The organism is Halogeometricum pallidum JCM 14848 (assembly GCF_000337095.1).
Lineage (GTDB): Archaea > Halobacteriota > Halobacteria > Halobacteriales > Haloferacaceae > Halogeometricum > Halogeometricum pallidum.
Genome location: NZ_AOIV01000027.1, coordinates 165,250 through 213,867, shown reverse-complemented (window position 1 = coordinate 213,867; position 48,618 = coordinate 165,250). Strand labels below are relative to the sequence as shown.

Sequence of the window (48,618 nt, the reverse complement as noted above, 5' to 3'; positions counted from 1 at the left end):
GTCGGGAACATGTGCGCCAGTCCGTCGGCCGTGTTGAACTGCTCTTTGTAGAGGTGCGGCGTCCCCGGGTGGTCCTCGTCCCAGACGGGCCACTGCAGTTCCTCGCCGTCTTCGAGGCGTTCGTGCGTGACGCCGCCGTAGATGGGCGTGAGGTCGTTTATCTCGTCCATGATGTCGCTGGGCGAGTCGTAGCCCCACTCGAAGCCGAAGCGCTCGGCGAGTTCCTGGGTGATGACCCAGTCGGGTTTCGCCTCGCCCGGCGGGTCGACGGCGCGCTTGACNCCCCACTCGAAGCCGAAGCGCTCGGCGAGTTCCTGGGTGATGACCCAGTCGGGTTTCGCCTCGCCCGGCGGGTCGACGGCGCGCTTGACGAGTTGGACGTGTCGGGTCGTCCCCGTGTACGTCCCGTTCGTCTCGACGTGACCCGTGGCCGGCAGGACCACGTCGGCGTACTCCGCCGTCTTCGTCAGGAAGATGTCCTGGACGGCGAGGAAGTCCAGTTCTTCGAGAATCTCCTCGGCGTGGTCGACGTTCGGTTCGGAGTAGACGGGGTTCTCCCCCTCGACGAACATCGACTTGACGTTCCCGCGGTCCGCGGCGAGGAACTGCTCGGTGATGGTGAGACCCACCTCGTCCGGCAGGTCCTCGACGCCGTAGTAGTCCTCGAACTTCTCGCGGGNCCGGGGACCGGACCCATGTCGCCGCCGCCGCCCTGCACGTTGTTCTGCCCGCGGAACGGCGCCAGCCCCGACTTCTCGGTGCCGACGTGGCCCGTCACTAAGGCGAGGTTCGCCATCGAGACGACGTTCTCCGTGCCGTGGCTGTGCTCGGTCAGCCCGAGCGTCCAACAGAACATGCAGCTATCGGCCGTGGCGACGGCCTCGGCCGCGTTCTTCAACTGCTCCGGCGGGACGCCCGCGTGCTCTTCGACGAACTCGGGCGTGAACTTCTCGACGCCCTCCTTCACTTCGTCGAAGCCGACGGTCCGGTTCTCGACGAACTCGTCGTCCTGCAGGTCCTCCTCGAGGATGTGACGGATCATGCCGTTGATCCAGACCGTGTCGTAACCGGGCGTGACGCGGGCGTACTGCGTCGCGTGCTCGGCTATCTGCACCTTCCGGGGGTCGAAGACGTACGCCTCGGCCCCCTCCTTGAGGTTCTGCTTGATGTCGGTGGCGAGAACGGGGTGGGATTCGGTCGTGTTCGAACCGGTGATGAGATAGCAGTCCGTGTCGTTGAAGGCTTCCGTGCCGACGGAGCCGGCGCCGTAACCGACCGTCTGCGAGAGGCCCGCGACGGTCGGCGAGTGACAGAGCCGGTTGCAGTTGTCGATGTTGTTGGTCTTGAGAATCTGGCGGGACAGCTTCTGCATCAGGTAGTTCGCCTCGTTCGACGTCCGCGAGGAGGAGACGAGTCCCAGGGCGTCGGGGCCGTGCTCGTCTTTCGTCTCCTGCAGTTCCTCGGCGACGCGGTCCAGCGCCTCCTCCCACGACGCCTCGCGGAACTCGCCGTCCTCTTTGATGAGCGGCGTCGTGAGGCGGTCCTCGTCGTCGGCGTAGCCGTAGCTGAACTTGCCCTTCACGCAGGTCGAGATGCCGTTGACGGGGGCCTTCTCGGCGTTCGGCCGGATGCCCAATACCTCGTCGTCCTTCGAGAGCACGTCGAACCGACAGCCGACGGCGCAGTAACCGCAGGTGGTGTCGGTCACGTCCACGTCGTTCAGCCGGTAGTCGCTGACGGCGTCCGCCACGTCGAAGAGCCGACCCTCCGACATGGAGTTGGCTGCGAACGACTCCGCGAGGTGTTCGGCCGGCGCGAACGGACCGCTGTGCCCCTCGTCGGACCCGTGGTCCGGGGTCGTCTCGCTGCGCTGCTGTGCGGACTCGGCCATCTCCTTCGCCTGAGCCATGTAGCCCGCGACGCCGGATTTCTCCTCGGAGTTCGTCTCGTTCGGGTGCTGGTCGCTCATTCGTGCCCTCTCGTACTCGTTCGGTCGCGGTTGTGTTGCTGTATCATTGGAAATCGGGCGCGGCCGTCTCCGCCGCGATGGGAAGCCCTTGGTCTCGACGACGTTCTCGAAGTGGGTCGCCGCGAACGGCGTCGAGACGAACCGATCAGTTCCGTTACGGGCGGTGTCGAGCGCGGTCGGCGTCGGTCGCCCGGGAGCGAACCGGTCGCTCCTCGTCGCGTCTCGTCGTGCGCTGTCGGAAGGGTGAAATCGCGGGGATGTGACGGGAAGCCGCGTATCGGCGGTGTCGGGCGCGTGCGCTTCGAGGTCGAACCGCCGTCCACCGGCGGGGAAGCCTGCGCCGATCGGTCCGTCGCGGACCGTAGCGGCTCCCCCGATGGGCGTATGAGTAACGGGACGCACGCATACCAATCCACGGGCCGTGTTCGAACGGTGTTTATACGACGGCAGCCGGCCCCGTCCGGATTCGAGTTAGATTCGAGTCAGACCCAGTCGTCCGGGAGGTCAGCCCGGTTGTCGTGGAGGAGTCGGAGCACCGGTCGAATCTCCTCGAACGCGTCGCCGACGCCGACCCGGCCCGCGTCCCGGTCCCACCGGATGTACCCGGCCTGCTCCAACAGCGGAAGGTGGTTGTGGTACAGCGCCGTCTCCAGCGCCGTCTCGTCTCGGTCCCCTGCGTCGACGTCCTCGGGAACGCTGAGCGTGTCGTCGGGGTTCGGGAGTTCCAAGAGCGCGACCAGCACGCGCCGACGGGTCTTATCTCCGAGCGCCTTGGAGACGGACTGCCAGATATCTGCGTCCTGCATGTCAATCAACTGCCTTTCCGAAAGGAAGAGAGGGGTATGAGTATTGTCTCGTATAGCGGAGTTTAACCACTGCATACGTGAACGGTGCAGTCCGTACCGAACGTCCGCTTCGGCGACCGGCGGCGTGCCGTCGGGCCGTATCAAGGCGTCGAGCGGTCGAATCACGCCTAAACCACCCGTTATTCGCCGGTGCGCGTCGATAGGTTGGGTACGAGCGACTCCGGTACAGACTCTGACGCGGCGTCCGGTATCGAAGCCACCAGAACCTTAGCGGTCGACCGCATTCGTACACCGACCGACCGCCGACCGACACCGCTCTGAACCATGACGACCCACGAGACGACCGACGGCGACCGAGAAGCGACCGCCCGAACCGACGACGGCGAGTGGCGAATCATCCTCAACCCGGTCAGCGGGTCCGGCGACCACGCCGAACGGGTCGAGTCGCTGGCCGCGGAACGCGGCTACACCGTCGAACGGACCGAAGGATCCGGCGACGCCATCGAGTTCGCCAGGCGGGCGGGCGAGGAGGGCGCGAGGAGGGTGGCCGCCTGCGGCGGCGACGGGACGGTGCACAACGTCGCGGAGGGACTCGCGCGGGCGGACGCCCTCGACGACGTGACGTTCGGCGTCGTTCCGGGCGGGACCGGCAACGACTTCGCCGCGAACGTCGGCGTGCGGAGCGTCGAACACGCCTTCGAACTCCTGGAGACGGGCGAACGCCGGCGCATCGACCTCGGCGTCGCCGACGACGAACTGTTCACGAACTCCTGTATCGCCGGGTTGACCGCGCAGACGAGTTCCCAGACGAGTTCCGATATGAAAGAGCAGTTCGGCACACTCGCCTACGTCGCCGCCGGACTCAAGACGGTTCGGGAGTTCGAACCGCTTCACGTCGAACTGGAGGCGAAGAACGACGCCGAGTCCCAGTCGACGACGTGGTCGGGCGAGGCGCTCTGCATCCTCGTCGGCAACGCGCGCCGGTTCACCGACGGAGGCGGGCAGGCCAACGTCGAGGACGGCCTGTTCGAGGTGACCGTCGTACAGGACATGCCGACGTCGAAGATGCTGACCGAGGCCGCCGTCCAGCAGTTCATCGGCCGCGACACCGAGAACGTGACGCAGATGACCGGCAGCGAGTTCCACGTCTCCGGCCGCGAGGGCAAGGACATCGAGTTCAGCCTCGACGGCGAGATTCGAGAGCACCGAGAGCTGACGATGCACGTCCGAGAGCGAGCGCTCGAACTCGTCGTCGGTCCGGACTACGAGCCAGCGCCGTAATCGCGAGTCGGGTCCGCCTTACCGTCTTACTGCCGGGGGTCGAACCGCCGGCGCTCCCGGCTGAGTATGCGCTCCCAGAGCGTGAACAGGGTGCTGTCGAGGTCGTAGCGGCGGTTCACGTCGCGCACCCACACGTCGTCGGAGAAGAGGAGATGCTGGAACCGGCGGACCGTCGGCGTCAGGTCCTCCATCGGCCGCGCGCCGACGTAGTAGGCCACCGTCTCCTCGCGCGTGCGAGAGATGAGTTCGGGCGGCACCGGCAGGCCGCACTCGCTGGCGACGTAGTCGAACCACTCCAGATGGATGATGGCGTCGGCGAAGGCGAAGCGGTCGGCGAATCCCGAGACGCGGTCGACCGCCGGCTTCCCCTCGTAGAGCACGTCCTGCGGCCGGCTGAACCGCGGTACCGAGACGTGTTCGAGCGTGTCGGCGTACTTGCGGGCGATATACTTGAGCCGCCACCCCGCGAAGTACGTCGGCCCGGTCAGGGCGAGTTCGTACCACAGCGGCGTCCACTCCAAAAAGGGTGCTCCGAACGCGGCGTCGGCCAGCAGGTCGGCCACGATGGTCTGTGCGACCTCCACCGCCACGTCGTAACCGGTGCGGTTCTCCCGCATCGCCGTCTCCGCCTCGTCGACGAGGGCGGGGAGGTCACCGGTCGGAAAGCCCATCCCCTCGGCGACTCGGACGACGTAGTCTGCGCCGGGTCGGTACCAGTCGGCGAAGTCCGCGGGAGTCCGCAACGGAACGAGTGGGAGCACCGTCACACGATTTCTTGCGGCCGAGGCGGTATATACGGTCCGACCGACCCATCACTCCTCTAACTGGTCGGACAGCCCCCACTCCGCGGCTCGAGACTTCGCCTCCCGCCGCGCTTCTGCTCGAATCTCGTCGATGCGCTCGGCGTCGGCGAGGAACGACTCCACGGCGGTGCGCTCGTCCTCCCGGCGGTCCGCCGGCGCCGCCGCGCGCGTCCGTTCGACCAGTTCCGGGTCGGCCGCGAGTCGGTCCGCCGGCCGCGCCGGCGGGACGCGACACGTCTCGTCGCGGTGGAGGCGTTCGACGGCCGCGGCGGCGAGTCCGTACAGTTCGACGCGGTACGGTCCCGCCGCGTCGAGGGCGGCGAGGGCGTCGGGGCCGCCGCGGTCGGTTCCGGCGTCGTACGCGAGGACGGGGACTCCCTCCTCGAAGGTGAGCACGGCGGCGTCTCCGCCGCCGCCGAGCAGCGAGTCCTGCGGCTCGAAGACGGCGTAGCCGGTGAGTTCGCGGTCCAAGACGGCCGCGAGCGTCGTCCCCACGTCGCTGACGACGCGCGACCGGAGCAGTTCGCCCGCCGGAATCCGCAGCGACGCCTCGGAGAACGCGGTCACGGTACGGTCACACCCGGTCGGGGAGGACGGCGCTCCGGAAGCGGTCGGCCACGTCGCCGGCGTCGCCCTCGCGAACGTCCAACGCCGTCGCCGCCTCGCGGAAGGCGTCGGCCGCGGGGTCCGCCGGNCCCTCGCGAACGTCCAACGCCGTCGCCGCCTCGCGGAAGGCGTCGGCCGCGGGGTCCGCCGGCGCGTGCGCGAGGAGCGGTTCGCCCGCCCGCCGGGCCGCGCGGACGGCGTCGCTCTCGGGCACCGAGGCGAGCGTCGTCCCGCCGAAGTAGCGCGCGGCCTGTTCGGCGATTCGCTCGGCGTCCTCGTCGGGGCGGACGCGGTTGAACAGGACGCCCGCCGTCTCCGTGCCGTACGAACGCGCGTACTCCTGCACCTTCAGCCCGTCCGACAGCGAGGGGACGGTCGGTTGCAGGACCACCACGACGCGGTCGGCGAGGACGACGGGGAGGACGGCGCTCTTCGACCCGAGCGCCGCCGGCGAGTCCAGGAGGAGCACGTCCGTCTCGGACGCCAGTTCGGCGACCACCTCGCGGAGGCGGCCGGGGTCGGCCGCCTCGAACGCGGCGAGACTCGTTCCGCAGGGGACGACGGACATCCCGAAGCGCTCGTAGACGGCGTCGCCGACGCGAGCGTCGCGCCCCTCGACCAAGAGGTCGTGGAGCGTCACGTCGGCGTCGTCGAGGCCGGTGTGAAAGAGGAGGTTCGCCATCCCCGTGTCGGCGTCGACGACGGTCACGTCGTACCGCTCGGCCAGCGCCATCCCGAGTGCGAGCGTGCTCGTCGTCTTCCCCGTCCCGCCCTTCCCGCTGGCGACGGCGAACGCTTCGACCATGCCCGCACCTCGCGGCCGCCCGAATTAAATATTCTGTTTAGAGAATGTATCTCAGGTAGACACGTGTCGTCGTCCGCATCGCGGATCGCGTCCGGGTGGCACGGCGGTCGTCGACGCCCCCCTCCCGACCGCCCGAACGCCTTTGTCCCCGAGCGTTCTAGTCCGCCCATGGCAACCGAAACCGAGGGCGAGAACGACGGACCCGTTCAGATTCCCATCGAAGACGAACCGGCCGCCGACGAGGATATCGGCGATACCACGGAGGGCGGCCGGAGCGTCGCGCTCACCATGCTCATCCTCGCTATCGTGGCCGCGGCGGTCATCTACTTCGTCGTCAGCAGCGGTGGCGACGACGACGAAGAGATGGAACCGCCGTTCTGAGCGGCGCGCGAGGGAGCTTTTTTCGCCGGATAACCGTCACCGAGGCGGGGTCGGGAACGGCCGCCCACCTCGATCGGTGACCGCGACGGGGCGGCGAGCCCACAGTTCTTTCGATACCGACACATCAGTAGCGGGCAACAAACCTTTCCTACCAGCCAGCAGTACTTTTGTTCGATGAGCGACTCGAAGGAAGGAGACGGGAGCCTGCCGGCGGTCCGCGTCGCCGCCGGGTCGGCGCATCGGACCGACGCGAACGCCGTTGCCGACGCCGCGCGGGAGGGCGCGGAGACGTCGACGGTTCGACGAACGGGTTCGACGGGCGTAGAGGCGCTGGAACCGCTGCTCGTGGTGACGACCGACGACGGGACGGCGTTCTACGCCGCGCCGTCGCACGACCGCGCCGGCGAAATCGTGAGCGCGGCGGAGTCGGGCGAGTTCGCCGAGGATGCCGACGCCATCGTCGAGGGCGAGGAAGGGACGCCGGACGAGGACGGCGCGCTTCCGACGCCCGAGGAGGGACCGCTGAGCGTCGGCCGCCGACGCGCCCTCGGACGTTGCGGCTGGGTCGACCCGAGCGAACCGCCGACCGACTCGCTGCTCGAAGCGGTGCGCGAGGACCCCGACGACGTGCGCGAGGGGATGCACAAACTCGGTCTGCTCGGCCGCGGCCGCGGCGACGCCCGCTCCGATAGATCGATAGCCGAGGGCTGGGAGGAGGCCCGCGACGTCGAGGGCGACCCCGTGCTCGTGGTGAACGCCAACGACGCCGACGAACGCAACCGGACGGACCGGACGCTGCTCGAAGGCGACGCCGGGGGCGTCGTCGACGCCGCGATGGCCGTCGGACACCTCCTCGACGCCGAGGACGTGGTCGTCTACGCCGAGGAGGAATCGCTGGGGACCGAACGCCTCTCGCGGGCCATCTCGCGCTACCGCGAGGCGCACGGCGAGGCCCCGCAGTTGGCCGTCGGCCCCGAGCGGTTCATCGCCGGGGAACCGACGATGGCGCTCGAGTCCCTAGAGGGGAACGACCGACTCGAAGCGCGGCTTACGCCCCCGGGACCGGAGACGCACGGCCTCTACGGGCGGCCGACGGTCATCCACACGCCGCGGACGCTGCTGCAGGTCCGCGAAGTGATTCGCAACCCCGACGGGTTCGACGCCGACGACGCCGACCCGGGAACGCGCCTCGTCACCGTCGCCGGCGACGTGGACGCGCCCGCGACGGTCGAACTCTCCACGGGGTCGTCGATGCGGACGGCGACCGACGCCGTCGACCACGACTCCGTGAAGATGGCCGTCGTCGGCGGGCAGTTCGGCGGCTTCACCCGCCGACTGGACCACACCTACTCCGCGCCCGCCCTGGACGGCGCCGGCCTCGGTTCCGAGGGCGTCATCGAACTGTTCGGCGAGGACCGCTGCGCCCTGGCGGCCGTCGGTGACCGCGCGAACTTCGCCTCCCAGGAGAACTGCGGTCGGTCGGGGCCGTGCCGGGAGGGGACCAAGCAGATGACGGACCTGCTCCGACAGATCTACTCCGGGAAGTACAAAGACGACATGCTCCGCGAACTGACGCGGACGATGCAGAACTCCTCGATGTGTCACTTCGAGGAGAGCGCCGCGCGGACGGTCGAGACGGCGATGTCGGCGTTCGACCGGGAGTTCGCCGCGCACGCCGATGGACGCTGTCCCAGCGGCGAGTGCGACGGACAGTCGCTGCAGTAAACTGAGCGGTCGCCGCGGTGGAACGCCCCGGCGCCTACGGTCCGAGGCCCCACGCCGACTCTCCGCTCCGCCGCCGACGGTACTCGAGTCCGAAGCACACGCTCGCACAGAGCGCAGCGACCGTTCCGACCGCCGCGATGAGCGGCGTCGAATCGCCGGCGACGTAATCGAAGGCGAAGACGGCCGCGAGGGCGGCCTGCGAGAGGGCGGCCACCGCCGTCCATTTCGGGTGTATATGCGAAGTGGTCGACGAGAAGACAAATCGTTTGTGTAGAGCGGTCTGGATTCGGCCGGTCAACCGCCGCCCTCAGTCACCCGATTCCTCGAACCCGAGCGGTCCGAGGTCCAGTCGGGAGACGAGGGCGGCCGCCCGGTCGTACGGCGAGTCGGCCGTCTCTCCCTCCCCCGCCGCCGGCCGCGAGCGACCCGCGGCGGCGAACAGACCGTCGACGAAGGCGTCTCTGAGGCCCTCGTTCTCGAAGAGGCCGTGCAGGTACGTTCCCATCACCGCGCCCCGAGCGACCCCGAGCGTCGCGTCCGCCCGGCCGTCGGGGGCGGCGAACGGCCGCGCGAGTTCCTCGCCGTCTCCGACGACCGCCCGCGTCTCGCCGGTGTGAATCTCGTACCCCGAGACCGACCCGGCGAATCCCTCGAACGGGCCGGTCCCGTCGAACTGCCACGTGACGGGTGCGACGCGCTTCTCGGTCGAGAAGGTCGTCTCGACGGGGAGCAGTCCGAACCCGGAGAGTGCAGAATCCCCGCGGACGCTCTCGGCGCCGACGTTCAGCAGTCGCTCGCCGAGCAGTTGGTAGCCGCCGCAGAGGCCGACCACCGGCCCCGAGAACCCCCGGAGGCGGTCGTGTAGGCCCGCTTCTCGGCAGGCGCGTAGGTCGTCGGCGGTGTTCTTCGACCCCGGGATGACGACGGCGTCGGCGTCCGAGAAATCCGAATCGAGCGGGCGGTAGGCGACGCGGACGCCCGGTTCGGCCGCCAGCGGTTCGAGGTCCGTCGCGTTCGAGACGCGGGGCAGGCGAGGGACGGCGACGGTGACGGCGTCTGCGTCTTTCGTATCCGCACCGAAGACGGCTCGTTCGCCCTCCGCCGGCAGGGAGACGCTGTCCTCCTCGGGGAGGCCCGGATCGTCGTACGGGAGGACGCCGAGGACGGGCACGCCCGTCCGCGACTCGAAGGCGTCGAGGCCATCGTCGAGGAGCGACTCGTCGCCGCGGAACTTCGTGATGACCGCGCCGACCACCCGTTCTCTCACGTCGTCGGGGACGAGTTCGAGCGTCCCGACGAGGGAGGCGAACACGCCGCCGCGTTCGATGTCGGCGACGAGGAGGATATCCGCGTCCGAGAGGCGGGCCGTCTCCACGTTCGCCAGGTCGCGGTCGTGGAGATTTATCTCGGCGATGGAGCCGGCGCCCTCGGCGAGTATCACGTCGTGCGCGGCGGCGAGGCGGGCGTGCGCCGCGACGGCAGCGTCGCGGGCGCGGTGCCACCCCTCCTCGTAGTAGTCGCCGGCGGCGAAGTTGCCGGCGGGACGGCCGTCTATCACCAGTTGCGACTCGCCGCCGCCGCGGGGTTTCAGGAGGACGGGGTTGTGGTCCGTCGTCGCCGTCGTGCGGGCCGCGCGGGCCTGCACGTACTGGGAGACGCCTATCTCGCCGAAGGCGTCGGCGCTCGTTCCCGCTTTCGCCTCCGAGGTCGCCTCGGCGCCGGGCGCGACGGGCACCGCCCGGGCGTTGTTGCTCATGTTCTGCGCCTTGAACGGCGCGACGCTGACGCCGCGGTCGGCGAGCAGTCCGCAGAGACCGGCGACGACGGTGCTCTTGCCGACGTGGCTGGCCGTGCCCGCGACGAGGACGGTTCGACTCATTGCGTTCGCCCGCTACGACGTCGCGAACGGTAGTCAGTATTCGTATCCGTCCGCCGTACCGGTCGCCGGGTTGGACGTCCGCTCGGGCGTCCCTCCGCCCCCGAGGGCGTCGGGACCGGAGAGTCCGTCTAGTATCGCGTCGGCCGCCGCGACGACCGGACCGGTGAGGAGAATCGAAGCCGAAGCGGCCAGCCGCACCCCCGACTGGAGCGCCGCCGGGTCGAGCACCTAACGGAGAACGTCGAGGCGCTCTCGGTCGAGTTGGCCGACGACGAACGCGCCCGCCCCGAGGAACCCATCTTCCCGCAGTGGCCGGTCGAGGGCAAGGACTAGTTCGAGCGCGCACCCGAGCGTTATACCGCTGCCGGTCGTACCGTCGGAGGATGTTCCCCGGGCCGGTTCCCCGTTCGGAAGCGACGCACGGACCAGACGACGAGACGCGGGGCGGACGACCCCGCGGACACGGGAGGGACGCCGAACGGTGAGCGCCCGCGAGGCGAGACTTGACCCCCCGATTCAACCCGGCGAGACCGACCCGGTCTCGGACCTCGACGCGACCGGCCGCGACGACGGGACCGTGTTCCCACAGTCGGTCGCCAGCGGCGGACCGACGCCGAGCGGCGTGCTGCTGTGGACGCGCGTCGCGTCGGACGCCCGCGACCCGGACGAACCGCTGGGCGTCGAGGTGGCCCCGACCCCGTCGTTCGACGACCCCCCACTCCGCCGCGAGATACCGCCGGAGCGACTCCACACCGGGAGCGACTACACCGTCCGCGTCGACCTCGACGGACGCCTCGACCCGGATTCGACCTACTACTACCGCTTCGCCTACCGCGGTCAGAAGAGTCCGATGGGTCGATGTCAGACGCTCCCGCGACCCGACGCCTCCCCCGACTCGCTCCGCCTCGCCCTCATCTGCTGTCAGGACTATCAGAACGGGTACTACGGCGCGCTCGCCCGGGTCGCCGAAGACGACGTCGACTTCGTCGTCCACCTCGGCGACTACATCTACGAGTCGGCGGCCCACCAGTACAGCGGGCTGGGCAGCGAGCGCTACCGGAGTATCAGACTCCCCAGCGGGAACGACCTCGCCTCCTCGCTCGCGGACTTCCGCAAACTCTACCGGACGTACATGTCGGACCCCCACCTGCAGCGACTTCACAGGCGTCACACCGTCATCCGGACGTGGGACGACCACGCGGTCGGCAACAACCGATACTGGGACTACGAGGCAGACGCGCCGGTGCTCCCCACGCACCCGCGCGGCGACGACCCCGAGTTCGCCGCGCGCCTCACCGCGGCCGGCATCCAAGCGTGGTGGGAGTTCACCCCGGCCCGCGTCGGCTACGACCCCGACGCGGACCACCTGCACGACGCCTTCGAGCTCTATCGTGCGTTCTCGTTCGGCGATCTCGCGACCCTCGTGCTGACCGACGAGCGACTGTTCCGGACGCCGCCGCCGGGCGCCGGCACGTGGCGGCCGGGCTGGTTCGGCGGGCGGTCGGACCCCGACCAGACGATGCTCGGCGGCGACCAGCGCGCGTGGTTTCTCAACGCAATGCGGGAGTCGGAGACCACGTGGACGGCGTGGGCGAACGAGGTGCTGTTCTCGCCGTTTCAGGTCGGCGTCGGCGCGGCGACCCTCCGTCCGAAGACCGACTCGTGGGACGGCTACCCGCTCGCGCGCGAGCGTCTCGCCCGCGGCATCGAATCGGACGCGACATCCAATCTCGTCGCGCTCACCGGCGACCTGCACTCCTATCTGGCGTCGACGATGCCGACGGCCGACGGGGCGGCGGACGAGCGTCGAGGACTCGGACCCGAGTTCATGACACCCGCGGTCACGAGCGTCAACCTCACCGAGGCCGTCGGACTGGACGAGGGAGTCGTCGGCCGCGTCGCCGGCGGAATCGTCTCTCGCGTCGCCCGCGCGATGAACCCGCACTTCGCGCTGTTCGACAGTTCCCGCTGGGGCTACTCGGTCGTCGAGTTCACGCCCGAGGAGAGCAGCTACACCGCCTACGCGGTGGACAAGACGGTGGACAGCGCCGACGCCTCGCGGAGCGTCGTCGCCCGGTTGCGCGTGCCGACGGGTGGCGTCGAACCGCGGCCGATGGAGCGACGCTCCGGGTGAGTACCCCTCAGTACTCCGTCCCCTTCCGCGCCCGCGTCCCCTCGTCGAACGGGTGTTTCACCTTCCGGACTTCGGTCACGAGGTCCGCGGCGTCCAGCAGGAACGTCGGCTCCTCGTGCCCGCCCGTGAGGACGAGTTCGAGGTCCGCGGGCGCTTCGTCTATCAGTTCGAGCACCTCGTCCTCCTCGACTAACCCCATGTCGACGGCGTACAGAATCTCGTCCAGCACGAGCATGTTCACCCCTTCGCTCGGGTCGCCCTCGGACGCGAGCGGTTCCGAGAGGTCCGACTCGCCCGCCGCCGCGACGAGCGCCTTCGTTCGCTCGAACGCCGCCGTCGCCTTCGCCGCGTGTTCGTCGTCGTCGGAGCCGTCCATGAGCCCTTTCCAGCCGTAATGACCGGTGTTCTCGTAGGAGATGCCCGGCAGGGCCTCGATGGCGTTGTACTCGCCGCGGACGCCCTCCACCGAGTCCGCCCCGCCCTTCAGGAACTGGAGGAGGTGGACCCGGTAGCCGTGGCCGGCCGCCCGGAACGCCATCCCCAACGCGGCGGTGGTCTTCCCCTTGCCGTCGCCCCACCACGCCTGCACGAGGCCGAACTCCTCCGGAACCGACGGTTCGATGGCGTTCGCGCCGGGCGCGACGCCCCCACCGGGCGTGTTCCGTCGAGTCTCCGCGGGCGAATCGGGGCGGTCCGTCGCGGGCGCGTCGGCGGCGTCGTCGGAGCGGTCGCCCGACTCGGGTCGGTCGTCGCTCATCGCGCCACCTCCGTCGGGGCGTCGTCGCCCGCCCACGTCAGCGACAGCGCCGCCGACCACGAGAAGCGGTCGCTCCCCCGCCCGGAACCGGTCTCGGGGTTGAAGTACTCGCGGAACCCCTCGCGGTCGAGCAGTCGCCGGGAGTCCGCCCGAATCCGGTCGGCCTCTCGCTCGGCGCCCATCCGCCGCAGGCCGCGTTCGAGCAGCCAGTTCGTGTTCAGCCACACCGGCCCGCGCCAGTAGCGGTCGTAGTCCATCTCCGGGCCGACGTAGGAGGGCGCGGCGTACTCGTACGCGAAGAAGTCCGCGAGCGTCTCGCGCATCCGCTCGAACTGGTCGTCCGTCGGCGCGCCGGCGAGCGTCGGGAGGAGTCCGGCGACCGAGCGGACCGGGAGCGGTTCGTCGGCGACGAGGTCGTGGGAGACGAACAGACCGAGGTCGTCGTCGAACCGCCGTTCGGAGAGGGCGCGGCGGGTCGTCTCGGCCTGCGCGCGCCAACGCTCGGCGGCCGCGTCGTCACCGGCGTCGGCCGAGAGAGCGGCCACCGACCCGCAGGCGCGGGCGAACAGCGCGTTCGTCAGCACGTCCTCCACGACGAACGGCGACTCCTTCCGCAACCGGGCCTCGTCCCAGTCGAGTTCGCGCCCCTGCCGGACGAGGGCGACGTAGCGGTCGTAGTCCCAGTCGGTCGGTCGCTGCTCGGCCAGGTCGTCGTCCTTGCGGTCTTTGCGGACGTACGATACGTCGCCGGGGTCGAAGCGTTCGAGGGGGCCGACCCACGCCGGCGAGTCGTCCATCCCCGTCGCCCACGGGTGGCGGACCCAGACGAGTTCGCCGTCGTCGGAGCGCTCGCGGAGCCACCACTCGCAGTGGGCTTTGAGGTCCGGGAGGACGGAGTCCCGAAACGACTCGTCGCCCGTCATCTCGTAGACGTACTCGGCGGCGAGGGCGACCATCGGCGGTTGGGTGATGCCGCTGGTCTCCACGTCGGCGTGGGCGGTCCGGTCGGCGCCGACCCGCCACTCCTCCGGGCCGGGGAAGTAGCCCGCGGCGTCCGACCAGAAGGCTATCTGCGGCACCATCCCGTTCTCCCAGCGCGCGTCGAGGAGCGTCCGAATCTCGCGCTTGGCCGCCGCCGGGTCGGCGTGAGCGAGGCCGACGGCGACGAAGGCGCTGTCCCAGTTCCACTGGAAGGGGTACAGCGTCGCCGAGGGAATCGTGTAGCCGTCGCGTCGGTTCGCGTCGAGAACCGAGACGGCCGACTCGCGTCCGTGCATGCGGGAGCGTTCGCGCCGGTCGGAAAAGTCGTTTCGACCGCCGGGACGTCCGAGCGGAGCAGCTATCAGACGAACGACAACAAGTATACGAGATAGTGAGTATTGCCAACATATGTCTCGAATACTCAAGACGTCGGGATTCCTGGGGCTGACGGTGATGATGGGCGTGGGGCTGTACGTGACATCCTCCCCGCCATAAACGGCGGGCCTTCCCACACGGTGGGAATCCGTTAGGCAGGTTTCAGTCCGAATACGCCGAGAGCGTCATCTGCGAGGGTGTCTCGCTCGTCTCTCGGTGGACTGTGGCGGTGTCACGACCGCTCCCGTCCTGTGGCGAGTCATCGCGTCCGGGTTCCCAACGGACGCTCTCTCCCCACGGGTTAGCGCNCGGTGGACTGTGGCGGTGTCACGACCGCTCCCGTCCTGTGGCGAGTCATCGCGTCCGGGTTCCCAACGGACGCTCTCTCCCCACGGGTTAGCGCAACGTGCGATGTTCGCACTCGCGTTAATATCTGCTTGGAACTCCGATACGTGGCAGTCGTCGTGCGGACACACAAACTCCGCTTGTTGACTCCGCCGACCGAGACGCCCGCAAGCGTGGCACGTCTGCGAGGTGTACGCCGCGTTGACGTACTCGACTCGAATCCCTGCCTCGGCCGCTTTGTCTTCGATTCGGCCCTGTAGTCGGGCAAACGCCCACGCGTGAAGCCGCCGGTTCATGAACTTGCCGTAGTCCAAGCGTTCGCGGATGTACGACAGGTCTTCGAGGACGATAACCGGATTCTCGAAGGAATGGGCGTACTCGACGGCTTGCCGAGACGCTTTCTCGACAATATCCGTGAGGGCGTTCTGGTAGTGGTCGAATCGTTCGTCCACGCGCCACTCGGCGGCGTCTCGTGATTGTAGCCGCCGGAGCGTCGTGAACATCTCTTTGCGGAGGTGTCGCGCTCGACTGCCGCTGACGAGCATTGGCTTCCGTGGTACGTCGCGTTTGAGGGCACAGCCCGTTATCAACGCGCTCTCGCCTACGTCGAAGCCGATGTACGTCGGGTCGTCCGGGTCGGTCGGTTCTTCGACCGAGTATTCGACGGTGACGTGCAACTCCCACGACGTGCGGTGTCGCTGTAGCCGCAACTCACCCGCCTTCGCGTCCTCGGAGAGCAGGTCGAACCACAGGGATTCCTGCTCGGGGTTAATCCGAAGCGGAATCCAAAAATTTGTCCCGCGTCCGGGTTGCGGAGCCTGCCACACAAAACCATGTTCGCGCTCGTTCGAGTAGTCGAACTTCGCGGCCCGGTTGACGAGTCGAAGCGGATGCTCGTCGTCTAACTCCTCGGCGTTATACGTCGAGCGGAGTTTCGGGACGTAGGATTTGAGGGCGTCTTTGGCTTGATACGGCAGGTCGTAGGGCGTCACAACGTCGTTGACAGCAGACATTGTATCCGCCCTGTTGTCGAAGGCATCGTGGAGTGCGGTTCGGTAGGTGTCCAAGAGTCGCTGTAGGCGTTGCTCTTTGCCCGTGGTGGGCGTGGCGAGCGTTGCCTGTAGCGTCTTCGTCACCGTCTCGGACACACCCGTAGATAGAACGTAGACAAAATTAAGTGTAACGGAGCGCAAGAATGGCTCATGCCACACATCAACTTCGAGGTAGACGAGGAACAGTACGAGTCTTTGAAAGAGACGAAGAAACGTCACGGTCTGACGTGGAAGGGGATGCTACTCCACGCACAACGAGAGTTGGATTCCGGCCCGGCTACCGAGTAGCGGTTGGTCAGCACCGTGTCGCATTCCCTCCCGGCCTAAAGGCCGGGATTCCCTGCTTGAATTGAGATGGGGTGCTGTCGATTCTGGCGGTCGTGATGGGGAGTCAGGTCGACGCGCTGAACGTCGCCGGGCGAGTCCGGCGAGCGACGACGGGGCTGTATCTGGTCGGACAGTGGATGCTGCCGCTGGCGGTGTGGGGCGTCTCGGCCACCGGAATCGCCGCCATCGGGATGTCGACGCTGCTGTGGGGACTCTGTCTCGTCGCCAGCATGCTGCTCATGGCGCACCAAGCGTGGACGGTCGACCGCCGGGAGCGTACGGGACCCGGAACGGCGACGGCGGCCGCGGACTGACCGCGGCGGCCGAACACGCCGCGCGTCTTTGAGGAGTCGAGCGCGCAGCGCCGCACGTGTTTCTCGACTTACACGCCTAATACGCTCGGCGCCGTACTCTCGGATATGCCGAACCACGTCCTCGTCCCCTTCGACGGGTCGCCGCTCGCCGAGCGAGCGCTGCGCTACGCCTGCGCGGAGTACGGAAGCGAGAGCATCACCGTCCTGTACGTCGTCGACGAAAACAGCGACGAGACGGCGGCGGCGGGGTGGGGCGACCACCCGAGCGAGTGGGACGACTGGCTCGACGAACGCCGCGACCACGCGCGAGACCTCTTCACCGTCGCCGAGGAGATAGCGGGCGAGAAAGACGTGCAGATTCGGACGGGCGTCGCGGTCGGTCAGGCCGCGGAGATGATCGTGAAGGCCGCCGAGGAGTACGGCGCGGACCTCATCGTCGTTGGCGTCCACGGGCAGTCGCGACTCGAAGAACTCGTCGTCGGGGACGTCGCCAAGACGCTGGTGCGGGAGTCGCCGATACCCGTCACCACCGTCCGAGAATCGGACGACCGATAGCCCGTCTCGGATCGACGCGCTCTCCGACGCCTACGCGAAGCCGTGGTGCTCGTAGAAGCGACGGGTGCGCTCGTCCCGCAGGAGCGGTCCGTGAACCTGCAGCGTCTCTACGCCCGCGTGCGAGTTGAGTTCGAGGACGACGAACTCCCCCTCGCCGGTGACGACCACGTCCCAGCCGACGCGCGGGAGGTACGGCACCGTCGACGCCAGTTCGAGCAGTCGGTCGCGTATCGCCGGCCAGCCCGGAACCTGGGCGCCCTCGATGCGCGCGCCCGTGTCCGGGTGTCGCTCGAACCACCGGCGCTCGTGGTCGTCGTCCGACCAGTAGGCGGCGGGGCCGAGCGTCCCGCCCTCCCGAATCTCGGCCGAGAGGCCGCCGCGACTCCAGTTGTCGACGGGCGCGGAGTCGGCCGTTCCGATGCGATGGACCGCCTTCGAGACGAACGGTTCGTCGGCCTCGGGGTCCCACAGGGTGAGCACGCGCAGCGTGTGCACCGCGTCGGGGAACAGGTCGTCGGCGTAGCCGGCCTGCTGGACGAACTCCCAGACGAGGTACTCCTCCAACTCCTCGACGAGCGCCGAGAACTCCGCCGCCGTCTTCGCCTCGCCGTTGACGAGGTAGTCGTCGCCATCCCCCTCGGCCGCCCGGCAGACGTAGACGCCCGACCCGCCGTAGCCGTAGACGGGTTTGAGAACGAGCGCTCCCTCCCCGTCGAGGTGGTCGCGGAGCCACGGGACGGCGTCGACGCGGCGCGGACCGTCGCCCTCGTAGGACGCGAACGCCGGCCGGCGCTTCAGGTCGCCGCCGTCGAGCACGCCGTAGCAGTCGGGCAGGTGCTCGCGGAACGCGTCGAGCAGGAGGTACTGGGCGAGTTTGTTCTTGACGACCGCTCCCCACGGTCCGCCGAGCGAGTCCAGCCGTTCGAGCTGGTAGTCCGAGAGATACTCGTCGTACCGTCCCTCCTCGACGTCGAACAGGACGCCGGACCGACTGGTGAAACCGTGTCGCCACAGCGAGAGCCGTCGCTCCAGGGGAAGCGGGACGGAGGGGCCGGAGACCACCTCTCGCTCGAAGAGGGTTTCCAGCACCGACAGCCGTCGATAGACGGACTGCGTCGCCGTCGTCCCCGTGGGGGACGCGTCGGACAACCGCGCCAGCAGGTCACCGTCGATCATTGGTCGGTCGGTAGTCCACGGCGTCCCGACTTAACGGACGCGACTCGCCGCGCCGGACGCCCGCACTCCGACCCGAGCGCTCGGGGAAGCGAGGTCACAGACAGTCGTGGTGCTCGTAGAACTCGCGGACGCGCGGGTCTTCGAGCAGCGGTTTGTGCACTTGGAGCGTCCGCAATCCGGTGTGGGCGTTCACTTCGAGGACGACGAACTCCCCCTCGCCGGTGAGGACGACGTCCCATCCGAGACGCGGCAGCGAGGGGTACTCGGCCGCCATTTCCAACAGTCCGTCGCGCACGACCGACCAGTCGGGGATGCGCGTCCCCTCGATTCGGTCGCCCGTGTCCGGGTGCTCGTCGAACCATCGGACCTCCCCCTCCGAGGGAAGCCACTGCGCGCCGGCGCTCAGTTCGTCGTCGTCGGTCACCATCGCGGAGAGGCCGCCGTTGCTCCAGTTGTCGACGGGCGCCGAGTCGGCCGTCCCGATGCGGTGGACCGCCGCCGAGACGAACGGTTCGTCCGCCTCGTAGTCCCACATCGTCAGCACGCGGAGCGTGTTCACCGAGTCGGGGTACAGTCGCTCGGCGTAGTCGGCCTGCTGGGCGAACTCCCACGCGAGGTACTCCTCCAGTTCGTCGAGGAATCTGCCGAACGCCGCCCGCGTCTTCGACTCGCCGTTGACCGCGTACTCGTCTTCGCCCCGCTTCCGACAGACGAACACGCCGCGGCCGCCGTGGCCGTAGACGGGCTTGAGTACCAGCGCCGCCCGGCGGTCGAGGTAGCGGTCGACCCACCGGACGGCGTCGTGGCGTTCGACGCCGTTCAGCCCGTCCGAGGGCGCCGCCCACGGCGCGGTCGGCATCGTCGGCGAACTCCGGCGCAGTTCGCCGTCACCGACGACGCCGTAGCAGTCGGGCAGGTGTTCGGCGTAGGAACTGAACAGGAGGTAGAACGTCAGCTTGTTGCTCACGACCGTGTCCCACGGTTCGGCGATGTCGTTCGCCCGTTCGTGCTGCAGGTCGGAGACGAACTGCCGGTAGTTGCCCTCGTCGAGGTCGTACAGGGCGCTCGACCGACTGGTGAACCCGCGCCGCCAGAGCCACAGTCGCCGCTCGAACGGGATGTCGACGGACAGTCCGGTCGAGAGCTCTCGGTCGAGGAGCGTCGCGAAGATGGAGAGCCGGTCGGACAGCCCCCGGTAGCCCGCACCCGCGCGGTCGCGGAGCGGTTTGAGGAGCGTGTATTGGAAAGAATCCTCCCTCATGTACTGTACCGTCGATGCGTCCGGCACGTAAATTAAGACTGGCTAAATCAGACGTGACGACTCCTGTCGCGGGGGGAGAACGTGTTTCCCGTGTACACCCCTCACGGACGCTATCCCGCCGATACAGCGTCGATAGAAGCCAGAAATTATAATAGCGCATGCAGTAATCTCCTGATTCGAGTGAGAGAATCCGATAGCGCCCGGCTTCCCGAGAGTGACTGGGAGCGTTCACCGAGCGGAACTCTGCGGACCGCCCGTGCGACCGAGAGCGCGTCGAGACCGATATGATCGATCGCGTGAAAGCGGCTGTTCTGGCGGTCATCCGAACCCTGCGGCCGAGCGGTAGCCTGTCGTCGCAGACGGTGAAGTCTGCCGTCTGGTCGGTCGGCATCAACGTCGGCGCGAGGGGCCTGCAGCTGATAATGATGATCGTTCTCGCGCGCCTGCTCACTCCGCGCGACATCGGTCTCATGGGCCTCGCACTGGTGACGTACTCGGCGCTGAGTCGGTTCTCGCGGCTCGGTATCAGCCGCGCACTCGTTCAGCGACCAGAGGCGAACGTCGACGAGTACCTCGACACCACCTGGATGATGCAGATCGCACGCAGTGTCCTCATCGCGGCGATTCTGTTCTTCAGCGCCCCCTTCGCGGCGGGGTTCTTCGACGAACCGGCCGTCGAACCGATACTGCAGGCTATCGCCCTTTCGCCGCTCATCACCGGGTTCTTCAACCCGAGCATCGTCTACTTCGAGAAATCCCTCGAACTCCACAAGAAGTTCGTCTTCGACATGAGCGGCGCGATTACGAAGTTCGTCATCGCCGTCGTGCTGGCGTTCATCTTAGAGAGCGTCTGGGCGTTCGTCTACGGCTACCTCGCCGCGGACGTGGCGAAGCTGATCGCCTCGTACGCGCTCGACGACCGCCGGCCCGGGCTCAGCTTCGACCGCGAGCAGGCGTGGGAACTGTTCGGATACGGGAAGTGGGTGACCGCGACGAGCGCCATCAGCTTCCTCCTCGTGAGCGGTGACGACTGGCTGATCGGATGGCTCATGTCGACGGCCGTGCTCGGGTATTACCAGATGGGCTACCGACTCGGCAAGACGCCGCCGCTGGAGCTGTCGCGGAGCCTCTCGACCGTCATGTTCCCGATGTTCTCGAAGCTCCAGACCGACTCGGAGGCGCTCGCCAACGCGGTCAACAAAACTATCAGAATCCTCTCGTTCGTGTCGTTCCCCGCCGCGGCCGGCATCGTCCTGACCGCCCCCTCGTTCGTCCGCGCCTTCCTCGGGCCGCAGTGGCTCCCCATCATCCCGGTGATGCAGATTGTCGCGGTGTACGGGGCGTTCTCGGCGCTCACCTCCACTTTCAACGAGGTTTGGAACGCCACCGGTCACCCCGACTACAACACGAAAATAAACTTCGCCAGGCTGGTGGTGACGGGCGCGGTCATCTACCCGGCGACCACCGCGTACGGAATCGTCGGGACCGTGAGCGCTATCGCCGGCATCTACGTCCTCCTTATCGTCCCGGTGAAGACCCACCTCGCCGTCAAGAGCATCGGCGGGACCCACCGACGCTTCATCATCGAGTTGGCCTATCCCGTCTTCGCCAGCGTCGCCATGGGCGCGGCGCTCTACTTCCTCCGACCGGCTCTCTCCGGACTCCCCGCTATCGCCGAGTTCGCCTGCCTCGTCGTGGCCGGCGTCGTCGTCTACGTCTCGGCCGTGGCCGTCGTCGAGTCCCTCTCAACGTGGAAGATACGCAGCGACCTAGAAGCAGTTCTCGGTGCCGTCCGAAGCTAACGACACCATGATATCACAGTACCACCCCCCCGATCCGACCTTCGCCGCGTTGTCAGACCAACACACACCGATCCGACGATGACAGGAATCTGTGGAATCCTCGGCTCCCGCGACCACGGCATCGACGAGATGGCGTCGGACCTCTCGTGGACGGGCGAGGAACAGCGCGGACAGTTCGCCGACGAACGCGTCGCGGTCGAGTGGGCGGCCCACCCCGGCGACGAGCGCAAGCAGCCGGCGGAGACGGACGGCGGGGCGTTCGTGTGGGCGTACGGGAACGTCTGGGGCTACGAGAGCCCCGACGGCGCCGACGGCTACCGCCCGCGTTCGACGGACGGCGCGGCGACCATCGCGGAGTTCTGCGCCCGGCGGTACGAGGCCGACGGCGAAGCGTTCGCCGCCGGGTTGAACGGGTCGTTCGTCGTCGTCGTCTACGACAGCGAGGAGAACGACGCGCTGATCGTCACCGACCGGCTCGGAACCCGCCCGGTGTACCGCGTCCGCCCGGACGAGGAGACGCTCGTCTTCTCGACGCAGATGCAGTCGCTCCCCGTCCGCCCGAACGTCGACGCGGAGTTCGACGTGGAGTATCTGGCCGAGTACTTCACGCTCGGCGCCGTCGGCGGCGTCCGGACGCCGTTCACGGGCGTCGAGGAACTGCTCCCCTCGTCGGTCACGACCGTCGACCTCGATACGGGGACCGTCGACACCGAGCGGTACTGGCGACCGCAGTACGAACCGGTCGACGAGTCGTTCTCGTCGTTCGCCGACCGGTTCGTCGACCGGTTCGAGACGGTGCTCGAAGAGCGACTCGACCCCGACCTGACGTACGGGCTGCTGCTGAGCGGCGGCAGCGACTCGCGGGCCATCCTCGCCGGCGTCGACCCGGACATCGACCTGCAGACCTACCACACCGCCGGGTGGCTGAACCGCGAAGCGCAGGTCGCAGAGCAGGTGGCGTTCGCGGCGGACCGCGACTTCCACCTGCTGCGGCGCGACCGTGACAACCACGCGCGGATGCTCGAATCGACGCCGCGGCAGATGAACTTCCACGGTCGGTTCAGCGAGGCGCACATCACGGAGTTCGGCGACCGCATCCGCGAGGAGGTCGACGTGCTCATCTCGGGACTGGGGGCCGACACCCTGTTCAGAGAGCACGCCTTCCCGTCGCCGAGAATCCAGTTGGGCAAGCTCGGCGAGTTCGACCTGCCGATGGCCAAGGAGACGACGAGCGTGAGCGAGCACATCGAACGCCGCGCGAAGCCGCTGCCGGAGTATCTGGAGTGCTCGTCGGACCTCACCGAGATACTCGAGCGGAACATCGTGGAGAACGACGGCATCGACCACCACGGGGTGAACTACCGGTCGGTGAGAGAACTCGTCTTCTTCGACGACTTCTACCCGTTCTCGAACAAGTCGGATTACTTCTTCCACGCGATGAACGGGATGATCTCACACTGGACCCCGTTCTTCGACAACCGCCTCGTCGAACTGGCGCTGGAACTCCCGATGCGACATCGGATGCGGCGGAACGTCATCGACGCGACGACGGTGGCGCTGGACGAGGACCTCGCCCGGGTGCCGCACGCGTCGACGGGCGTCCCGCTCACGAAGTCGTTCCCCACCCAGTTCCTGCTGCATCACGCGAACGCGTTCTCCCGCAAGCACCTCTCGCCCGACCGCTCCCCCGAGCCCTACATGTCGGACAAGCCGTGGACGAACTCCACGGAACTGCTCCGCACCCACGACTTCGCCCAGAAGAAACTCCGCGAGAGGGGCCCCCTGATGGACGCGCTGCCGTTCATCGACCGCGAGGCGGCGACGCAGTGCTATCAGGACCACCTGAACGGCGCAGAGCACACGTACGTGCTGTACACGCTCCTCTCGTTCCTGCAGATGCCCGCCGTCCAGCGGATGGCCGATAAGGCCGATGAGGCCGGGTCCGCCTCGGAGTCCCCCGAGGAGGTCGAAGAGCGAACGGAAGCCGAGACGAAGACGCGGTCGCACTGACCGGATCGGAGCCGACTCCCCTGTTCTCGAACTCGCCGTCTAGTTCCGCGCCGCCTCGAGGAACGCGTCGAAGGCGCCCGACTCGGCGTGGAAGTGCGCGTACGTGCCGAGCGTCCGGTACTCCTCGACGCCGTCGTTCGCGCCGTCGACGCCCGCGCCGCGGACCACCTCGAACGCGAAGCGCGCGTCGGGGGCGGCCGTCGCCGCCGAGTAGTGGAACTCGTGGCCGCGCAGCGACTCCCCCGCGGGCGCGAGCAGCGAATCCCGACGCGCCCGGTAGCCCACGTGGTCCAGGGCGACCGGTCCGTCGGTCATGCGCGTCGAGACGGGCAGGACGCCCGCCATCGCGTGTTCCTCGCCGTCGGCCGTCGTCAGCGTCTCGCCGAGGGCCATCAGCCCCCCGCACTCGCCGAAGACGGGCAGGCCCTCGGCCGCGCGGTCCGCGATAGCCGACAGCGCTGGCGACGACGCGAGTTCGGCCGCGCGGTTCTCGGGGTAGCCGCCGGGGAGGTAGACGGCGTCGCACGCGGGGAGGTCGTCGCCCGCGAGGGGCGCGAACGACTCCACGGTCGCCCGCGCGGCGAGTCGCTCTCGGACGGAGGGGTAGACGAACCGGAAGGCGTCGTCCTCGGCGACGGCGACGGTCACGCCGGCGGGGTCGGCCGGTCGCTCCGGCGGTGCATCGACCCGCGGGCGGCGCGCCAGCGAGAGCAGTTCGTCCGCGTCGACGTGGCGGGCGGCGGCGTCGAGGGCGTCATCGTCGACCGGGGACTCGCTCCCGGCGTGCAGGCCGAGGTGGCGGTCCGGGATGTCGAGGCCGTCAAGCGGCGGCGTGCGGCCGACGTAGTGCATCTCCTCGGGGACGGCCGTCCGGATGCCCTCCTCGTGTCGCCCGCCGTGGGCGCGGGCGGCGAGGAGTCCGACCACGTCCACGTCGTAGTCCATCCGGTCGGCGTAGGCGCGGAATCCGAGCGCCGTCGCCGCGATGCTCTCCATCCCGGCCGTCGCGTCGACGACGAGGACGACCGGTAAATCGAGTTCCCCGGCGACGGTGGCGGTGCTCACGTCGCCGTCGTACAGCCCCATCATCCCCTCGACGACGCAGACGTCGCCGTGGTCAGCTCCGCGGGCGTACGCCCGTTTGAGTCCGTCCTCGCCGGTCATCCACGGGTCGAGCGTTCGCGAGGGGCGCCCCAGCGACGCCGCGTAGTGGCTCGGGTCGATGAAGTCGGGGCCGGCCTTCGCCGCGACGGGCGTCCGACCGTCGCGTTCGAGGGCGCGGCAGACGGCCAGCGTCGCCACGGTCTTGCCCACGCCCGATGCGGTCCCGGCGAGGACGAACCCCGGTAGGTCCGCGGGGACCGGTGTATCGCTCATACCGGTCCCCTCGGCGCGTCTCGGATAAAGAGGTTCCTCAGCCGTTCTCGTCGGCGAGAACCGCGGACACCGACGCCCGTTGGTCGGTGACGACGCCGTACGCGGCGTCCGCGACGGAGGCGGGAATCCCGTCGCTCTCGCCGGGGTCCTCCTCGGACGCGCCCCCGTATCGCGAGTCGAGCGACGCCGAGAGGGCGTCGCGGACGCAGGCGCGGGCGGCCGACCCGACTTCGGTGGCACTCCCGGAGTACGCGGCTTTCTCCCCTCCGGGGTCGCAGGCAGCGACGACGGCATCCGTCGTCGTCCCCGGAAAGCCCGTCCGGGCGAGGAGCGTCGCGGCCTTCGCCTCGGCGGCGACGGCGACGAGGTTGGCGAGGGCGCCCGCGTCTAGGGCGCGCGCCGTGCCGACGACGACGTTCACCGTGCCGGCGTGCGCGTCATTGCTCTTCCTCCCGTCCCGTCGCGCCGCCGACGCCCCGTCGCCGTCGACGGGAAGCGCCGCCGGGTTCGACACGCCCGCGGTGACGACGGCTTCGACGGGGACGAGGCGGGCGCGGCGGGCGTGCCGCATCGAGACGCCCGTGAGGAGCGTCGGCCCCGACTCCTCGAAACCGGCCGCCGACAGGCGACGCTCGACGTAGCCGTCGACGTCCGTCTCGTCCCATCCCTCGGGGACGCTCACGTTGTACGCGACGGGACCGGCGGAGCGACCGCCCGCGTGTCCTGTCGAGAGCCACCGCGTCCCCGGCCGTCGGAACCGACAGACGCCGTCGCGGACGACCGATTCGAAGACCGGGTCGGCGTCGCGTCCCGCATCCGGGTCGCGCGCTCCCGTCATCGGAGTTTCAGGAGCGTCTCGACGAGGGCGTCGTTCTCCTCGGGGAGGCGAACGGCCACCCGAACGTGCGAGTCCAGCGTCGGGAACGTCCGCGCGTCGCGCAGGGCGAACCCCCGCTCGCGGGCGTGTGCGAGAAGCGCGTCCACGTCCCCATCGTCCCCGAGAAGGAGGAACGGCGCGTCGGAGGGGAACACCTCGAATCGGGCCCGGAGACGGTCGCGCATCTCCGCCCGCTCCGCGGCGACGCGCGCCTTCGTCTCCTCGACGAACACGGACTGCCGCATGCAGTAGGCGCCCACGTCGGCCGCGGGCACCGAGAGCCCCCACGTCGGCCGCGCGGCGTCGAGTCTGTCGCCGAGTTCGCCCGTCGCGACGGCGAATCCCGCGCGGAGGCCCGGCAGCCCGAACATCTTCGTCAGCGACCGGGCGACGATAGCGCCGGGGGCGCCCGCGAGGCTCGGGTGGTCGGTGAAATCGAGGAAGGCCTCGTCGACGACGAGGACGGTGTCGGCCGCGCGGCACCGAGCAAGGAAGTCGCGCAGGCCCTCGGGGTCGGCCGCCTCGCCCGTCGGGTTGTTGGGGGTGCAGACGACGGCGGCGGCGTAGTCCGCCGGGTCGGTCGCCAGCACCTCGTCGTGGGCGACGGGGACGGGCGTCGCCCCCTGCAGGCGAATCTCGCGGTCGTACTCGCCGAAGCTCGGTTCGGGAACGAGCACGTCGTCGCCGGGGCCGACGGTGACGCCGAAGGCGAGGCGGAGAGCGGCCAGTCCGCCGGGGGTCGGCGCGACGTCTTCCGGGTCGCAGTCGACGTAGTCGGCGGCGGCGACGCGGTAGTCGGCGTAGTCGTCCGCGGGGTAGCGCGTCGCGGCGCCGAAGGCGGTGTCGTAGACGTGGGCGACGCCGGGCGGGCGCCTCGGGTTCGTGTTCGCGCTGAAGTCGACGACGGCGGGGTCGTCGTCGCCGCCGTGCGGCACCCGCGGGACGTCCGCCACCGAGTCAGGGTCCATCGTCGGACCGCAGGCGGGCCAGCACGTCAAGTGTGGCGGTGGTCACCTCGTCCAACCGCCCGGCGCGGTCGGCGAGGTGGAGGGCGCCGCCCATCGCCGCTCCCTCCTTGGCGACGCCGTCGGCGTAGGCCGAGAGGGGTCCGGCGTCCTCGCCGCCGAAGCCGGGGTCGGTGACGACGAGGTCCACGTCGTGCGCCGCCGTCGCGTCCGCCAGTTCGGGCACGTCGTCGGCGAGGTAGGCGGTGGTCGCCAGCGTCAACGGTCCGACGACGCCCGCGTGTCTGACCAGCGCGGCGACGGCGAGCATCTGCGTGCCGCCGGCGAGGACCACCTCCGTTTCCGCCTCCAGCGCGCCGGCGACGAGTCCGCTCGCGACGGCCAGCACGGGGTCGCCGACGAACCGCACGGCGAGTTCTGGCGCGTGGGCGGCTCGTCCCGGTTCGATTTCGGAGGACTCGAACGCCTCCGCCACGACCGCCTCCTTCAGTTCGACGGGATCCTCCGGCAGCGACGAGGAGGTGGACCACTCCTCGCCGAGGGCGCGGAGGACGGCCATCGCCGTCGTCGTCCCGCCCGGAATCGTCTCGCCGACGACGAGTTCCTCGTTCGGAAGCGCGCGGCCGAACTGCCGGGCGGCGGCGAACGCGCCGGGGGCCGTCTGCACCGGGTCCACCTCGCCGATATCTCGGCCGGGGGCCGCGCCCATAGAGACGGTCGGTGCGCCCGTCGGCCGGGCGAGGCCGCCGTTGACCACCGTCGCGTCGAAGCCCAGCAGTTCGCGGACGGCGCGGGTGACCGCCGCCGGCGTCGGACACCCGGTCGGACTGACGGGCGTGACCGGCGCGCGGACGGTGTCGCCGTACGTCAGAATCTCGGCGTCGGCGCTCGGCGTGTGGAGCAACAGGTCGCGCGTCGCGCCCGCGGCGCTCAGCCCCGACCGCTCGGCCGTGCGGGTCGTCCCCGCGACGAGCATCAGTCGCACATCTCCTCCGCGCGTTCGAGGTCTGTCGGTCGGTTCACGTTCACGGCGAGGCGGTCATCGCACGTCAAGCGCACGATGTCGGCCCCGTCCGCGACGACGTTCAGCCCCGTCGGCGCGAGTTCCTCGCCCTCGCGCTCGAACGTCGTGTCCGCGGAGACGCCGAGGCGGCGCTTCAGGTCCGCCGGGACGCAGACGGTGACGGAGCGGGGTCCGCCGTCCTCGTCGTCCCCATCGCCGAGACTCGCCGCGATGGCCCCGTTCACGTGTTCGGACGAGAGCAGCGGCAGGTCGGCGGCGACGGTGACGACCGGTCTTCCTATCGAATCGAGCGCGGCGGTCAGGTCCTCGACGTAGCCCTCGCCGGGCGTCTCGACGACGGCGAGACCCGTCTCGCGGACCCGCTCGGCCGTCATCGGCGCGGCGGGCGAGACGGCCGCGTAGACCTCTTCGACGCGGCTCTCCCGGAGGGCGGCGGCGACGCGCTCGACCATCGGAGCGCCGCACACCTCGACCAGCGGCTTCTCCGTCTCGCCGCCGAGACGGGTGCCCCGCCCGCCGCACATCAGAAGAGCGTCCACGCCACCACCCCCGCGTGGACGCCGACGACGCGTCCGAGTTCGTTCGCCGCGCCGAGCACGTCGCCGCTGACGCCGCCGAGGTGTTCGTCCCCCCAGCGGCCGACGAAGAGCGCCGCGGCCACCGGCGAGAGCGCCGCGGCGACGACGCCCGCGGTGCCGAGGGCGGGGGCGACGAGGAGCAGGGGGAGGAGGGCGACGGCGTTCGGGAGGAGACTCGCGGCGTCGTTGGCGTCGAGGAGCGCCGACCCCATGCCCTCGTGGGCGCTCTCGCCGGTGCAGACGAGCGTCGCCATCCCCGTCTTCGCCCCGACTTCGGCCGCGAGGGCGAGGGCGAACGCGGTGCGAGGGAGCGTGCCGGCGACGCCGAGGGCGCCGAGTCCGAGCGCGACGAGGCAGAGACAGAGCGCCAGCGCGCCGCCGACGCCCGTCTGGGAGTCCTTGAGCACCGAGAGCCGACGCTCGGCGTCGCCGTGGACGGCCGCCGCGTCGCCCACGTCCGCGAGGCCGTCGGCGTGCGCGACGCCCGTGAGGAGGTACAGCGTGGCGAGGTACAGCGCCGCCGCCGTCGAGACGGGCACGGGGAGCAGCAGGGGGAGTGCGGCGAGGGCGCCGACGAGGTAGCCGACGAGCGTGAACGCGACCGGCGTGCGGCGGAACACCTCCCAGGACGCCTCGTCGCTCCCGACGGGGAGTCGGGTGAGGAAGGCGACGCCGCCGCGGAGGGCGGTCAGAACCACGCGACCACCCCCGCGAGGGCGAACGCGAGCAGTCCCGCGCGGTTCGTCACTCGGACGGCGCGCGTCGCGTCGGTCGTCGTCGGCAGGGGGGTGCCCGCCCCGTCCGAAGCCGGGTCGAGGTCGTAGACGCCCGGCTTGACGAGTCGCGCGGGCAGCACCGCCGCCATCGTCGCCATCGGCCACCCGGAGTTCGGGGAGGGCGGCCGTCGGGCGAGCGTCCGGACGCGTGCGGAGAACGGCAGGGAGAACTCGGCGACGGCGGCGGCGAGGAGCGCGGCCGAGAGGCGCGCCGGGAGCCACATGACCGCGTCGTCGAGTCGGGCGGGTCCCCAGCCGAGGGGGTTCGAGCGGTAGCCGAACATGGAGTCGAGCGTGTTGACGGCTTTCACCCACGCGGCCGCCGCCGCCGCGAGGGGGAGCGAGACGGGCGCGCAGACGGCGAACCCGAGGAGGGGGGCGACGAGGCCGTCCGCGAGGTTCTCGGCGACGCTCTCGACGGCGGCCGAGCGGACGTGCGCGGCGTCCAACTGCGAGGCGTCGCGGCCGGCGAGGGCGCGCAGTTCCGTCCGAGCGCGTTCGAGGTCCGAGTCGGCCGCGCGCGTCACGTCACGGGCAGCGTCGAGCAGCATCCGGAGGCTGGTCGTCGAAAACAGCAGCAGGCCGGCGAGGACGGCGCCGACCCACGACGACAGGGCTCCCCCCGCGGCGACGACGGCGCCGGCGACGGCGGCGAAGCCGAGGGGGACGAGGGCGGCGAGGAGGGCGCCGACGAGTCGCGGGTGCGACCCCGGGCGGTCCAGACGGCCGAGGAGGCGACCGAGGAGGGCGACGGGATGGACGCGCGCCGGCGGTTCGGCGAGCGTCGCGTCGAGGCCGGCCGCGAGTGCGACGGCGAGGGCTGCGCTCGCGGGCACGGCTCACGCCTCCGAGACGAACTCGGAGAGCGAGGCGCCGCGGCGGAGGGCGTCCGCGAACGCCTCGAAGTCGGTCTCGGTCGCGTCGACGAACCGGCCGCCGACGCCGGAGACGCCGCCGTCGGCGTACCGGTTGTCGCCGACGTGGACGAGCGTCTCGGGGGCGACGTCGAGGCGGCCGGCGAGCGTCTCGAACGCCTGCGGGTCGGGCTTGCGCCACCCGCAGGCGACGCTGGACACCGTCGCGCCGAACGCGTCGCGGTCCACGTCCGAGCGGATGAGCGTCCGCGCGACGAGTTCCGGGACCGAGCAGTTCGAGAACAGGCCGACGGGACCGCGTTCGGCGGCGGCGGCCACGGCGGCGGCGGCGCCGGGGCGCGTCCGCACCTCGGGGTCGAACGCGGCGACGACGGCGCGGCGCGCGGCGTTCGCAGGGGCGTCGACGCCGCGGGAGCGGAGGGCGGCCGAGACGTGCGCGGGGAGGGGGACTTCGGCCCCCTCGGGCGCGTCGATGTGAACCTCGGCGTAGGCGTCCGCCCAGTCGTCGGGGACGGCGACGCCCCTCTCGCGGAGTTCGGCCGCGACGGCCGCCGCTGGGTCGGCCGGCCGGGCCGCGTCGACGAGCGTGCCGAACAGGTCGAACGAGATTGCCACTACCAGTGGATTGGCGAAATCGGACTTGAAGCTGCCGGACGGGAGAGGACGGAGAGAGCGGCGGGCGACGACGGCCGATGTGGGACCGCCGTCGGCGCTCACCCGTCTCCGAGGAGGTCCCAGACGCGCAGGTAGTGCGCCCAGTAGCCCCGGTGCTCCCCGTACGGTTTCGCGAGGTGTCGGACCGTCTCCTCGGAGGGATTCTCGACGCCGTACGCTTCACCGACGGCCCGGAGGTGAGCCTCCGTCGTCGGCAACACCGACGCGCGACCGAATCCGCGGAACGCCACGAACGCGGCGGACCGCGGACCGAACCCCCGAACCGATTCGAGTCGCTCCCGCAGGTCGTCGGTGCCGAGTTCGCGCAGGTCCGACTCGGCGAACAGTTCGGCGGCGGCCAGCAGCGCCTCCGACCCTCCCTCGCGGTCACGGTCGGGGGCGTCAGCGGACCGCGTCCGTCGGCCCGCCGGAGTATCCTCGACGGCGGTCCGAACGGCGTCGGGGTTCGCCCGGACCGTCCGGGGCCTCGGAAACAGCGATACCTCGGCGCCGTCGACGACGACGACGCGGCCGAGTTCGCGCGCGAGCGAATCGCGGCGTTCGGCCGCGACGTGCGCCGGCGTCCGCCGGGAGAGCGCGGCCCAGCACGCCGCCTCGAACGGCGTCGGAAAGCGGACGTGGTGGTAGCCGCGGAGTTCGGAGGCGACGGGCGCGAACACCTCGTCGTCCGCCGCCGCCTCGTACAGCGGCGTCGGGTCGTCCGACAGCGACAGGAACGAGTCGACGCGGTCGGCGACGGCCGACCCCTCGCCGGGGTCCGCCAGCCAATCGACGTGGACGCGGACCATGTCAGGCCCGTCCGGGGCGAGGTGCGCGACGAACGGTTCGGGCGCGAACCCGCCGGTCACGAGTTCGCCGCGACGGACCTGTCCGTCCGCGCAGGGCGCAGAGCGGTCGAGAAACGACACCGAGCGGGAGAACTCGAACGGCGTCTCCGCCGGGAGCGCCAGGGTCGTGTCCGCGGTGAGCGACATACGAAGCGTGTGGCCGCCACCACGTATGAACCTCGGCAAAGGGCGGAGCGGAAGTGAAACTGGAACGGCGGGGCGGGAAGAAGGGACCGAACGGAGGAGTCGGCCGGACGCCTACCGGATGACGTTCGACTCCAGGTCGCGCGGGAAGTGCGTGAGCGTCTCCGTGCCGGTGTCGGTGACGGCGACGGTGTCGGAGTGGCGGTAGCCCGCCTCGTCGGTGTAGAGGCCGGGTTCGATGGTGTAGACGTGCCCCGGCGCCATCACCGCGTCCGAGTCGGTCAGGTCGGTGTGCTCGGAGGCGCAGTGTTCGGTCCACCCGGCGTCGATGTACGGCGGTTCGTGGCCGCCGAGGCCGATGTTGTGGCCGACGTGGTGTTGCGCCAGGTCGGCGACCCCGTGCTCTTCGAGGTAGGCGGTCACCTCGTCGTCGACGTACGCGAGTTCGACCCCCGGACCGAGGGCGTCGATGGCGACGGTCTGCGCCTCCAGCATGAGCTCGAAGTAGTGTTCGTCCTCGGCGGTGTAGTCGCCGACGAACATCGTGCGTTCGAGTTCGGAGCGGTAGCCGTCGACGTTGGCCGAGGCGCCCGTGATGAGCACGTCGCCCTCCGAGAGCCGTTCGTTCGGCGTGTGACCGTGCGGGAGGGCCGTCTCGCGGCCGCTGATGTAGCCCGCGTTGACCGGACCGCTGCCGCGGACGCGGACGGCGTATCGGTCGCCGAGCGTATCGAGCATCGCGCGCGAGGCGTCCGTCGAGGCGCGCTGAGAGACCGTCGCGGGGTGCGCGTCGACCTCGGTGTAGTCGGCGAGGTAGCGGTGGCCGAGGTTCGCCCACTTGGCCGACTCCCTGATGAGGTCGATTTCGGCGTCGGTCTTCTCCCAGCGCATGCGCGTTATCCACCCCTGCGTCTCCACGTCGACGAACTCCGAGAGGGCGGGGCCCTGATACCCCATCGTCCCCGGCGCGCCGTCGCTGTCGGCGACGACGGCGTCGACGTTCCGTTCGGCGAGCATCTCGGCCGCCGTCCGGACGGGGTCGCCGTCGGGGTAGTCGAAGTAGCGGTGGACGGCGTCGATGCGGGGGTTCTCGCGCACGCGTTCGACCTCCAGTCGGGGCACCGTTATCTCCGCGCGGTCGTCGGTCACGGCGAGGGCGACGGGGCGTTCCGTCTGGACGTGGTGGAAGCCGGTGAGATACTCGATGCTGGTCGCGTCGAACCAGACCGCGGCGTCAGCATCGGTGTCGGCCAGTCGGCCGCGGACGGCGTCGAGTCGGGCCGCGAACTCCGCGGCGGGAAGGGTCGTTGCCATACAGACGGACCGGACGCCGCCCTCTTGATACCTGAGGAGGCGGCCAGTCGGGCGGCGAACTCGGGGTCGCGAGAAGAGACCGGGCGGGTTACCGCTCTTCGGGCGGGTCGCGTCGCTCCGAGTCGTCGTCGGGCGTCACGTCGTCCATGATCGCCTCGCCGTCGACGTCGTTCCGGGCGCTGCCGCCCTCCGCGCGGTCCACCGCGCCGAGGTCGCGTTCCTCGTTGTACTCCTCGGCGCCGCCGGCCTCGCCGGTCACCGCACCGTAGACGGCCTCGCGAACCTGCTCGGGGTTGTCGTACTCCTCCTCGTCCTCGAGGCGGTCGAACACCGACCCGAGCGACTCAGTCTCGTTCGGCATGTCGATGGGGTGGTCGCCGTACTCCTCGGCGAGTTCCTCCGAGCGGACGGGGAACTTCTGTTCGTCGCGCACGAGTGACTCCGTCTCGTCGAGGATGTTCTCGACGCTCTCGGCGCGTTCGTGCTTGCGGTCCGATGCGCGGTCGAGGTCGCGTTCGTCGCTCGGCATGGCTCGATGTAGGGTCGTTACGCTCAAAGGCGTGGTGGGCAGGCGGCGCGGCGGCCGACCTCGCTCGGCGCTCTGTCGGTCCTGTGCGTCGCCGGGGAACCGCCGTGTGACTATCAGGGAGACGACCCACCGTTCGTCCGTATGAGCCTCGACGATTCCGACGCGCCCGGCTTCACGCTCGAAAGCACGAACGGCGGCGAGACGACGCTCTCGGAGACGCTCGAAGACGGACCGATCGTCGTCCTCGTCAACTGCGGCCACTGGTATGACATCCTCCTCGTCGTTCACGGCGAGGTTTCCTCACGCTGGGGGTATCGCTTACCGACCCACGGAGGCAACTTGCGGGTTCGTATGCTCCTCGTTGGGACGGAGAGAGCGTGATGACTCCAACCATTCGTGGTTGTCCCACTTGAGGCATACAGGCCGTGCCATCGACCGTGTTACCGTCGTCTGCCGTTGACGAGACACACCGTGTCTCGTTCGCCAATCAGAACTCGAAGAGTTCTGATGACGCCGAAGGAACGTTTCCGACGCTACGAGTCGGCGTGTCCCTCGAATCCACACGGACACGTCAACGTGTCGCGGTGGCGCGTCGTATCTTCTGTCGAACCGCAGTTCGGGCACTCCTGACTCGTCCACGCCTCAGACCGTACGGCAACTGGGTCCGCTACTTCATCCGCAACGGCTACGAGGCCCCGTTCGAGGGCTGATTCGGGACGCCCGCAGAACGCGTCTCCCGCGCCGGTGTCTCACCAGCGGTGGTGGACGTGCTCGCGCACGTAGTCGTCGTACACGTCTTCGGTCCGCCGGTGTCGGTCGACGGACAGCGACGGCAGCGACGACGCCGCGACGTTGTCCGCGATGTGGTCGGCGTCGAGCGACCCGGGGATGATAGTCGTCACCGCGTCGTGGTCGAGAATCCAGCGGAGGGTGAACTGCGCCATCGTCGCGTTCTCCGGGACGGCGGCTTCGAGTTCCTCGGCCGCCTTGACGCCCACCTCGAAGGGGACGCCCGCGAACGTCTCCCCCACGTCGAACGCCTCGCCCTCGCGGTTGTAGTTGCGGTGGTCCTCCTCGGGGAACTCCTCGTCGGCGTCGAAGGCCCCGGCGAGGAGGCCCGACGCGAGGGGGACGCGGACGACGACGCCCACGTTCCGTTTTTCGGCCTCGCGCAGGAACCGCTCTGCGGGTCGCTGGCGGAACGGGTTGAAGATTATCTGCACCGACTCGACGCCGGGGTACTCGATGGCCTTCAGCCCCTGTTCGACCTTCTCGACGCTGACGCCGTAGTGGGCGAGTTTGCCGTCCGCGCGCAGGTCCGACAGCGCCTCGAACGTCTCGGGGCGGTAGTACGTCTCCCACGGCGGGCAGTGCAGTTGCAGGAGGTCGAGCGTCTCGACGCCGAGTTGCTCTCGACTCCGGTCGACGAACCGTTCGAGGTTCTCGGCGTCGTAGCCGTCGGCCTCGTGCGGGTCGAGGCGGCGGCCCGCCTTCGTCGCCACGGTCACCTCGTCCCACGCGTCGCGTTCGTCGAGCACCTCGCCGACGAGGCGTTCGCTCCGCCCGTCGCCGTACACGTCGGCGGTGTCGAGGAAGTCGACGCCCTCGTCGAGGGCGGCGCGGACGGCCTCCCGGCCCTCCTCGTCGGTGAGTTCGCCCCAGTCGCCGCCGAGTTGCCAGGTCCCGAGTCCGATCTCCGTCACGTCGAAACCGGTGGTTCCGAGCGTTCGTCTGTCCATGCACTGACACCGGAGGGAACCGTGGTAAGTGTGGGACAAACCGGCAGAACGGTCGGCCTCTCGCTCGTATCGCGAGCAGCGCTCCGCCTCGCTCGCTGTTCAGAATCGGACGGAGGACGTAGTGGACACCGCACGTACGCTCGCTGTGCTCGCGTAGTGACAGTGGTAGGACAAATCCGCTCTCCCCGAATTGAACGGGGGACATGCCGATCTACAGTCGGCTGCTCTACCAGGCTGAGCTAAGAGCGGTCACCCGTTCGTAGCCTATCGCCCGTTTTAACGGTTGTCAATTGCCGCCGGCGCCGAACGTCAGACGTGTGGGAAGATTAAAATAGAGTCGTGAGAATGACTACCTTGATGAGTAAGATAACGTTCCGCGCCGACGAGGAACTCGTCGAGCGCATGGAGGGGCTCGACACCTCCAAGAGCGAGGCGATGCGCGACGCGCTTCGCCTCTACCTCGAGAACGCGGAACGTTCGGCGGAGACGGAGGCGGACGCCTCGCCGTCGGACCCCCTCTCGTCGGACGCCGAGTCCGCCGTCGACGACGCACTCCGCGCTCGGGTCGACGAACTGGTCAGAGAGCGCGTCGACGCGGTGGTAGCCGAGCGACTCGCCGCCGGACGAGCATCCTCGCCCGCCCGAGCGCAGGACGTAAACGTCAACATCACCGTCGACGGAGCGGCCGCCGAAACGCCTGCAAACGCCGCTAAGGGGCAGTCTCGGGACGAGACGGCCGAACGTAAGACACGAGACAGCGACCCGACTCCCGGCGCGACCACGGGCGAGAAGTCCTGTGAGAAGTGCGGCGAGGGGCTGGACGCCGAGGACGTTTACTGTGCGAACTGCGGGGAGAAGGCGACGCACCGCGTTTTCTGCGAGTGCGGCGACGAGGTGCGCTCCGACTGGGCGTTCTGTCCGGGGTGCGGTCGTCGGACGTCCGCGGCGGACGTACTCGACCGGAACTGAGGCTTCTAGCGGGCGTATACGGGATAATTGGACGCGGTGTCTTACACACGTCCGTTACATTTATATCATACCGCTTTGTGGTAACTGTCGCGTAAGACGGTTGTCTTACACGGCCGGTCTGACGGAGGGAGGTCGCTCCTGTCCGTCGGTTTCGGTGTGTAAGACGCTCGCACGAGACGTGCGCGCCGTCTTACCGGGGGAATGCATAATATGGAGCGTGTGACACTACGAATTCCGAAGCAGCAGATCGAAGAAGTCGAACGCATGGTCGAGACCGGGGAGTTCCCGAACCGGTCCGAGGCGATCCGATCCGCCGTGCGCGAGATGTTGAACGAACAACAGGTCGAGAACCGGGAATCGTCGACCAAGCGCGGCTGGGCCAAGGTGTAAGACGATGCAGGATATCGTCAGAGAGGCCATGGAGCGCGACGAGGCGGAGAAACAGGAGGCCGAATCGCGGTCGGACGACGACGAGTTCGGGAACCCCCGAATCGTCATCGTCGGCTGCGGCGGTGCCGGCAACAATACCGTCAACCGCCTCTACAACATCGGCGTCGACGGCGCCGAGACGGTGGCCATCAACACCGACAAACAGCACCTGAAGATGATAGAGGCCGACACGAAGATTCTGGTCGGCAAGTCGCTCACGCAGGGGCTGGGCGCCGGTGGCGACCCCTCGATGGGTGAACGCGCCACGGAGATGGCGCAGGGCACCATCAAGGAAGTGCTCGGCAACGCGGACCTCGTGTTCGTCACGGCCGGCATGGGCGGCGGCACCGGTACCGGCGCCGCCCCCGTCGTCTCGAAGATAGCCAAAGAACAGGGCGCCATCGTCGTCGGTATGGTTTCGACCCCGTTCAACGTCGAGCGCGCGCGGACGGTCAAGGCCGAGGAGGGACTGGAGAAGCTCCGCAACGAAGCGGACTCCATCATCGTCCTCGACAACAACCGCCTGCTCGACTACGTGCCCAACCTTCCCATCGGGAAGGCGTTCTCCGTGATGGACCAGATCATCGCGGAGACGGTCAAGGGCATCTCCGAGACCATCACTCAGCCGTCGCTCATCAACCTCGACTACGCCGACATGTCGACCATCATGAACCAGGGCGGCGTCGCGGTGATGCTCGTCGGCGAGACGCAGGACAAGAACAAGACCCAAGAGGTGGTGAACGACGCGATGAACCACCCGCTTCTCGACGTGGACTACCGCGGCGCATCCGGTGGTCTCGTCCACATCACGGGCGGCCCCGACCTGACGCTGAAAGAGGCCGAGGGCATCGCGAACAACATCACCGAACGGCTGGAAGCCTCCGCGAACGTCATCTGGGGCGCGCGCATCCAAGACGAGTACAAGGGGAAAGTCCGCGTCATGGCCATCATGACCGGCGTCCAGTCCGCACAGGTGCTCGGACCGTCGACGCAGAAGCAGGCAGACAAGTCCCGGCAGAGCATCGAAGGCGGCTCGCAGTTCGACACGAGCAGCGACGGACGCACCCAGTCCGAATCCCGGAGTCGCTCTGCGGCTAACGGGTCGTGGCAGTCAGACGGCGGCCGCGACCAGTCGGAACGCAAGAACGGTCTCGACGTCATCCGATAGACGCAGAGGCCCGCACGGGCGGTTTCCGCTCGTCGTACCCCGATTTTCACGTTTTCTTTCGTCCCCCCGAGTCGGGACCACCGCTTCCGCGTCGACTCGCCACTCAGACGGCCCGAATCGACTCCAGCAGTCGGCACTTCCGGCAGACGTCACGCGCCGTCGTCGACCCGCAGCGCTCGCAGTCGTTGAGGTCCGCGTTATCGGCGCCTCGGTAGCGGTCGGCCGCCATCTCCGCTATCTCCTCGTATCCGGACATGATAGAGTGGCGGGTGCCGGGGTGGCGGTCCTCCAAATCGAGCATCAGTTCCTGAATCTCCCCGCGGAACGCCTCGGAGGCGTGGGGACACTCGGTGATGTGCGCGGGGAGGTCTTTCAGGTGGGCGTAGAGAGCGACCTCCTTCTCGGGGATGTCGCGGAGCGGTTTCGCCCGCGGGACGAACTCGTCGGTCGGGTTGCGCTCTTCGAACGGGCCGAGACTCGCGTCGAAGTGCTTGGCCATCTGCTTGACGTTCCCTTCGAGGACGTTCATCAGCGCCGTCTCCGCCTCGTCGTCGAGGTTGTGTCCCGTGAGCATCTTGTCGCCGCCGAACTCCTCGGCGTACGACTCCAGGAGGTCCCGGCGGAAGACGCCGCAGTACGCGCAGGGGGCCATGTTCTCGGGGTCCTCCTCGGCCACGTCGTCCATGCGGACGCCGAACTCCTCCTCGTAGGTGACGAGTTCGTGGCGCATCTGTATGTCCTCGGCGAGTTCGACGCAGGCGTCGACGCTCTCGTCGCGGTAGCCCTCGATGCCCTCGTGGATGGTCAGCGCCGTCATCTCGATGCGGGGGTCCTTCCCGAAGGTTTCGTCGAGGATGTGGGTGAGCACGACGCTGTCCTTCCCGCCGGAGAGACCGATGACCCAGTGTTCGGGGTCCTCGGGCGTCGCGTCGCGCGGGACGAGTCCGTCCTTCCGAATCCGGCCGCGGACGCGTTTCTCCACCGAGGCGCAGAAGTGGTTCTCACAGAGGTGGGCCCCCGAGTACCCAGCGTGCATCACCGCGTCCCGGCCGCACTTGTCGCACTCCATCACCGCACGCTTGCCCGCCGGGACGAATACGGGTTTCGCTGTCCGGCCGGAACGGAGTGGCGGAGGAAAGCGTCGAAACCCGTTTGTCTCCCGGCGTCCGACACAGGGTATGGAACGCGCCCGCGCCGTCAAGCGAGTCGAGGCCGTCCTCGACGCCGTCGAGTCAGACCCGATGCCCGTTCCCGTCCGCGAGGTGTGGGTGTACGGCGACGTCGCCCTCGGCCTCAACCCGGTGGACCGACTCGACGTCTACGTCACGAAGGACCTCCTCATGCGCAGCGACACTGACGCCGGCGAGGCGTTCGAGCGTTCGCACGGCGTGAAGGGCGTCGGCAAGAGCGTCTCTGCCGAGTGGGCCGAGGCGTACCCCGAACATCTCCGCGCGAACGGCAACGGCTACGCCGCCCCGGAGAAGTGTCTGGCCGCCCACCTGCTCCCGGAGGACGAACCCGTCCACCTCGAAGTCTGCAACGCCTCCTTCGACGACAACGTCACCCAGCGACTGAAGGGTGCACTCGCGCGCGACGCCTACGAGCAGATTCTCGACCCGCGCGGCGTCTGTCTGTACGCCGAGGGGCGGCGCTCGGAGTCGGCGCTGGAGAAACTCCGCGAGGGCGAACTCGTCTTCCCGACGCTGTCGGAGGCGCTGACGATGCTCGGGATGGACGACGAACGGGCGGGGACGGCCGCCGACGCCGTCCGCGACTACCGCGCCTCGCAGACGGGTTCGACGGTGCGCGGCGACGTGGTGTGACTCCGACGCCGACGGGTCGGAGCCGAACCGTACCACGCGGCGACTACCGCCGGCCGCGCCGCGACTCCTCTTTCGCCCGGCGCTCGGCGTCGGCGCGGTCCATCGTCTCCGGGTCGCTCGTCTCGCGGTCGATGAGTACGTAGAGAAGCACCGTCCCTCCGATTCCGAGGAGGACGAACAGGACGAAGAACAGGGATGCTGCGGGCATACTCCGCTATCCGACCGGCGGAGGCGTAGGCGTTACCCCGTGAGCGTCGTCACCGTCACGATTGTCACGGTAGGAGCGTGAGTGACCCCTCAAATTACAGGCCCCGGCGCGGTCAGTCTCGAACGCAGTAAGCTACCACGCCCTGAAGGGCGTGGCATTCAGCGTGGACTCCCGTTCTAACTGTGTAACACAGTAGGCGAATACTCGCCATTCACGTTCAACGTCCCGCTGTTCAAGCGCACGCCTACGGGTGCGCCTCCACGCCCAGACTTTTGCTGGTCGCGGAGATACTTCAGGCCGATATTCTTCGCCGCGTTGTAATCCGCGTGAATATCGTATCCGCACTTCAGACAACCGAACTCGTCCTGTCTGTTGTTGTGTGGACGATTATCCTCGTGGGTGAATCCGCATTTCGAGCATCGCTGACTCGTGTATGCCGGATTAATCTGTTTGACAACAAGTCCTTCCGAGTCGGCTTTGTACGTGACGTACTCGAACAAGCGGTGGAACGCCCATTTGTGAACTGCTTTCGCGTAAGGCAAGCGTTCGCGGATTCCTTTGAGTTGCTCGAGCACAATATGCGTACAGTCGTTCTCAAGGGCTTCCTCAACCAGTTCATTCGAGATGGTGTGAAGCATCTGCTCGAAGCGCCCAGTTTGCTTGCGACCGACTCGTTGAACGTTCTCGTGCGCCCAGCGCGTTCCAGTCTGTTGGAGGTCGCCACGCCGTTTCTCGTATTCTCGGTGCCAGTGGTTGAGTTCACCCCCGCTCCAGAACTGACCGGTTGAGGTGGTTGCGATGTTTGTGATGCCGAGGTCAACACCAAGGACGGAGACGTGCTTGGAATCGCCTTGTTCGACATCATCGTTCTCCACGGCGGGGTTTGTCCGCACGTGAAGGTAGAAACAATCCTCAACGGTATCGTAGTGGAGCGTCGCTCCTTTCACGTCGTAGTTGTCGTTGAACAGGTACGACGAGTGTGGCGTCTCTCGGTGTTCGTCGGGAAGGACAAACTCTGCGGTAACTCGCCCGTTAATCGTGGCGAGTGTAGCGTGGTCGTCATTGATGGTGACGGTTCGGGCGTCGTAGCTGGCGAACCGCGACGTGAACTCGGGTTTTGAGGCGCTCTTGCCTCCCTTCCAGCGTTCGATGACGCCTTGGACGGCTTCAGCGGCCCGGTTTCGTGCGGCTTGCACGAGATTGGCCGGGAGTGGTGAGTCGTCTCGAACGTCGTAGTACGTTTGGTCGTGGAGTTTCTGCTTGCTGGTGAGTTTCCAGTCTGGTTCCCACGCTACGTCTACGACGTGGTTGGCGGCGTCGAGGAAGTGGTCGGTTGTTTGGTGGAGAAGGTCAGCGGCACTCTCGTCCACATCGAGTTTGATGGGAACGGTTCGAGTGGTTGAGTCTTCCACCATCTGTACTTCATATGTAGTAGCTCGTATTTATACTAGTTCCGATTGAGGTTGGAGAGTCGGTCTGCCATCGGACGTGGTTTGTGGAATGGGTGTCGGCTTCCTCCCGCGCCTACAGTCGCGGGTTTCCGCCTTGCGGTCATTATGAAAGACGAAGCGCGCGACGGTGACCGCGGGTGCCCCAAGTGCGGCGGCACCGAGACGGAGATGGACAGCATCGCGACCAGCGGAACCGGCCTCTCGAAGTTCTTCGACGTGCAGAACCGGACGTTCACGGTCGTCACCTGTACGAACTGCGGCTACTCGGAATTGTACCGCAAACAGTCCAGCGGCAACCTCGTCGACCTGTTCTTGGGCTGAGTGGGCCGAGGTCCCCCACCCCCGTCGGCCGCGTCCTCACTCGGGGACCCGACCGACCACCACGTCGAAGGGGACGACCTCCGCTCGGCGATACCGCTCCTCGCGCATCTGTTCGACCACCGACCGGCCCATCTCGCGCCAGTCGCGACGGAGGGCGTCGTACTCCGCGTCCGACAGCGTCCGGCGGAGTTCGGTCTCGTGGGCGGCCACCCCCGCGCCGTTGGCCTTTCGGGCGGCGTCCTCCAGTTCGAGTTCGTCGTACGGCGGTTGGGTCACCTTCCGGTGGAAGTGCCGGCGCGTCCGCACGTCGCGGAGACCGGCGGCCTCGAAGATGTCGGGCAGTCGGTCGCCGAGGGCCACGTCCGTGCGCACGCCCTCGATGTACGACTCGCGGACCGACCGTTCGAGGGCGACTTCGGCGGAGACGGTCGACTCCACGCCGACCGCGGCGTTGTCGGGTTCGACGGCGGCGACGAGCTCCGAGGAGACGCGGACGAAGGAGTCGAGCGCTTCGCTCGGGTCGGGGAGATTCACGAGAAGGGCCTGGCAGACGACGAGGTCGAACGCGTCGTCGACGAACGGCAGTCGCACCGCATCGCCCGCGACGGTCGAAAGACCGGTCTCCCGACGCGCGACCCCGAGGAGGTCGGTGTCGGCGTCGACGCAGACCACCTCGCCGGGCGTCTCCGCGTCGAGCACGCGGGAGAGTTCGCCGGTGCCGCACCCCGCGTCGAGCACGCGCGTCCGGTCGGCTAACGAGAGGTCCGCGAGGGCCTCGCGGGACTCCGCCCACATGCCGTCGCGCGTTCGCCGCAGGTACTCGGGCGAGAACTTCCGCACGGTCGGCGTTGCCCGCCGACCGACAAAAGCGGTCCGGGTCGGCCGTCGGCGGCCGACTCGGCGGTCGCGGTCGGAGCGTCGCGCCCCGTGGTCAGTCGTCCCCGCGCCGCCGTCGGGCGAGTCCGGCCGCGCCCCCGAGGACGCCGAGGGCGCCGATGAGGGGACCGAACCCGGGTGCATCGCTCGCCGTGACCGACCCGTCCGCACCCGCGGACCCGCCGTCGCCCGCTTCGGCGTCCGTCGCCGCGTCCGCTGACCCGTTCGGCGCATCGCCGGGGTCGGTCGAACGCTCGGCCGGCGGCGTTCCCGCACTCGTCCCGGTTCCGGGGTCGCCCACCTCCGCCCCGTCGGCGCCGATCGCTTCGCCGTCTATCGTCCCCGTTCGCGTTATCTCGGCCGCCGGCGCCTCCGTCCCCGTCGCCGCTTTCGCGTCCGCGTCCGCCGACGCTCCCGTTCGAAGCGTCGCCACGACCCCCGCGTGGTCGGAGGGCCAGAGCGTCCGCGACTCCCCGTCGACGGTGGCGGTCAGACGGCTCTCGGCGTCGGCGCCGACCAACCACGCGTCGGTCGAGGCCAGACCCGTTCCGACGAGGACGTGGTCGACCCGTGTCTTCATCGACCCCGGACCGTCCAGCGTCGTCGCCCGACAGCAGGTGTGGCCGTCGCCGTCGCGGGTCGACGCCCACGCGTCGGTCAGACCGTCCGAGAGCATCTCGTAGGCGCCGCCCTCGAACGCCGGGCCGTCGTTCAGATCGCCGAGCAGCACCGTCGGCCCGTCGAGCGGTTCGATGGCGGCCGCGAGTTCCTCGGCCTGCGCGCCGCGGACGCGTTCGGAGACCGACTCCAAGTGCGTGTTGACGACGGTCAGCGACGCGCCCCGAACCGTCGCGTCGACGAGACCGTACCCGCGGTCGACGCGGAACGTCCGGTCGTCGCCGACGGGGACCGTCAACGCCTCCTCGAACGTCCCGGACGACGTGTCGTCGACGTGAACGTCGGCGTCGGCGCGCACGAGGACGGCGTCGCGGTCGGTGAGGCGCACGTCGATTTCGTCGCCGTCGACGGCGCCGGGGAACTCCGCGTCGGCGTTCGTCGTCACCTGCAACACCTCGTACGGTTCGCCCTCGGCGTCGAGGGCGGCGGTGAGGTCCGCGAGGAAGTCGAAGGCGACCGTTTCGGCGTCCGGGCCGCCCGCGCCGCCGTCGCCCACGTCGTCGGTTCGGACGAGGGCGGCCTCCTGCACGCCGACCACGTCCGGTCGCGTCCGGGCGAGTTCGCCGGCGACGGCGCGCATCCGTTCGGTCGGAGCGCTCCGTTCGATGTCGACGTACAGGTCGCCGACCGTGCGCGCGAGGTCCTGTACGGACTCGACGAGAAAGAGCGAGAACAGGTTCGCGCCGAGGCCGAGATTGCGGGTGGCGACGGTCAGTTCGGTCGCGGCCGTCGCGTCGGCGGCGACGTCGGCATCGTCCGCGCGGGCGGCGGCGGTACGGGCGACGCTCGGAACGGCGAGACCGAGGCCGGCGGCGGCGCCGACGCGGAGAGCGGAGCGACGGGAGAGGGCGGGCGGGTCGCGGCGGGTCATCGTCGCGGACTAACGCTCTGCCGTATATCAACCTTCCTACCAGACAGTAAACCGATACTAAGAGGGGAGGCCGCTGACGGCGGAAGCGCACCGCGAACGCGCGTCGGGTCGTCCTCACCGACCTGTCGGTTCCCCCCACAGAGAGATCCGAACCGCTACTCGTCCTCGCGGAGTTCCTGCACGCGCGCGATGTTCCACGCGAAGCCCTTGCCGTCCTCGGTGGGCGTCTCCAAGACGAGGGGGACGTCCGCGAGGTCCGGGTGGTTGATGAACGCGGACATCCCCTCCTCGCCGATGCGGCCCTCGCCGATGAGGGCGTGTTCGTCCTTGTTCGTCCCGCACTCGTGCTTCGAGTCGTTCAGGTGGACGCACTTCAGGTGTTCGAGGCCGACGACGTCGTCGAGTTCCGCGACGGTGTCGTACACGCCCGCCTCCGTCGAGAGGTCGTACCCCGCGGCGAACGCGTGGGCCGTGTCGAGACAGATATCGAGGTCCTGTTCGGACTCCTCGACGACGTAGGCGAGATGCTCGAAGTCGCCGCCCATCTTCGTTCCGCTCCCGGCGTCGGACTCGACGAGGACGGTGACGCTCTCGGGGATATCGAGGTTGTCCAGCACCGAGACGGCGTTCGTCAGTCCTCGCGTTTCGCCCGCGCCGGTGTGGGCGCCGAGGTGGACGTTCACGTACGGGATGTTCAGTCTCTCCGCCGTGTCGACCTCCGTCTGCATCGAGTGGAGCGACTTCTCCCGGAGGCCCTCTTTCGGCGTGCAGAGGTTCACCAAGTAGGACGAGTGGATGACCCACGGGCCGTCGAGTTTCTCCGCCGTCTCCTCTCTGAACAGTTTCGCCTCCTCGTCGCTGATGTCCGGGTCCCGCCACACCTGCGGCGAGGTGGTGAATATCTGCCCGCAGTTGCCGCCGAAGGCGACCTGCCGGTGAACCGCGTTGGCGACGTTGCCGTGCGGCGGCGTCTCCTCGTCCGAGGAGACTTTCGAACTGGACATCGAGACGTGTGCTCCCACGCGCATGGCAGACCGCAGGTGGTAGGGGCGTATAGTGACTTCGGACGGCGACAGCGGCGGTCCCCCGTTCGACTGTCAGATGTGAGGAAAGTATATCAATCCATACTGTGCATCCGTAGCAAATGTCAGAGGTGGGACTCGCGGTGGGGGAGACGGCGCCGGACGTGCGCGAGCGACTGGTGCGACCGGACGGCCGAACGGAGGAGACGTCGCTGTCGGAACTCGTCGCCGAGCGACCGGTGCTGTTGAACTTCTACACGGGCGATTTCTCGCCCGACTGCATCTCCGAGTGGTGTGAGTTCCGCGATTTCGACTGGTTCGCGACCGGCGACGCCGTGCAGGTGGTCGGCGCGAGCAAGTCCGGGGAGCGACTCCACCGGAAGTTCATCAGCCAGTTCAGCCTCGGGTTCCCGCTGTTCGCAGACACGCGACTCGAACTCGCCGAGGCGTTCGGCGTGCGCTACCGGGCGTTCGGCGTCTCCCACCGCGCGCACCGCTCCTGTTTCCTCGTCGACGAGGACCTGACGGTCCGCTACAAGTGGGTCGGCGAGCACTGGTTGGACCCGACGCGCGACACGCCGCCCGTCGGCGAGATTCACGACGCCGTCGTCCGGGGGTTGGGCGCCGGAGAAGCCGAGACGTTCGGGTTTTAGTTTTAATTCTCCCGCGAGCGCTCCCGGGGGTCCCGTCGGACCCAGTCGTCGGCAGCGTACTTCTCCTCTGCGCGATCGCGCGCGCTCGCGAGTTCGTCGTCGGTCCACTCGCCCTCGGCGGCGTCGGCCCACTCCGCAAGGGCGGACTCGACAGCCGAGACGGTTTCCGCGCGGGAGGCGTCGGAGAACTCGTCGATGCCGCCGACTCGCTCCGAGAACCGCTCTGCGGTCACGTCGTGGCCGGCGAAGACCCCGAGATGTTCGGCCGCGCGGACCGAGTAGGTCAGCGACCCGTGCTGGACGACCGAGTCGTTCCGGCGGTACTGCGCGTTGCCGCTCACTTTCTTCCCGCCGGCGACGATGTCGTGTGCGGGGTGGAGTTCGCGCAGGTAACACGCCGGGTGCCATATCTCCGGCACCGACTCCTCGACGAAGTCGGCGTCGACGCCGAGACGGGCGAAGGCGTCGAGGACGGGGGCGCAGAGCAGGTGGTAGCTCTCCAATAGGTCGCCCGGCAGTTCGGCCTTCGGCGCGATAATCGAGTAGGAGATGTCGCCGTCAAAGTCGTGGTAGATGCCGCCGCCGCCGGTCTGTCGGCGGGTGACGGTGACGTCCTCGCGTTCGCAGTGCTCCCAGTCGACCGTCTCGGGGTCCTGATGGTAACCCAAAGAGAGCGTGCTCGGTTCCCAGCGGTAGACGCGGACGGTCCGCGGGCCGCCCGCGGCGGCCGTCTCGGCGGCTATCTCGTCCAGCGCCATCTGCATCGCGCCGTCGCGCGCCTCTTCGCGGATGAGTCGCCACTCGCGATCGGCCAACGGACCGCGCACCTCGTCGGAGTCGAAGCCGGCGTCGGGGTCGCTCATGCCGCGGGCTACGCGGGAGTCCCGGAAAGCGGTTTCGTCGGGGGGCCGACCCGCCTCAGTCGAACAGTCGCCGGAGGGCGGACTCGGGCAGGAGTCGGAGGAGGAGGGCGACCAGTCGCCACCGGCGAGTGACGTAGACGCGGTTTCGCTCGGCGCGGACAGCGTCGTGGATCTGCGCGGCCGCCGTCTCCGGCGACGCCATCCAGAACGTCTCGCCCATCGCCATCTCGGTGTCGACGAACCCCGGAACGACGTCCGTGACGGTCACGTCCGCGTCGGCCGCCGCGGCCCGGGAGCGGAGGCCGTCGAGGTACCGCGAGACGAACGCCTTCGAGGCGTTGTACGCGGGCGCGACGGGGTTGCCGAACAGCCCCGCGACCGAGGAGATGCCGACGAGGTGCCCGCCCCCTCGCTCTTCGAGGTGGGCCATCGACCACGTCGCGAGGTCGTCGCCGAGCGATTCGAGCTTCGATAAGCGTCGCGCCGCGAGCCCCACCTCGTAGCCCGCGTCCGCGAGTTCCGCGGCGAGCGCGCGGCCGATACCGGAGGAGGCGCCGACGACGACGGCGGTTCGTGTCACAACGTGGGGACCGACGGACGCCGAGCAGTTGAGTCGGTCGGCGGTGGGTCGGTACCGGCAGCGGAGAGTGTGCGGGTGCCGCCGGCTCAGGAGAGCAGTCGGGAGACGAGGAGGAAGAGACGCCGGAGATTCTCCCCGAGCGTTCGCTGGTTCTCGCTGTAGAGGACGATATCGCTCTTCTCGCCGAGGTGAATCTCGACGGACCGGCCTCGGTCGGTCAAGTCGGCGAGTTTGACGGCCCGGACGCTGTCGAGGGGAACCACCATGTAGCGGAAGTCCTCCTCGGCGATGTCGGCGTTACAGTGTTTCCCGTAGACGTGGAGGCTGTTCGTCGTCAGTCCGACCTCGTAGCCGATATACTGCATCCCGCTGACGTTCGCCCCCGCGCGTTCCCCTTTCACCTTCGCCCGCAGTTTGTCGTCCGGTATTTCGATTCCGTCCACCATCGTTTGCCGATATTCTGGAACGGTGATAAGCGTAGCTCCGTCGGTGCGGTCCGACAGGTACCCGAGTCGCGGCGCTCCCGGCGCCCGCCGACCACCGTTCGAGCGGCCGGACGGTCCGCCCGAGCGGAGAGAAACGGTGGCGAGAAGGTTTGCCACCGGGTTTTTCAGTGTTCACGTCGTATACGTGTGTATGGAACAAGACGACTTCGCAGACGAGTTCGACGGCTACGACGGAGAGATTCCCGAGGGCGTGGACCGCGCGGCCGTCGAACGGATGCGAACCGTCGTGCGCGTCTTCGACGACCTGATAGACGTTCCCGGGACGAACACGAGCATCGGACTCGACCCGATACTCGGTCTCGTCCCCGTCGTCGGTGACCTCGCCAGCGCTGCGTTCTCGCTGTACATCGTCGCCGAGTCGGCGCGCCTCGGCGTCTCCTACCGGACGCTCGTCGCCATGCTGGCGAACGTCGCCATCGACACCGCCGGCGGTGCGGTCCCGTACATCGGGACGCTGTTCGACGCCGTGTGGAAGGCGAACAAGTGGAACTTCGAGATGGCGATGTCGGACCTGCAGGACCAGTTCGACTTCGACGACGACTTCGGCGGCGGTGGCGGACTCGGCGACTTCCCCGAGGACGACGGCGGCGACGACCCCGTCGTCATCGACGTGGAGTGAACTACCCCACCCTACCGCTCGCCTGACGGCTCGCGCTTGGGGTGTCGTCAGAACTCGAAGAGTTCTGACTGCTAACCAGATCCCAACGGGATCTGGTGATGGGGCTTCCTGTTTCAACGACGCGCTTTGTAGATACGGACGTATCCACAGGGAGTGCAGTCTCCACAGGCGTTGACGAGAGCTTCGCTCTCGTCCGCACATCAGAAACGCGTGGCGTTTCTGAGGACGTTGATTCGGAGCGTCCCGCCCCTAACCGCTTTGTGATACCGCGAGAAAGGATTTCCACGCTGCGTTCGCGTCTCTATCCGCCTCGAACCCACACGCCGGGCAGGAGTGTTCGCGCACCCACAGCGGCTTATCCGTCGAGACGCCGCGGGCGGCGCACTCTTTCGTCGTTCCGCGCGGATCCACGGCGACGAAGTGCGTTCCTTCGCGCTCGCACTTGTATCCGAGCATTCGCAGGAACGTCCCCCACGCCGCGCCTGCCCGGTTCCGCGAGTTGCCCGGCAGTTCCACCACCCCTTTGTGTCGAGGTCT

Annotated in this window: 50 protein-coding genes, 1 tRNA gene and 3 pseudogenes (1 of these 54 only partly in view); 17 read left to right on the top strand and 37 right to left on the bottom strand. The window is 68.7% G+C overall.

Annotation, left to right across the window (positions count from 1 at the left end):
- Positions 1 to 1,969: pseudogene (locus C474_RS23425) on the bottom strand (molybdopterin oxidoreductase family protein); the annotation flags it as partial.
- 482 nt (positions 1,970 to 2,451) lie between these two features.
- A complete protein-coding gene (locus tag C474_RS12930) occupies positions 2,452 to 2,775 on the bottom strand; it encodes a DUF7344 domain-containing protein (RefSeq protein WP_008387439.1) in 324 nt (107 codons plus the stop codon).
- Between the two features lie 324 nt (positions 2,776 to 3,099).
- On the opposite strand from C474_RS12930, the gene C474_RS12925 reads away from it, so the two are divergent.
- Complete coding sequence (locus C474_RS12925; RefSeq protein WP_008387437.1) at positions 3,100 to 4,056, top strand: diacylglycerol/lipid kinase family protein; 957 nt, start codon at positions 3,100 to 3,102, stop codon at positions 4,054 to 4,056.
- A gap of 26 nt (positions 4,057 to 4,082) precedes the next feature.
- Here C474_RS12925 and C474_RS12920 read toward each other — a convergent pair whose 3' ends face one another.
- Genes C474_RS12920 through C474_RS12910 form a run of 3 tightly spaced genes read right to left on the bottom strand, consistent with a single transcriptional unit; the run spans position 4,083 to position 6,270 of the window.
- Complete coding sequence (locus tag C474_RS12920) at positions 4,083 to 4,823, bottom strand: hypothetical protein (protein WP_008387436.1); 741 nt, start codon at positions 4,821 to 4,823, stop codon at positions 4,083 to 4,085.
- A 45-nt stretch (positions 4,824 to 4,868) separates the two neighbouring features.
- Positions 4,869 to 5,426 carry a hypothetical protein gene (locus tag C474_RS12915; RefSeq protein WP_008387433.1) on the bottom strand — a complete coding sequence of 186 codons (558 nt, stop codon included), beginning with the start codon at positions 5,424 to 5,426 and terminating at the stop codon, positions 4,869 to 4,871.
- A 7-nt stretch (positions 5,427 to 5,433) separates the two neighbouring features.
- Positions 5,434 to 6,270, bottom strand: a complete 837-nt coding sequence (locus C474_RS12910) for a nucleotide-binding protein (RefSeq protein ID WP_008387432.1) — start codon at positions 6,268 to 6,270, stop codon at positions 5,434 to 5,436.
- Between the two features lie 168 nt (positions 6,271 to 6,438).
- On the opposite strand from C474_RS12910, the gene C474_RS12905 reads away from it, so the two are divergent.
- Both C474_RS12905 and C474_RS12900 read left to right on the top strand, forming a co-directional pair.
- Positions 6,439 to 6,651 (top strand): hypothetical protein, encoded by a 213-nt coding sequence (locus C474_RS12905; protein WP_008387430.1) that lies wholly within the window; start codon positions 6,439 to 6,441, stop codon positions 6,649 to 6,651.
- A 174-nt stretch (positions 6,652 to 6,825) separates the two neighbouring features.
- On the top strand, positions 6,826 to 8,376 hold the full coding sequence (locus C474_RS12900; protein ID WP_008387427.1) for an NADH-ubiquinone oxidoreductase-F iron-sulfur binding region domain-containing protein: 1,551 nt from the start codon (positions 6,826 to 6,828) through the stop codon (positions 8,374 to 8,376).
- A gap of 34 nt (positions 8,377 to 8,410) precedes the next feature.
- Here the strand turns inward: C474_RS12900 and C474_RS12895 are convergent, their stop codons facing one another.
- The 3 genes from C474_RS12895 to C474_RS12885 form a co-directional block, all read right to left on the bottom strand.
- On the bottom strand, positions 8,411 to 8,590 hold the full coding sequence (locus C474_RS12895; protein ID WP_049916953.1) for a hypothetical protein: 180 nt from the start codon (positions 8,588 to 8,590) through the stop codon (positions 8,411 to 8,413).
- Between the two features lie 93 nt (positions 8,591 to 8,683).
- Positions 8,684 to 10,255, bottom strand: a complete 1,572-nt coding sequence (locus tag C474_RS12890; RefSeq protein WP_008387426.1) for a cobyric acid synthase — start codon at positions 10,253 to 10,255, stop codon at positions 8,684 to 8,686.
- A 33-nt stretch (positions 10,256 to 10,288) separates the two neighbouring features.
- Entirely contained in the window at positions 10,289 to 10,483 is a 195-nt protein-coding gene (locus C474_RS12885; protein ID WP_008387424.1) for a hypothetical protein, read from the bottom strand.
- 253 nt (positions 10,484 to 10,736) lie between these two features.
- Between C474_RS12885 and C474_RS12880 the strand changes: the two genes are divergently transcribed.
- Positions 10,737 to 12,389 (top strand): alkaline phosphatase D family protein, encoded by a 1,653-nt coding sequence (locus tag C474_RS12880; RefSeq protein ID WP_008387423.1) that lies wholly within the window; start codon positions 10,737 to 10,739, stop codon positions 12,387 to 12,389.
- Positions 12,390 to 12,396: 7 nt separating this feature from the next.
- Here the strand turns inward: C474_RS12880 and C474_RS12875 are convergent, their stop codons facing one another.
- From C474_RS12875 to C474_RS12865, 3 genes are all read right to left on the bottom strand, one after another.
- Entirely contained in the window at positions 12,397 to 13,146 is a 750-nt protein-coding gene (locus tag C474_RS12875; protein ID WP_008387421.1) for a cob(I)yrinic acid a,c-diamide adenosyltransferase, read from the bottom strand.
- Complete coding sequence (locus C474_RS12870; RefSeq protein WP_008387420.1) at positions 13,143 to 14,423, bottom strand: MGH1-like glycoside hydrolase domain-containing protein; 1,281 nt, start codon at positions 14,421 to 14,423, stop codon at positions 13,143 to 13,145. The genes C474_RS12875 and C474_RS12870 overlap by 4 nt, the downstream gene beginning before the upstream one ends.
- Before the next feature lie 264 nt (positions 14,424 to 14,687).
- On the bottom strand, positions 14,688 to 15,995 hold the full coding sequence (locus tag C474_RS12865) for a transposase (protein WP_239640426.1): 1,308 nt from the start codon (positions 15,993 to 15,995) through the stop codon (positions 14,688 to 14,690).
- Between the two features lie 54 nt (positions 15,996 to 16,049).
- Here C474_RS12865 and C474_RS22650 point away from each other — a divergent pair, with 54 nt between their 5' ends.
- From C474_RS22650 to C474_RS12855, 3 genes are all read left to right on the top strand, one after another.
- The gene (locus C474_RS22650; RefSeq protein ID WP_006182022.1) at positions 16,050 to 16,187 is read left to right on the top strand and encodes a hypothetical protein; all 138 of its coding nucleotides are present in this window, start codon (positions 16,050 to 16,052) and stop codon (positions 16,185 to 16,187) included.
- A gap of 95 nt (positions 16,188 to 16,282) precedes the next feature.
- Positions 16,283 to 16,540: a hypothetical protein gene (locus tag C474_RS12860; protein WP_239640425.1), complete on the top strand. Its 258-nt coding sequence runs from the start codon at positions 16,283 to 16,285 to the stop codon at positions 16,538 to 16,540.
- Between the two features lie 105 nt (positions 16,541 to 16,645).
- Positions 16,646 to 17,095 (top strand): universal stress protein, encoded by a 450-nt coding sequence (locus C474_RS12855; protein ID WP_008387409.1) that lies wholly within the window; start codon positions 16,646 to 16,648, stop codon positions 17,093 to 17,095.
- A 30-nt stretch (positions 17,096 to 17,125) separates the two neighbouring features.
- On the opposite strand, the gene C474_RS12850 is transcribed toward C474_RS12855, so the two are convergent.
- Both C474_RS12850 and C474_RS12845 read right to left on the bottom strand, forming a co-directional pair.
- Entirely contained in the window at positions 17,126 to 18,271 is a 1,146-nt protein-coding gene (locus C474_RS12850) for a sugar-transfer associated ATP-grasp domain-containing protein (protein ID WP_008387407.1), read from the bottom strand.
- Positions 18,272 to 18,365: 94 nt separating this feature from the next.
- The gene (locus C474_RS12845) at positions 18,366 to 19,532 is read right to left on the bottom strand and encodes a sugar-transfer associated ATP-grasp domain-containing protein (RefSeq protein ID WP_008387406.1); all 1,167 of its coding nucleotides are present in this window, start codon (positions 19,530 to 19,532) and stop codon (positions 18,366 to 18,368) included.
- Positions 19,533 to 19,816: 284 nt separating this feature from the next.
- Between C474_RS12845 and C474_RS12840 the strand changes: the two genes are divergently transcribed.
- On the top strand, positions 19,817 to 21,334 hold the full coding sequence (locus C474_RS12840; protein ID WP_008387404.1) for a lipopolysaccharide biosynthesis protein: 1,518 nt from the start codon (positions 19,817 to 19,819) through the stop codon (positions 21,332 to 21,334).
- Positions 21,335 to 21,412: 78 nt separating this feature from the next.
- Positions 21,413 to 23,344 (top strand): asparagine synthase-related protein, encoded by a 1,932-nt coding sequence (locus C474_RS12835; RefSeq protein WP_008387401.1) that lies wholly within the window; start codon positions 21,413 to 21,415, stop codon positions 23,342 to 23,344.
- 39 nt (positions 23,345 to 23,383) lie between these two features.
- On the opposite strand, the gene C474_RS12830 is transcribed toward C474_RS12835, so the two are convergent.
- The 11 genes from C474_RS12830 to C474_RS12780 all read right to left on the bottom strand — a co-directional run bounded on the left by C474_RS12830 (position 23,384) and on the right by C474_RS12780 (position 33,305).
- The gene (locus C474_RS12830) at positions 23,384 to 24,721 is read right to left on the bottom strand and encodes a cobyrinate a,c-diamide synthase (protein WP_008387399.1); all 1,338 of its coding nucleotides are present in this window, start codon (positions 24,719 to 24,721) and stop codon (positions 23,384 to 23,386) included.
- Between the two features lie 37 nt (positions 24,722 to 24,758).
- Positions 24,759 to 25,559: an adenosylcobinamide amidohydrolase gene (locus C474_RS12825; RefSeq protein WP_008387397.1), complete on the bottom strand. Its 801-nt coding sequence runs from the start codon at positions 25,557 to 25,559 to the stop codon at positions 24,759 to 24,761.
- Positions 25,556 to 26,566, bottom strand: a complete 1,011-nt coding sequence (locus C474_RS12820) for a threonine-phosphate decarboxylase (RefSeq protein WP_008387395.1) — start codon at positions 26,564 to 26,566, stop codon at positions 25,556 to 25,558. Before C474_RS12820 ends, C474_RS12825 begins: the two co-directional genes overlap by 4 nt.
- Positions 26,556 to 27,548: a nicotinate-nucleotide--dimethylbenzimidazole phosphoribosyltransferase gene (locus tag C474_RS12815; protein ID WP_008387393.1), complete on the bottom strand. Its 993-nt coding sequence runs from the start codon at positions 27,546 to 27,548 to the stop codon at positions 26,556 to 26,558. Before C474_RS12815 ends, C474_RS12820 begins: the two co-directional genes overlap by 11 nt.
- Positions 27,539 to 28,111, bottom strand: a complete 573-nt coding sequence (locus C474_RS12810; RefSeq protein WP_008387391.1) for an NTP transferase domain-containing protein — start codon at positions 28,109 to 28,111, stop codon at positions 27,539 to 27,541. The genes C474_RS12815 and C474_RS12810 overlap by 10 nt, the downstream gene beginning before the upstream one ends.
- Positions 28,111 to 28,863: an adenosylcobinamide-GDP ribazoletransferase gene (gene cobS, locus C474_RS12805; protein ID WP_008387389.1), complete on the bottom strand. Its 753-nt coding sequence runs from the start codon at positions 28,861 to 28,863 to the stop codon at positions 28,111 to 28,113. The genes C474_RS12810 and cobS overlap by 1 nt, the downstream gene beginning before the upstream one ends.
- Entirely contained in the window at positions 28,854 to 29,777 is a 924-nt protein-coding gene (gene cbiB, locus C474_RS12800; RefSeq protein ID WP_008387387.1) for an adenosylcobinamide-phosphate synthase CbiB, read from the bottom strand. Before cbiB ends, cobS begins: the two co-directional genes overlap by 10 nt.
- Positions 29,778 to 29,780: 3 nt before the next feature.
- A complete protein-coding gene (locus tag C474_RS12795) occupies positions 29,781 to 30,431 on the bottom strand; it encodes an HAD family hydrolase (protein ID WP_008387385.1) in 651 nt (216 codons plus the stop codon).
- A 98-nt stretch (positions 30,432 to 30,529) separates the two neighbouring features.
- Entirely contained in the window at positions 30,530 to 31,465 is a 936-nt protein-coding gene (locus C474_RS12790; RefSeq protein WP_008387383.1) for a DNA-3-methyladenine glycosylase family protein, read from the bottom strand.
- Positions 31,466 to 31,576: 111 nt separating this feature from the next.
- Complete coding sequence (locus C474_RS12785; protein ID WP_008387380.1) at positions 31,577 to 32,776, bottom strand: M24 family metallopeptidase; 1,200 nt, start codon at positions 32,774 to 32,776, stop codon at positions 31,577 to 31,579.
- Positions 32,777 to 32,864: 88 nt separating this feature from the next.
- On the bottom strand, positions 32,865 to 33,305 hold the full coding sequence (locus C474_RS12780; RefSeq protein ID WP_008387378.1) for a DUF5789 family protein: 441 nt from the start codon (positions 33,303 to 33,305) through the stop codon (positions 32,865 to 32,867).
- A 141-nt stretch (positions 33,306 to 33,446) separates the two neighbouring features.
- On the opposite strand from C474_RS12780, the gene C474_RS22905 reads away from it, so the two are divergent.
- Complete coding sequence (locus tag C474_RS22905; protein ID WP_008387376.1) at positions 33,447 to 33,686, top strand: thioredoxin domain-containing protein; 240 nt, start codon at positions 33,447 to 33,449, stop codon at positions 33,684 to 33,686.
- On the opposite strand, the pseudogene C474_RS21460 reads toward C474_RS22905, so the two are convergent.
- The 3 genes and pseudogenes from C474_RS21460 to C474_RS12765 form a co-directional block, all read right to left on the bottom strand.
- Positions 33,624 to 33,997: pseudogene (locus C474_RS21460) on the bottom strand (zinc ribbon domain-containing protein); the annotation flags it as partial. The gene C474_RS22905 and the pseudogene C474_RS21460 sit on opposite strands and share 63 nt — an antisense overlap.
- Before the next feature lie 57 nt (positions 33,998 to 34,054).
- Positions 34,055 to 35,044, bottom strand: coding sequence for an aldo/keto reductase (locus C474_RS12770; RefSeq protein WP_008387374.1), 990 nt, complete (start codon positions 35,042 to 35,044; stop codon positions 34,055 to 34,057).
- Positions 35,045 to 35,219: 175 nt separating this feature from the next.
- Positions 35,220 to 35,293, bottom strand: a tRNA-Tyr gene (locus C474_RS12765).
- Positions 35,294 to 35,401: 108 nt separating this feature from the next.
- Here C474_RS12765 and C474_RS12760 point away from each other — a divergent pair.
- The 3 genes from C474_RS12760 to ftsZ all read left to right on the top strand — a co-directional run bounded on the left by C474_RS12760 (position 35,402) and on the right by ftsZ (position 37,610).
- Positions 35,402 to 36,013, top strand: coding sequence for a double zinc ribbon domain-containing protein (locus C474_RS12760; RefSeq protein WP_008387371.1), 612 nt, complete (start codon positions 35,402 to 35,404; stop codon positions 36,011 to 36,013).
- Between the two features lie 210 nt (positions 36,014 to 36,223).
- Positions 36,224 to 36,403 carry a ribbon-helix-helix domain-containing protein gene (locus C474_RS12755; RefSeq protein ID WP_049916951.1) on the top strand — a complete coding sequence of 60 codons (180 nt, stop codon included), beginning with the start codon at positions 36,224 to 36,226 and terminating at the stop codon, positions 36,401 to 36,403.
- Positions 36,404 to 36,407: 4 nt separating this feature from the next.
- Positions 36,408 to 37,610: a cell division protein FtsZ gene (gene ftsZ, locus C474_RS12750; protein WP_008387368.1), complete on the top strand. Its 1,203-nt coding sequence runs from the start codon at positions 36,408 to 36,410 to the stop codon at positions 37,608 to 37,610.
- 103 nt (positions 37,611 to 37,713) lie between these two features.
- Here ftsZ and ncsA read toward each other — a convergent pair whose 3' ends face one another.
- A complete protein-coding gene (ncsA, locus tag C474_RS12745; RefSeq protein WP_008387366.1) occupies positions 37,714 to 38,679 on the bottom strand; it encodes a tRNA 2-thiolation protein NcsA in 966 nt (321 codons plus the stop codon).
- 109 nt (positions 38,680 to 38,788) lie between these two features.
- Between ncsA and C474_RS12740 the strand changes: the two genes are divergently transcribed.
- Positions 38,789 to 39,433, top strand: coding sequence for a DUF7095 family protein (locus tag C474_RS12740; RefSeq protein WP_008387364.1), 645 nt, complete (start codon positions 38,789 to 38,791; stop codon positions 39,431 to 39,433).
- Between the two features lie 43 nt (positions 39,434 to 39,476).
- Here the strand turns inward: C474_RS12740 and C474_RS22645 are convergent, their stop codons facing one another.
- Together C474_RS22645 and C474_RS12735 are read right to left on the bottom strand one after the other, a co-directional pair.
- Positions 39,477 to 39,641, bottom strand: a complete 165-nt coding sequence (locus C474_RS22645) for a hypothetical protein (protein ID WP_008387362.1) — start codon at positions 39,639 to 39,641, stop codon at positions 39,477 to 39,479.
- 176 nt (positions 39,642 to 39,817) lie between these two features.
- Positions 39,818 to 41,056, bottom strand: a complete 1,239-nt coding sequence (locus C474_RS12735) for an RNA-guided endonuclease InsQ/TnpB family protein (RefSeq protein WP_008387361.1) — start codon at positions 41,054 to 41,056, stop codon at positions 39,818 to 39,820.
- A 141-nt stretch (positions 41,057 to 41,197) separates the two neighbouring features.
- Between C474_RS12735 and C474_RS12730 the strand changes: the two genes are divergently transcribed.
- Positions 41,198 to 41,413, top strand: coding sequence for a zinc ribbon domain-containing protein (locus C474_RS12730; RefSeq protein ID WP_008387360.1), 216 nt, complete (start codon positions 41,198 to 41,200; stop codon positions 41,411 to 41,413).
- A gap of 36 nt (positions 41,414 to 41,449) precedes the next feature.
- On the opposite strand, the gene C474_RS12725 is transcribed toward C474_RS12730, so the two are convergent.
- The 3 genes from C474_RS12725 to C474_RS12715 all read right to left on the bottom strand — a co-directional run bounded on the left by C474_RS12725 (position 41,450) and on the right by C474_RS12715 (position 44,866).
- Positions 41,450 to 42,253 (bottom strand): class I SAM-dependent methyltransferase, encoded by an 804-nt coding sequence (locus C474_RS12725; protein WP_049916950.1) that lies wholly within the window; start codon positions 42,251 to 42,253, stop codon positions 41,450 to 41,452.
- Positions 42,254 to 42,344: 91 nt separating this feature from the next.
- Positions 42,345 to 43,838: an endonuclease/exonuclease/phosphatase family protein gene (locus C474_RS12720; RefSeq protein WP_008387358.1), complete on the bottom strand. Its 1,494-nt coding sequence runs from the start codon at positions 43,836 to 43,838 to the stop codon at positions 42,345 to 42,347.
- A 155-nt stretch (positions 43,839 to 43,993) separates the two neighbouring features.
- On the bottom strand, positions 43,994 to 44,866 hold the full coding sequence (locus C474_RS12715) for a deoxyribonuclease IV (RefSeq protein ID WP_049916949.1): 873 nt from the start codon (positions 44,864 to 44,866) through the stop codon (positions 43,994 to 43,996).
- Between the two features lie 116 nt (positions 44,867 to 44,982).
- On the opposite strand from C474_RS12715, the gene C474_RS12710 reads away from it, so the two are divergent.
- Positions 44,983 to 45,513, top strand: a complete 531-nt coding sequence (locus C474_RS12710) for a redoxin domain-containing protein (protein ID WP_008387356.1) — start codon at positions 44,983 to 44,985, stop codon at positions 45,511 to 45,513.
- A 2-nt stretch (positions 45,514 to 45,515) separates the two neighbouring features.
- On the opposite strand, the gene C474_RS12705 is transcribed toward C474_RS12710, so the two are convergent.
- From C474_RS12705 to C474_RS12695, 3 genes are all read right to left on the bottom strand, one after another.
- On the bottom strand, positions 45,516 to 46,376 hold the full coding sequence (locus tag C474_RS12705; protein ID WP_008387355.1) for a lipoate--protein ligase family protein: 861 nt from the start codon (positions 46,374 to 46,376) through the stop codon (positions 45,516 to 45,518).
- 55 nt (positions 46,377 to 46,431) lie between these two features.
- Positions 46,432 to 46,956: an SDR family NAD(P)-dependent oxidoreductase gene (locus C474_RS12700; protein ID WP_008387354.1), complete on the bottom strand. Its 525-nt coding sequence runs from the start codon at positions 46,954 to 46,956 to the stop codon at positions 46,432 to 46,434.
- Positions 46,957 to 47,042: 86 nt separating this feature from the next.
- Positions 47,043 to 47,402, bottom strand: a complete 360-nt coding sequence (locus tag C474_RS12695) for a hypothetical protein (protein WP_008387353.1) — start codon at positions 47,400 to 47,402, stop codon at positions 47,043 to 47,045.
- Between the two features lie 190 nt (positions 47,403 to 47,592).
- On the opposite strand from C474_RS12695, the gene C474_RS12690 reads away from it, so the two are divergent.
- Complete coding sequence (locus tag C474_RS12690) at positions 47,593 to 48,081, top strand: DUF4112 domain-containing protein (protein WP_008387352.1); 489 nt, start codon at positions 47,593 to 47,595, stop codon at positions 48,079 to 48,081.
- Between the two features lies 1 nt (position 48,082).
- Here the strand turns inward: C474_RS12690 and C474_RS12685 are convergent.
- A pseudogene (locus tag C474_RS12685) lies at positions 48,083 to 48,618 on the bottom strand (RNA-guided endonuclease InsQ/TnpB family protein); it runs 867 nt beyond the window's last position.

What these genes read in the sequence shown, in the direction of transcription:
- C474_RS12850 (WP_008387407.1), bottom strand. Translation starts at nt 18,271, where the DNA reads ATGATCGACGGTGACCTGCTGGCGCGGTTGTCCGACGCGTCCCCCACG.
- C474_RS12825 (WP_008387397.1), bottom strand. Translation starts at nt 25,559, where the DNA reads ATGACGGGAGCGCGCGACCCGGATGCGGGACGCGACGCCGACCCGGTC.
- C474_RS12860 (WP_239640425.1), top strand. Translation starts at nt 16,283, where the DNA reads ATGGGGAGTCAGGTCGACGCGCTGAACGTCGCCGGGCGAGTCCGGCGA.
- C474_RS12810 (WP_008387391.1), bottom strand. Translation starts at nt 28,111, where the DNA reads ATGTGCGGCGGGCGGGGCACCCGTCTCGGCGGCGAGACGGAGAAGCCG.
- C474_RS12830 (WP_008387399.1), bottom strand. Translation starts at nt 24,721, where the DNA reads ATGAGCGATACACCGGTCCCCGCGGACCTACCGGGGTTCGTCCTCGCC.
- C474_RS12930 (WP_008387439.1), bottom strand. Translation starts at nt 2,775, where the DNA reads ATGCAGGACGCAGATATCTGGCAGTCCGTCTCCAAGGCGCTCGGAGAT.
- C474_RS12900 (WP_008387427.1), top strand. Translation starts at nt 6,826, where the DNA reads ATGAGCGACTCGAAGGAAGGAGACGGGAGCCTGCCGGCGGTCCGCGTC.
- C474_RS22650 (WP_006182022.1), top strand. Translation starts at nt 16,050, where the DNA reads ATGCCACACATCAACTTCGAGGTAGACGAGGAACAGTACGAGTCTTTG.
- C474_RS12845 (WP_008387406.1), bottom strand. Translation starts at nt 19,532, where the DNA reads ATGAGGGAGGATTCTTTCCAATACACGCTCCTCAAACCGCTCCGCGAC.
- C474_RS12705 (WP_008387355.1), bottom strand. Translation starts at nt 46,376, where the DNA reads ATGAGCGACCCCGACGCCGGCTTCGACTCCGACGAGGTGCGCGGTCCG.
- C474_RS12905 (WP_008387430.1), top strand. Translation starts at nt 6,439, where the DNA reads ATGGCAACCGAAACCGAGGGCGAGAACGACGGACCCGTTCAGATTCCC.
- C474_RS12790 (WP_008387383.1), bottom strand. Translation starts at nt 31,465, where the DNA reads ATGTCGCTCACCGCGGACACGACCCTGGCGCTCCCGGCGGAGACGCCG.
- ncsA (WP_008387366.1), bottom strand. Translation starts at nt 38,679, where the DNA reads ATGGAGTGCGACAAGTGCGGCCGGGACGCGGTGATGCACGCTGGGTAC.
- C474_RS12780 (WP_008387378.1), bottom strand. Translation starts at nt 33,305, where the DNA reads ATGCCGAGCGACGAACGCGACCTCGACCGCGCATCGGACCGCAAGCAC.
- C474_RS12875 (WP_008387421.1), bottom strand. Translation starts at nt 13,146, where the DNA reads ATGAGCGACGACCGACCCGAGTCGGGCGACCGCTCCGACGACGCCGCC.
- C474_RS12870 (WP_008387420.1), bottom strand. Translation starts at nt 14,423, where the DNA reads ATGCACGGACGCGAGTCGGCCGTCTCGGTTCTCGACGCGAACCGACGC.
- C474_RS12690 (WP_008387352.1), top strand. Translation starts at nt 47,593, where the DNA reads ATGGAACAAGACGACTTCGCAGACGAGTTCGACGGCTACGACGGAGAG.
- C474_RS12835 (WP_008387401.1), top strand. Translation starts at nt 21,413, where the DNA reads ATGACAGGAATCTGTGGAATCCTCGGCTCCCGCGACCACGGCATCGAC.
- C474_RS22645 (WP_008387362.1), bottom strand. Translation starts at nt 39,641, where the DNA reads ATGCCCGCAGCATCCCTGTTCTTCGTCCTGTTCGTCCTCCTCGGAATC.
- C474_RS12755 (WP_049916951.1), top strand. Translation starts at nt 36,224, where the DNA reads ATGGAGCGTGTGACACTACGAATTCCGAAGCAGCAGATCGAAGAAGTC.
- C474_RS12770 (WP_008387374.1), bottom strand. Translation starts at nt 35,044, where the DNA reads ATGGACAGACGAACGCTCGGAACCACCGGTTTCGACGTGACGGAGATC.
- C474_RS12840 (WP_008387404.1), top strand. Translation starts at nt 19,817, where the DNA reads ATGATCGATCGCGTGAAAGCGGCTGTTCTGGCGGTCATCCGAACCCTG.
- C474_RS12785 (WP_008387380.1), bottom strand. Translation starts at nt 32,776, where the DNA reads ATGGCAACGACCCTTCCCGCCGCGGAGTTCGCGGCCCGACTCGACGCC.
- C474_RS12735 (WP_008387361.1), bottom strand. Translation starts at nt 41,056, where the DNA reads ATGGTGGAAGACTCAACCACTCGAACCGTTCCCATCAAACTCGATGTG.
- C474_RS12715 (WP_049916949.1), bottom strand. Translation starts at nt 44,866, where the DNA reads ATGCGCGTGGGAGCACACGTCTCGATGTCCAGTTCGAAAGTCTCCTCG.
- C474_RS12760 (WP_008387371.1), top strand. Translation starts at nt 35,402, where the DNA reads ATGAGTAAGATAACGTTCCGCGCCGACGAGGAACTCGTCGAGCGCATG.
- C474_RS12890 (WP_008387426.1), bottom strand. Translation starts at nt 10,255, where the DNA reads ATGAGTCGAACCGTCCTCGTCGCGGGCACGGCCAGCCACGTCGGCAAG.
- C474_RS12710 (WP_008387356.1), top strand. Translation starts at nt 44,983, where the DNA reads ATGTCAGAGGTGGGACTCGCGGTGGGGGAGACGGCGCCGGACGTGCGC.
- C474_RS12925 (WP_008387437.1), top strand. Translation starts at nt 3,100, where the DNA reads ATGACGACCCACGAGACGACCGACGGCGACCGAGAAGCGACCGCCCGA.
- C474_RS12740 (WP_008387364.1), top strand. Translation starts at nt 38,789, where the DNA reads ATGGAACGCGCCCGCGCCGTCAAGCGAGTCGAGGCCGTCCTCGACGCC.
- C474_RS12720 (WP_008387358.1), bottom strand. Translation starts at nt 43,838, where the DNA reads ATGACCCGCCGCGACCCGCCCGCCCTCTCCCGTCGCTCCGCTCTCCGC.
- C474_RS12730 (WP_008387360.1), top strand. Translation starts at nt 41,198, where the DNA reads ATGAAAGACGAAGCGCGCGACGGTGACCGCGGGTGCCCCAAGTGCGGC.
- C474_RS12695 (WP_008387353.1), bottom strand. Translation starts at nt 47,402, where the DNA reads ATGGTGGACGGAATCGAAATACCGGACGACAAACTGCGGGCGAAGGTG.
- C474_RS12820 (WP_008387395.1), bottom strand. Translation starts at nt 26,566, where the DNA reads ATGGACCCTGACTCGGTGGCGGACGTCCCGCGGGTGCCGCACGGCGGC.
- ftsZ (WP_008387368.1), top strand. Translation starts at nt 36,408, where the DNA reads ATGCAGGATATCGTCAGAGAGGCCATGGAGCGCGACGAGGCGGAGAAA.
- C474_RS22905 (WP_008387376.1), top strand. Translation starts at nt 33,447, where the DNA reads ATGAGCCTCGACGATTCCGACGCGCCCGGCTTCACGCTCGAAAGCACG.
- C474_RS12855 (WP_008387409.1), top strand. Translation starts at nt 16,646, where the DNA reads ATGCCGAACCACGTCCTCGTCCCCTTCGACGGGTCGCCGCTCGCCGAG.